Genomic DNA, 52987 nt, shown 5'->3' on the forward strand with positions numbered 1-52987 from the left:
TGTTCGTTCTCCTCGCCGTCGGCGGTGCGGCGGGTGCAGGGGCGGCCCTGTTCGTCCCGGACGCGGTAACGCGGTGGGGATTCGTCGTCTACATCGGCATCACTGTCGTCGATCTTCTGCTCCGACCGGGATTCCTTCCGCGACGGGCGACTGCGAGGCCCGTCGATGAAACTGCGGGCCGTGGACTTCCGGACGCACTCGGGGCCCCGGTCGGAGCGATCGCGTCGTTCCTCGGTGTCGGGGGAAGCGTGATGACCGTGCCCATGATGCGCCGGTCCGGCATGGAGATGAGCACAGCCACGTCTCTGGCCAATCCGCTGACGATCGCGATTGCTGCGCCGGCCATGCTGGTGGCGTTCGCGTTCGGCGGGGGAGTGGCCTCGGGTTCCGGGTTGATCGGAACGGTCGACGTGGCATCGGCTTTCGCTCTGTTGGCGGGAGCAGTTCCGGTCATCGTCGTCCTGCGCAGGCGACCCCCGAGGATCCCGGAGGCGGTGCATAGTTGGGCGTATCTGGTGTTGCTCGTCGTCGCCGCGGCCACTGTCGCGCTCACCGGGTGATCGATGCCCCTCGGGCCCCGGACGGAGGCAATCTGCCTACACGGAATCCAGTCTCGGCGGCGTGCGAGACCTCTGAGGTGGAGGATGCTGCAGTTCAGAGATCGAGCTCGTCGGATTCCAACCGTTTGCCCATGCTCACAGCTTGGTAGGTCGCGTAACCCAGCTTCTCGTAGAACTCGATAACGCCTGTGTTCTCGGGGCGCACTTGGAGCTGGACCTTGGGGCAGCCCAGGGCAGCGAGCATGGATTCGGCGCGGCGGACGAGCTCCGTGCCGAGTCCTGTCCCGCGATGGGAGGCGGCGACGGCGAGATAGTGGATCCACCCCCTGTGGCCGTCGTAGCCAGCCAGAGCGCTGCCGACCACGTGCCCCTCGTCGTCCTCGGCGATCAGGAACATCTCCGGCTGCGTCGTTGTCTTTCGCCAAATGTCCTTCACTGGATCGTTCCACGGCCGGGTGAGCCCGGCATCGGTCCAAAGAGCCACGACGGCGTCGGAGTCATCGGCTGTGAAAGCGCGAATGTGGGCCATGTACGTTCCTTTGCTCGGAGCGGGGCGGACTTGGAGCGGTGGTCGAAGGTGCTCAGGCCCGCAGAGGTCTGTATTCGTCCGTCGATTCCGCCATGTCCGTCGCTAGGCAGTCATCCTCTTTGACTATGCGTCAGGACCTTGTGCTGGTGTTTCGGTCTGCGAAGCGGGCGCGCGCTTCGGCAGAGACGGGGGTGAAGAGGTTGACGAGGTTCCCGTCCGGGTCGCGCAGCAGTGCGGAGCGGTTTCCCCACGGCATGTCGGTAGGTACTTGCACCCAGGAGTCGACCTGGTCCTGAAGGCGACGGTGCATGGCATCGACATCAGCGACACGCAATTCGATGATCGCGGTGCGGTTGGCGCGAGGTTCAGCGACACCTTCGCCGAACAGTGGCACGGTGCTGGAGTGTCCGATCGCGAGAGTCGCCAGCGGGGTCACCAGCTCGGCGAAGACAGGTGCGGGGCGTTGAGCGCGGATGCCCGTCACGAGCTCGTAGAAGCCGACCATTTCGTCGAGGTCGTCAGTGATGATGCGTACGGAGGCGAGTTCCATGAGTGTTTCCCTTCACTACTACAGCGTTCAACGCTACGCTACAGTATCGTAGCGAAACGTGGAAAGGACGACTCATGCCTACTCAGCCTCAGACTGACCCATCAGCTGGTACGGGCACCATCATCGACGCGCGGACTCAGCGCTCGCGTGCGACCGTCCTTGCCGCGGCAACGGACCTGCTGGAATCGACTGGGGTCGGCGGGTTCAGCGTCGACGAGGTTGCGCGCAGGTCTGGCGTGGCGAAGACTACGATCTACCGACATTGGCCGACCCGAGAAGCCCTCGTGCTCGATGCGTGTGCAGGTCTCGATGATCGCTACGACCTCCCCGACACCGGGACTCTTCATGGCGACCTCAGGATGTTCGTCGCCGATCTCGTGCGCATGGTGGAGCAAGCGGGATGGGCTGCTGTGCTGCCTTCGATTGTCGATGCGGCGGAACGCAACGCCGCGTTCGCCGATATGCATGCGCAGATACAAAAGGGGCACGCGTCCCTGGTGAGTCAGATCGCCGAACGCGCGATCGGTCGCGGCGAGCTTCCTGCCGAAACCGATACAGCACTGCTTGCATCTACCGTTCTAGGCCCAGTCTTCTACCGTCGGTGGTTCTCCCGCGAACCTTTCGATGCTGCGTTCATCGATGCGGTCACGACTCGAGCTATCCGCGGCGCGCAAGGATCCGACTAATCTCGGCGACGTTGTATCGAGACGGCCACTTCAATCGGAATGGCTCCGGATCGGATGGCATCCAACGACAATACAGTTAGTCAGGCAGTGCTCGGCAGAACAAGCGGAAGGAAGATCAGATCGACGATGGCGGCGATGTCTTCGCGCGGCAACGGCTTCAGCGTCATGAGCGTTTCGTGCCGAAGGAGGTCGAATGGCAGACGGGCTGTGCGCTCCGTCAGTCGATCGGGATCGATCTCGCCTCGCTCCACCGCTCGCGACAGCACACCTTCGATGATCGACCACCGCTTTTCGACCAATCCAAGCCGCAGTTGGGCCGGGCTCGTCCCTGTCGCGCCATAGTACGCGGACAGCTCTGCGGTCAATGAGGCGGCGAACATCGCGAAAGATTCATTGAGCTGCACCATCAGCCCGATGATGTCCTCGCGGAGGGTTCCGGTGTCAGGATCGACGAGCAGGAACCGATCGCTCGCGTAGCGGATGGCATCCCTCACCAGGCCGGTCTTCTTGTCCCAGTGCCGGTTCAGGCCGGGCCGGCTTGTTCCGGCTCGCCGAGCGACCTCCGACAATCTGAACCCGTCATACCCTCGCGCGAGTAGCTCTTCCCACGCTGCCGACAGGATCGCGGACCGGAGGGTCTCTCCACGTCGTCGTCGAACAGGCTGAGACTCTTGTTCGTTAAGGTGCATGCATGCACCTTAACATGGTATGTTCACGAAGAACTCGCGAGGTGGCTGTCACTTCGCGAGCCGGAGAAGCGGAGAGGAATCACTATGGAGATGAAGACGACAGTCGTCGTGAAGACGATGGGGCGCGAGTTCGACGAAACCGCCGTCGACCAGTGGGAGCTGGCGGCGTCCCGCAGGGCGCTGCGCAATCTGAAGACGATCGCGGGCGGACAGATCATGATGGATCTGATCGCGGAGCAGGTCGCCGAGGGTGACCGCTACCAGAAGAGCATCATCGAGGAGTCGGACGGCAGGTTCCGAGAGTCGCGCACGGAGTTCACCGTGCGCGGTCTGACCGGAACGCAACTGGCGAACTGGTTCCAGGCTCAGGCTGGGTCCGGCGAGTTCGGCGACAAGTCGTTGCTGCTCAACGCTCACCCGGAGCACTACGTCGAGCCACCAGCGTACCGAGGCGGCATGGTCGAGACGATCGGCGGACACCTCACCAGATTCAAGGTCTCCGTCCCCCGCGAACTCCCGCCTCAGGTGGCTGTGTTCCGGCAGCCCGAATACCCGATCACCTTGATGAACGCACTTCTCAGCCTGGACGACGGAACCCCTTTCGCCTATTGCGTTCACCAGGCTCGCGACACGGACGACGGTGCCGACGTCGTCGTGCGAGTGGTCTACCCAGCTGCAGCGCCGGATGCGCTCATCGAGGGCCACTGCGAACATCTCGCCATCGAGTTCCGCAGCTGGATCAGGAACGCCGCAGCATCCCTCGCGTAGGCGGAGGCGCGAGTGCATCGGTCCCGCGACTCTCCTTCCGGACTTCTGCGGTCGCAGGCCGGTAGCTCGACACTTCATCAGAACACGATCAGTTCGCCACCGCCGCGACCAGTTGGCCCACGGCGGCCGGTGTAACGGGAGCGTGAAGCTTGAGGGGCCCTGCCCGCGAGCCGAGAAGGATCAGCGTATGTGCACAGGACCGAGGCGTAGTCTCAGTGCAAGGTGCTGCTGCCCCTGGGAATTGACGCCATCGATCGTTCAAAGGACAGGCGGACGCCCCCGAGGTAGGTCTCCCGTACGGTGTCACGTGAACCTGATGAGTATTCGGCTCTCAAGGCGTCGCTGGTCCACGGTCATAGCAGGCCGCGGCTGCCTGCTTGTTTACTCACCAGTCCCGTGCACAACTGATCGGTTCAGCGGGGCCGGCTGTGTGCCGCGGCGGCTTCGATGAAGCGGCGAGTGAGAGCTGCGGTGCGGCTGGGCAGCCAGGCCAGGCGGAGGCTGGCAGGCGGTGCTTCGTCGAGCGCGATGAAGGTGACCCCCGCTGGGGTATTGGCCGATGCCGCCGACAGGGCGGTGGCCCCAACGCCGCGGTCCGCGGCGATGAGGGCGATCCACTCGTCGTAGTTGTCGCATTCGACGACCTTCTCCGGTCGGTACGCGGGATCCCACAGGTCGACCCGTGTGCTGCCGCTGGCCGTGTTGATGACCAGGGGATGTCTGGCGAGTTCGTTCCAGGTGTACCGCTCATTCTCGGCTAGCGCGGAGCGGCTGCTGACTGCGGCGACTCGGGGCTCGTTGAACAGGACTTGGGACGTCGCACCTGGGACGGTGAGCTCGTGCCGGGCGAGTGCGACGTCGACTTCTCCGCGTTCGAGCGCCGTTGCCAGGTCATCGCGGCGCATGAGGCGTGCCGATGCACCTGTCGTGTCCTCGAACGCTTCGACGACCTCGGTGACCCACGGGGTCGGCAGCACCCAGGAGAACCCAATCTTGAGGCTGCGCTCATTGCGGGCCTCGGCCACGGCCAGATCGAGGTCGCGCAGGAGGACTTGGGAGCGCCGCAGAAATGCACGTCCGACGTCGGTGAGACGCACCGATCGGGAGGTGCGTTCGAGCAGTCGGACCTCGAGGCCCTGCTCTAGTTGTTGGATCGTGCGGGTCAGGGCGGGCTGGGTGACCATCAGCAGCCGGCTCGCCGCAGTGAACGACAGGTTCTCCGCGACGGCTACGAAGGCGCGTAGGTGCCTCAGTTCCACATCCATAACCCCCAAGCATAGATCATGCAAACGCGGCAATTCTCTTCTACGCACCCCGTGCTTAGCGTTGAAGTGTCAACGAAAACGAACGGAAAAGTGGGAGTCATCCGATGGGTATATCGGGATCTGCAGAATCAGCATTCGAAGAGTTGCTCGCTGTGCGTGGGCGCGGCCCGGTCGCCGCGGACGAGGTCAGGCGCACGGGAGACGACCCGTTGTTCGTCTCGCCGTTCCGGATCGGCACCACCCTCGCCGATGCCCTGGCAGCACGCGCTATCGCCGCGAACGACCTGTGGGAGCTGAAGACAGGCCGGCGGCAAAAGGTCAGCATCGACGTCCGGGCAGCGGCAGCCACCGCACTGGGTGGAGAGGACATGACGCTTGCGCGCTCTGGCGATGGTCGCTATCACCCGATCCCGGTGTCCTCGGACGTCGCGCACATGGTTGCCCTGACGCAGCCGTGGCTGACACGCGACGGTCGATGGTTTGTTCCGCACTTCAATCTTCCTCACCTCGAACGCCGCGTTCTGGATGTACTGAGGGCGGAGGCCACGCCGGAGTCGGTAGCTGCTGCGGTAAGCCGATGGGACGCCCAAGACCTTGAGGACGCGATTGCGGAAGCGAATGCCGCGGGCGGCATCGTACGTACCCGCGAGGAATGGCTGGCACACCCACACGGAGCCCATTTGGCTGAGCAACCAGTTGTGCGGATCACCAAGATCGCCGACGGCCAGCCCGAGCCCCTCCCCGCCGGGTCGCAGCCCCTGTCCGGCGTCCGCGTGCTCGACCTCACCCGCATCCTCGCCGGCCCGACCGCGTCGTTGAGCCTCGCCGAGCACGGTGCGGACGTTCTCATGGTCACCGCCCCGCACCTGCCCCAGGTCACCCCCTTCGTGAGGGACACCAGTCACGGCAAGCGCAGCGCATTTCTCGACATCACCGACCCTGAGCAGGCCCAGACCCTTCACAGCCTGGTGCGCGATGCCGACGTCTTCGTCGAGGGATACCGCCCCCATCGGCTGGCCGCACACGGCTTCGGGCCCGATCAGCTCGCACAGGAACGGCCTGGCCTCATCTACGTCACCGTCAACTGCTTCGGATCGGACGGCCCGTTCGGCGACCGCGCCGGGTGGGACCAGGTCGCTCAAGCCGTCACCGGGGTAGCCGATATCCAAGGGACGGTGTCAGGGACGGGCCGGCCGAAGCTGACACCTGTGTACCTGTGCGATTTCCTCACTGGGTACATGGCCAGTTTCGGAGCGATGGTCGCGCTGCGCCGCCGTGCCACCGAGGGCGGCAGCTACCGCGTGGAAGTCTCTCTCGCAGGGGCGGCGATGCTGTTGCAGCGACAGGGCCTCATCGCCGGATTCACCAATGCGCCCGGGCAGCTGACGCCGGAGGAATTCGAGCGCTACGCCGTTCTCGACGAAGGAACGGTCTACGGCGATCTCAAGAGTCTTGGCCCGGTGATCGGCATGTCCGAGACCCCACCTGCCTGGCAGCGCACCACCCCCGCTCTGGGCAGCAGTCGCCCCGAATGGCTCGCCCGATGAACGCGCACCGGAACCGTCTCCATGAGGAAGAAGTACAGCCAATGACACCGTTGCTCCGGTCTCGCCTGCCGATCGTCGCGGCCCCGATGGCCGGTGGGCCGTCGACTACGGCACTTGCCCGGGCTGTCGCCTCGGCCGGGGCCTTCCCATTCCTTGCCGGCGGCTATAAGTCCGCTGAGACCCTCAGAGCCGAGATCGAAGAGCTTCAAGACAGCGTCCAGGACTTCGGGGTCAACCTCTTTGTGCCTTCGACTGAACCCATCGACGAGGAAAGGTTCGCCGCCTACGCCGAGGAACTCGCGGACGAAGCCGGAGCCTACGGGGTGATGCTGGACCCGGCACCGGTCGTCGATGATGACCACTGGGAGGAGAAGCTCGCGCTGCTTGTCGAACGTCCGGTGCCGCTCGTGTCGCTGACCTTCGGGCTGCCCGACTCCGCCGACATTGCGGGCCTTCAGCGCGCGGGCACTCGGGTGCTGGCGACCGTGACCACTGTGGGGGAGGCGCGCCAGGCCCGCGAAGCCGGCGTCGACGGGCTCGTGGTGCAGGGCTGTGGTGCTGGTGGCCACAGCGCGACCTTCGACCCGGCTCGCGCCGTCGCGGACGTTGAGACGGTCGACCTCGTCGGCGAGGTCATCCGGTCAGTGGACCTGCCGGTGATCGCCGCCGGCGGGGTCGACGGCCCCGATGCCGTGCACACCCTCCTTTCCGCTGGCGCACAGGCCGTCGCTGTCGGGACTCTGCTGCTGCGCACCGACGAAGCGGGGACCTCGCCCACGCATCGGCGGGCTCTCGGTGACGACTCATTCACCGAGACCATCCTCACCCGTGCCTTCACCGGCAGGCCCGCACGAGCCCTGCGCAACGGTTTCATCGACCGTCACCACGCGACCGACCTGAGTGCCTACCCGGCGGTGCACCATCTCACCCGCGGCCTGCGCCAGGCCGCCGGTAAGGCCGGCGACGCCGACCGGCTCCACCTATGGGCCGGGACCGGTTGGCGCTGTGCTGTTACCGGACCCGCCGCCGCCGTCATCGACCGCCTCGCTGAAGGAGTCTGAAACATGCTGCTCATTACCACCGACGTGATCCGCCGACGCGACGAAGCGCGTCTGAACACTCTGCTTGAAGCCAACCACGCCGCTGTCGTGGAGGCATTGGGCGTCCCCGACACCGATCCTTACCGGTTTCTCACCGGCGACCTCAGCGGTGATGCACTGCAGGAGCAGGCCGCGGAGGTGCTGCCATGACCGCGACATTCCCCGGCTGGATCGTGCGCAAGCACGATGGTGCGAGCACCGCCACCCTTGAGGATCTCGACGACTCGATCCTCGAGGACCGCGACACGACGATCCGCGTCCGCTTCACCAGCATCAACTACAAGGACGCCCTGGCACTCCACGGTCGTCCCGGTGTCGTTCGCCACACCCCGCTCGTTCCGGGGATCGACCTGACCGGCGAGATCGTCCAGACGAGCCATCCGCGGTGGAAGGCTGGCGACGTGGTGACCCTCAACGGTGCAGGTCTCGGTGAAGAGCACCACGGCGGTCTCGCCGGCATCGCCCGGGTCTGCGGCGACGACCTCGTCGCGGTCACCGAGGCCTTCACTCCGCGCCAGACCGCGGCCATCGGCACCGCCGGCTTCACCGCGGCGCTGTCTCTACTGGCGTTGGAGCGACACGGCCTCGACCCGCAAGACGGGCCAGTGCTTGTCACAGGAGCGGGGGGTGGATCCGGGAGCATTGCCGTCGCCCTCCTGGCAAGCTCCGGATATCGGGTCGTCGCCGCCACCGGTCGGCCCGACCGGCTCGCCGAGCGCCTGTCGGGCCTCGGGGCCGCCGAGGTCATCGACCGGGCTGAACTCGAGCAGCAGACTCGACCGCTTGGTGGGCAGCGATGGGCAGGCGTCGTCGACTCCGCCGGCGGCAGCGTACTGGCAGGGGCCCTGGCCACACTGCAGCACGGTGGCGTCGCAGCGGCCTTCGGTCTTGCTGCGAGCTCCCAGCTGCCGACTACTGTGCTGCCGTTCATTCTTCGCGGCATCGCCCTGCTCGGCATCGATTCAGTACGTACCGAGCCAGCGCTGCGCCAGGCGGCCTGGGAGCGGCTGGCGCGCGACCTCGACTCTGTCCACCTTGACTCCCTTATCCGCACGGTCCCACTGTCCGAGGCAAGGACCGCCGCCGAGTTGCTACTCGCCGGTCAGGGCACCGGGCGCACCGTCGTAGAGGTGACTCCGTGAGCAGACGGCGAGCGATGTCCGGACAGGAACTGGTGTGGGCTGTGACCAGCGATGTCTGAATGCTGGTACGCGACCATCTCGTACGACTCGGACCATGACTCTCCCGTTGCAGCATCCGGCCGGTGAGGCCAGAGTGCGTCAGATACTGCGAGTGGCCAGAGATGGGGCCGGCAAGGCCGCCGCTCAGCGAGGTGAGTCTCGTGGACATCTCCTATACGAGACGAGACTCGACCACCGGCTCTGCGCTGGTGATCAGGTCTCAGAACTCAGTCTCAGAGGTCCGAGTTTCAGAAGGGACTTTCCGAGACGATCAGTCCTCGGACCAAGTGGACCGGAAGCGGTCCCACCAGATCTCCATCGCTCGCCAGAGCCCGCTGTCCGGCTCAACCTCGGTCGGGTCAGCGCGCCGGAATCCAAGCGCGCGGTAGGCCGTCACGGACTCCACGCGTCCGTCAAGGCCGATCTCGGCAGCTGCCTCGATGCGCAGGTCTTCCGACAGCATCGACGTAAACGTCTGGGTGTGCATGAGGTCGGTGGCCTCCCGGTCGACCTGCTGAGCGAACTCGGTGTCGTCGAGCGCCTTCGCGAGTCGGTCGAAGCGCTCGATCTGTTCCGTGATGTCGTTCATGCGTGTTCCTTTCTGTGTCGGTAGTAGGTGGCCTTCGACCACCCGATGGTCTTCGCGGCCTCGACGACGCTGAGGCCGTCCTCCTCGACGAGGCGCTGGACGATGCGGAGATTCCGCGTCACCTTCTCCGGATCCGGCGCTGGTCGGCCGAACCGGACACCACGGGACCTCGCCGCGTCGACGCCTGCCTGGACGCGCTCCTGGATGAGCTCGCGCTCGTACTCGGCGAAGGTCGCCATCAGGTTGAGCATCAGCCTGCCCTCCCGGGTCGAGGGGTCGATGCGGTCGGACAGCGACCGGACCAGCACCCCGCGGTCGGTCAGGCTCTTGACGGTGGTGATGACATCGATCATGGACCGTCCGATCCGGTCGATGCGCCAGACGACGAGCTCGTCACCGTCCTCGAGGCGCTCGTCGAGGGACGACCAACCTGAGCGAGTCCTCGTCTCCTTCGATCCGGAGATCTGGTCTGAGTAGATGCGTCTCTCGTTGACGCCGGCCTCGATCAGCGCCTGGCGCTGGAGGTCGTCGTGCTGCTTGTCCTTCGTTGACGTCCTCGTGTAGCCGTACCTCATTTGACCAACTCCTCACTTGCGTCGAATGCCCCCGGACCCGACTTCGTTGGACGGGCTCGGGGGCTGTCAGTCATCTGTCTCTCGAGGTAGACCCTGGTGGACAGGGCCTGCTGCGTGGCGCTCAGTCGCTGCCGCCGGTGATCTCCCCGGCCTCCTCGCAGCGCTTCTTCAGCTCGGCCGCGTTCGTCGACCAGGCGACTTCGCTCAGGTCCTCCGACATGTCGCCCCTCCACACAAGGCGGTCGCGGTCAATCTCGATGTCCTCGCGCCGCTCGCTGCCGTCCCAGGTGATCTCGGCCGCGCCGTCATCCACCCGCTCCAGCGTGCCGGTCCTGTCGGACATCATGTGATTCGCGCTTCAGTTCGTGACCGTGTAGGTCACCTGGTTGCCCTCGACCATCCACTGCTGGATGTACGGGCTCGGCTCGTCCAGCAGTCGCACGTACTCCGCCGCCAGGCCCGACTTCTCGGGCTCCTGCCCGGCGCATCCGGTCATCGCCAGGCCAGCGAGCACGACACCCGCCAGGCCCAGCCCCTTCATCACCGTGGTCTTCATCTGTCTTCCCCTTCTCTCCGTCAGCCGATCCCGACGACGGTCTCGCCGAGGTCCCGACACATCCCGATGAACTCGGCTTCCTGCTCATCGACGTCGGGCGTCGCGTAGCGGTCGGCCGGCAAGTCCTTCTCGACGAGGTGCGTCTCGTCGATCTCGAGCTTGTTCACCGGGCTCGTGTCGTAGCCCCCGCCGTGAGCCGACAGCGGGTTGAGCTCGCCGTCCTCGAGATCCCAGGTGACGGTCCGGATGCCGCCGGAGTCGAGGCCGAGCGTGCCCGTGGCGTTGATGGACTCCTGCCCAATGCAGTTGCGCTCGACGAGGGTGATGGCATCGCCATCGATCGTCCAGAGCTCGATCCGCGGGCTGAAAGCCTGTACGGCGCGGGCATAGTCGGCACCCGAGTCGAGCAGCTGGGGTGTCGCCGGGCTCGCCGCAGCTTTGGTGCTCGACGGGTCCGACGGCTCCGAGGCCGCTTCGGTGCTCGGTGCGGACTGGGCACCCTCGTCTTCGCCCTTCGGTGCGGTCTCGACGGTGACGCACCCGGTGAGCAGAGCGCCGAGGAGGATCGTCCCGCCGAGGCCGAGCGTCGAGCGCCTCACCTTCTCCGTCAGGGTCGTAGTCATGGTCTCTTCCTTGCTGATGGAATGTGCGTGGTGACGGCTCATGCGGTCTCAGCGCTCGGGTCGATCCGCTTGTCCTTGCGCAGGGCACGGACTGCGACGGCGATGAGCGGCCAGCCGGCGATCGAGGTGACGATCACGGCGACGACGAAGCCAATCGACACCCAGCTCGTAAAGACCATGGGGATCACGACCTGCGCGACGATGCGCGCGCCGAGGGTGACCACGGTCCGGGCGAGCCCGAAGCCGATCACCTGCTTCCGCTGCGAGGTCCCTGCCCACGGCGTCGTGGTCGAATCCGGGTGGACGACCTTCCACACGGCGTCGAGCATGTGCGAGGCGAAGCGCGTCCCGGCGTAACTCTGCTTCGAGACCAGCCACTCCATGAGGATGTAGACGGGCAGCATGATGATCGCCAGGGCGATAAGCCCACGCCACAGGGGCGGCAGACCCGTCCCGGCGAGCAGCCAGTTACCGAGCAGCCCCTCGGCGGTGGCGACGACGAGGCCGACGAAGAAGGCGCTCACGGCCCGCTTGAAGACGGTGTCGCTGAGGATCTTGCCGCCGGGATACTCGGCGAGAGCATCGACGATCGGCTGGAGGCGGGCGGCGGCCGCAGTCGGTCCGCTCACTCGCGTCCCACGCAGAGAGCTGACCATGTACCAGGTCACGGTCACCGACATGAGCGTGGCGGCGAACCCGAGGGCGTCGCCCTCCCGGAGCCACATGCCGAGCAGGGCGAAGGTCGCGGCGGCGAGCACGGCGAGCAGCAGGCGTGCCACCAGCGTGCTGAGGTCGAGGAAATGGTTCATGATCAGTCCTTCCTGTGTGCTGCGTAGTCATCGGTGAAGACGGGGGCGTCCTCGACCATCCAGTTCTCGAGCTCGTCGCCGTCGTCGACGCCGATCTCGATGGGGGCGATGGCCGGTGCGGGGTGCTGAGGTGCCTCGTCCTGCTCATCGGGGTCGGAGCCTTCGAGCTCGACCGCCTGCACCGACGAGGTCGCGGCCCGCTCCACCTGCTCGACTGCCGGCCAGCCCCAGGCCCGCACGCGCCACCCGGCCCGGACGAAGCCGAGCACGAGCTGGAGCCAGAGGTGGGTGGTCAGGAAGCCCGTTCCGCCTTCGAGCGGCCACACCCGCCAAGAGCCGATGAGAACTCCGGTCACGCCATTGGTCGCGAGCAGGGCGTTGATGATGACCACTGCGATGCCGATGGCGGCGATGAGACCCGCGATCTTGTAGTAAGGCAGCGACTTCAGTCGACCCCACTCCGACACCTTCCACCACCAGACGCCATAGGCCGCCATGCCGATGAGCAGCGCCGGTCCGACGAGCAGGAAGGTTGCCGACATCCAGATCACGGTCCAGATGAACCAGCCTGCGAGGTTCGACGCGCCCTCCTCGCGGTGGACGCTGCGGTAGAAGACGTTGCGGGTGGTGACCTCGCCGAAGGCGCTGTCGCCGACGCCAGCCTCGATGCGCTCCTGCTGTCTGGCGGTCAGCGCGAGCTGCTCGGCCCGACGCCTCACGCCGAGCCGGTGCCCGGCTCGGGCCTTGAGCCAGGCCGAGCGCTCCTTCTCCCACCGGGTCGTGCTCACGGCGCGGCCTCGGTCTCGGCGAGACACGCCTCGAGCTCGGATGCGTTCTCGAGCGGCAGGCAATCCGCGATGCGGCTCTGGACCCCCGACTCAGCTGCGTCGTTGGCGAAGCCGCCGCCGACCACGACTCCGACGCCGAAGATCGCGCCGAGAATCACCAGCCCGATGACTGCCTGAAAGATGAACTTGCCCACCGTGGATCCTCCTTAATTGAAGTGAATGGTCTATGGAAACGTGTACCATAATACTATACCCAACTCGGGTGTGGAACTACCGACGAAGAGAGGAGACGTCGATGGGTAGGTCCTTGGACGCGAAGCAGACGATCGCCCTGACGAAGGAGGACCACGCGTCGATCCATCGGCAGGCGCGCTCCCGAGGTGTGGGCAACGGCCTCCTGGCTCGCGCATACCTCCGCTACGGCCTCCAGCGGGACGACGCGCACGAGCTCGACGAGCTCGTCGCCGAGGAAGTCGCCGACGAGCGGGAGCGCATCAGCGCGGCCGGGCGGGCGAACGTCGCGCGGCGCTGGAGAGCAGAAGACGACAAGAGCAGTGAAAAGGGGGAGTGACGATGTTCAGCAGTAAGAAGGAGAAGGCTGTGGCGGAGTCTCAGCCGCAGCAACAGACCTACGTACGGCCGCCGACCCCGTTCGGTGGATTCATCGACGGCGTACCCGCCGAAACAGCTCCGCACCTCTTGGTGTCCGGAGTGAGCGGGTCCGGGAAGTCCAGGAGGGTTCTTGGCCCCGGCATCCTCATGTGGAACGGGCCGGTCGTCGCGGTCAGCTCTAAGCCCGACCTCATCGAACTGTGCCTGCAGATGCGCCTTGATCGAGGAGGCAAGGGCCGCACCTACGTGCTCGACCTCTCGGGGGAGGTCCCCGACGAGCAGCTGCCTGAGGGAGTGACGCGCGTGGTCGTCGACCCGGCCGCATTGGTTCACAGCGACGACGACGCGCTCGACCTCGCGACGATCCTCCTGCAGTCGGGCTCGGCCGGGGCCGGCGGTGCCTCCGGTGGGGGCAGCGGAGGTGACGGCACGGCCGAATTCTTCGAGACGCTCTCGACCGCACCGCTGGCCGCGCTCCTGCGGGCGGCTGGCGACGACGGCATGGCCTGGGTCCGAGCGGCGGTGGTCCGGCTCACGGGCGAGACCGAGGACGATGACGCACCGAGCTGGTCGATCGCGATCGACCGACTCAAGGAGACCTCGCCGATCCTCGCCGAGGAGCTCGAGTCGGCTTCGGAGCAGGACGAGAAGCAGGTCTCGAACGTGATGATCACGATGAAGGCCGCCGTCGCGCCGTGGCTGCGTTCCACCGTTCGCGGCGATGGTCGCACTCCCGCCCTGACGCCGGCGATGCTCGAGCACAAGCGGGCGACGCTGTTCATCGTGGCCCCGGCCACGGGAGTGGCTGCCGGCGCTGCCGTCGGTGCCGCCAGCGCCATCACCAAGCGGTGGCGGGCGAACCAGACCGAGGCGGTGAAGCTGCCGCGCCTGCTCATGGTCGTCGACGAGCTGTGCAACACGATGCCGTGGAAGGACCTGCCGACGGTGGTGACCGAGTCCCGGGCGATGGGCATCCACCTGCTCTGCGCCGTGCAGGCCACCAGCCAGTTCGAGCTGCGCTACGGCTCGGCGGGCATGACGGCGCTGCGCGACACTTGGCCCGCAGTGCTCTGCCTCGTCGGGGCTCCCGAGAAGGAGATCCTCGAGAAGGCCGCGTGGTGGTACGGCCAGACCGAGGCGCAGAAGACGACGGTCGACCACCTCGGCAAGCAGTCCCAGACCTCCGAGCGGGTCGAGGCGTTCCAGGGCTCGGACTTCCTCCCCAAGACGCGCAACGAGGGACGCCTCCTGCGCGGCCGTCGCCCGGGTCTGTCCGAGGCCGACCACGACGGCATCCACGAGAAGGGACTGCTGGTGACCCTGGCCGACATCAGCATGATCCCGTTCAGGACGAAGCCCGCCGCCTGACGAGAGAGTCGAGAAGACCCCTGGAACCGTCGCTCCAGGGGTCTTCTCGTACCCGCTCACCGGGCTCGCCCGGCCGCACACGACCTCATCGGTCGATTCCGTGCGAGGCCCTCTCCTGGCGTTCCTGCCGACGACGCATCATCCGCTCGTGAGTCGTCTCCTGCTTCGGCTGCTGCGCCTCGGACTCCTGGGAGTCGCGGTCCTGGGAGCCGCCCCGTGCGGCGGGATCGGGACCCGGCCCACGCTCGCTTCCGCCCCGCTCCGGCAGCTGCTGCTTCGGCCCAGACTGCTCCTGAGCGGACCGGGGCGACCGATCCTGTCCGGAGCCGTCGACCGACTTCTCGGAGTGGGAGAGCGTCGGGTCGTGCTGCTTCCTAGTCCGCCCCTGCTCCGACCCCTTGGCTTCCTGGGCCTGCTGGGCTTCTTCTTCTCGCTGGGCTCGCTCCTGGGCCTCGGCTTCGCGCTTGGCCTGTTCCTGTTCGGCCCGACGCTCCTGCTCGAGATCCTCGGCGCGCTCGGTCTCGGCCATCGCCTCCTTCATCCGCATGGACTCGGAGCCGCGACGGTTCTCGAGGTCCTTCTGGGCCTTCTGGAACTCCGCCGAGCTCAGCTCGGCCTCGCCGTAGTGCTGGGCGACGGCCTGCTCGTTCCCCTCTGCCAGCAGCCGACGGATGTGGTCCGCCTTCTCCTGGTCGATCTCATCCTGGTCGATTGCCTTCTCGGTAGCCATGATCGGCGACCTCTCTTCCTCACTTCTGTGTTGGTTGTGACTCAGGCGCTTGCCCGGCGCAGCCGGCTGGCCTCGAGGCGCAGCTTCCGCGCCTCGTTCCGGTCCTGGTCCGTCTTCTCGAGCGCAGCGAAGTACGTGCGTTCGCCCAGACGGCTGAGCCGCGGGGTCCGGGCCTCGCGCTCAGCCGCATGTCGCTCGAGCAGAGCCGCCCGTCTCTCCATGCCCTGGACCTTGATCTCGGTCATCCTGTCCATGTCCATCACCTCCCCTCGAGGATCATTCGGCTACGGCTGACGCCCCGCTGGAGTTCGTGATCTCCCTGGTCCTTCGAGACCGTCTTCAACGGGACTGGCTCGTGCTTCAAGCGCTCCTTCTCGGCGCGCTCGGCTTCGCGTCCCCGGTCCTCGGCGGCACGCTGCCTGGCCAGCACGTCCTCGCCGATCGGCTCCCGGGCCGAGGACTGGAACGTGTTCGGGTTGGGTACGTGCCCCATCGGCGTCCGAGGCCCGATGTCGGAGGCCAGCGCGTAGACGGTCTTGCCCTCGGTCTCGACCCGGTTGTCACCGGCGGCGAACCTGAGCTGCTCGTACTGCTGGCGGGTGAGCTGGGTCCATGTCCGCGTGAACTCCTGCTCGGTGCCGTCGTCGCGCTTACGCGTCTTCTTCTCGGCGAGCAGGTGCAGGCCCGCCCTCTCCCGTGCGCCAGGGCCCGGCTCCGCGAGCTGGAAGTCGACGTACGCGCCGCCGTCGGCCCGCTCACTGCGCACGACGGCGATGAGCTCGGCGCTGCGGCGCTCCTCGGGCGTGAGGTGCGTGGCCCGGCGCTCCATGCGTCGCTGGGCGCTCGTCGTGGGCGTCGACTCGGCTGCCGCGGCCGGCTGGGGCTCGGCGATCGGGTCGCTGGCCCGATCGGTAATCGCTGGCTCGTCGGTGCGCTGAGCCTCAGCGGCCGACCGCGAGTCGGATGCCTCGAGATCGGCGCGCACCGCGTCGAGTTCCGGACCCAGCGAGTCGTCCATCGCATGCGCGTACAGCTGGCCGTTCACCAATTGCCTGGCCACCTTCGGGTCTGCGCCCGGGTGCTGTCGGAGGTAGTCCTCGACCAAGGACTGACGCACCGTGACCAGCTCCCGGCCGTACTCCCGCTCGAAGGGCTCGAGGACCTCGGCCGTACTGGCGATCCGCTTCGGCGCGGGCCGCGTCCGTCGAAGCGGCTCGCTCCTGGCCCTCTCGGCCCACTGCGCCTCGAGTTCCTCCGCAGCGATGTCGTCGACGTCCTGCTGCAGCTTCGCAACCGCCGGCTCCGGGAGCCTCTCGATCTCCTTCGGCGGGCCGACTTCTCCGGGCGTATGCGGCTCCCAGGTACCGGCCGCGATGCGGTCGAGCTGCTCGCCGACGCCGCCGACGGTCGCGGTGGTGTTGGCGTAGCGGTCGCCGAGCTTCGTGCTCCCGATCGACTGCTTCCGTCCCGGCACAACGAACGAGCGGATCTTGACATCTCCGGCTTTCGTGCGCCGCAGTTTGAGCTCGACGTCTCCAGTCGCGGCGACCTCGGTGGCCAGGCGCTCGACGCGCTCGGCGTCGGTGAGCCCGACCAGCTGCGTCGGGTCCTCAGCGAGCTTCGCGTAGGCCGATTCCATGCCGCGCCGTGCTCGATCGTGGTCGGAGATCTCGCCGCGCTCCCTGGCCCAGTGGTCGTGGTCGGTCCGGTGCACCGCGCGGTACTCGGGGCTGCCGACCTCGGGCAGCACCGAGCGGTCCTGCGGGCCGAGTCCGAACTCGTGGCCACGCCGCTCGAGGAAGTTGTCCCAGGCGGTGCGGTAGGTGTCGACATGGGTGATCGCGCCGGCCACCCGCTGCCCTCGGCGGTACTCACGACCTTCGACGATCATGTCTGTGTGGACGACGGCATTCATCGCCTCGTGGACGTGGAACTTCCCGCCCTCGCCGCGCTCGATCGCCGCCTTCGATCCACGGGCGTCGCCGTGCGCGACGAACTTCGACTGGGTGCCCGGCGTGTACTCCTCACGGAATGCGACGACTGCCTCGAAGGCCCGCTGCGTCTGCTCCGGGTCCTCCGGGTTCACCGTCGCGAGGTCGAAGCTGAAGACGAAATGGTGCGCCTCATCGCGCTTGACGTAGGGCACCTCGGGAGCGATCCGCAGGTGGGTGGCGGTCTCTTCCGCCTTGGCCTCGCGCCAGTTCTTCCCGACCTTGATGTGCGTCGCCTCGGCCGGGTGTTCGGGCTCGACGTACGTGCCGCTGACCCTGCGTACCGCGCCCTGCTGGCCATAGGCCTCGCGCAGCGCGCGGAACTCTTGAGCGGCCGTCTCCGGACGGCAGTGCTGGCCGTACTCGTAGAGGACGCGGGGCAGGTCGTTGCCTTCCTTCTCGCGCTCGAGATACGCGTCGAGGTTGCTCGACGAGGTCGAAGGGATGTGCTTCACCGTGGCAGACATGCGGCCACCACCGACTCGACGTAGGCGTCCTGGTGGGCCAGCACCGAGGCGCGGTCCTTGACCTCCTCGAGCGCTCGCCCGGCCCCTTCGATCGCCGCTGTCGGGATCGTCCCCGGAGCGCCGAGATTCATCTGGTGGCCGAGCCGCGTGAGCTGATTGACGTTGACGCCGATCGCGTGGACCTGCTTGATGAGCTCGTTGTAGGCACGCGTCCGCTCCTGCAGCGCTGCCACGATCGCGGCGACGTCGTCACCCGCGAGGGCCTCCTTGCGTTCGGCGGCGTCGGCCCGTACAAGGTCGTCGTCCTCAAGGGAGTCGATGAGGCGTCGCACGGCGTCCGCACGGCTCGGCAGAGCCGGCTCCATGGCCTGCACCTCGGCCAGACGCTGCGTCTGCTTCGCGGTCACACGCGTGAAGACGGCGGCGTCGTACTTCGAGTTGCTCTTGGGCTCCGCCCGCGTCACCGTGACCATCGAGATCCGCCTCCCTCATGATGCATTTGTACGAACAGGTCTATGTATCATTCTCTCAATATTGTACCGACTCAACTCCTGTACGTACAGAAACGAGGCATCGGTACGGCGACATAGCCAGCAAGCACCCCCGATATCAGACTTCGCGCAAGCGCTCGTCTGAATCGGTGGCGTGCTGGCCAGGGGGCTACGCCCCCGTGGACCCCCGGTACTCGTTCCTCGCGCTCCGCGCTCGGCCAGGAACACGCGACGGGTGACTCCTCGAACGCGTGGCATCCGGCTCCGATGACGCCGCGCAGCAAGGAGGAATGGCGGGCTGCCGCCGGACGCAGAAGACCCCGACCACCATCCGGTGATCGGGGTCTTCGAGCCCTCGTTGACTGAGGTGTCACGATGCCCGGAGAACGTCGTGAATCCCGTTTTCGTCGGATCCCTCGACGTCATCGACGGTCGGCCCGCTGTGGCTGGCCACAGTCATCTCGGGCTCGGCCCGAGCTGCTGCCACCAGCTCCTCGACGGCAGCGCGCAGACGCTGCATTCGCAGAGTCTCATCGGGGTCGGGATCGATTGTCTTCGGCCGCCCCTCACGGTCGCGGAGGATCTCTCCGGTCCGCTTGTTGCGGCGCGGCTCGGGCGCGGCGGGCTCGATGCTGAACATGTCGAGCAGGTCCTCGACGAGGGCGACGCGCGCTCGACCGGCCTTCGCCAGAGCCTCGTCGAGAACCTTGTCCTCGGCCTCCTGCTCGGCGCGGATGGCGTCGCGCTCACGCTGGAGTTCGGCCACCTTTTCAGCCAGCCGGCGGGCGAGCTCAGCCGCCTTAGATGTTGTGTACGTGGTCATGATCTTCTCCTTCGTCCTGGTGTTGTACTGGGGTTCCTTCTCGCCCGGCCTGACGGCCGGGAGGTCAGCGGGGAGGTCCGCGCTCCGCGCGCAAGTGGGCGGGGTTGCCGTGGAGAGGGGCGGTGCTCGTCAGGGTTGTGGAATGCCGCCGGGAGGGTGCCTGTGGCAAGGTAGTCGTGTACCGATTCGCTACCTGTCCGCCCGTCGAAAGAGCCGCATGCCCAGCACACCCGACCCCTCGACCAACGAGGCCCCGGACCTCGATGTCCCAGCGGAGTCCGTCCTCCTGCGCACGATCTACAAGCAGTCCGGGGTCAAGGTCGCTGACATCGCCAAGGCCTCTGGCCTGAGCGTCAGCGCGATCCATATCGCCTTCAACGGCTTCCGCTACCGCGACGGCGTCGCCAAGGTCGCGGTGCCGCCTGACCGCACGCTCGTCAAGCTCGGCGCGGTTCTGGGAGTCGAGCCCGCAGCCCTGCGCGAGGTCGGTCGGGATCGCGCAGCCGAGCTGCTGGCCGAGGTCGGCGAGTCCGATGAGACCCTGTCGGCCACATTCGGTTCTGACGCAGAGGCCAAGGCTCATGCGGCGGGCAGAGTAGGCCTTGGCCGCCAGGTCCTGGCCGCGTTCTCGTCCGACGAACTGCGTGCCGAGCTGATGCGCCGCACCGCTGCCGAGGACGACGCAAGGGACACTGCTGAGGCGGGAGCACGGAGCGGCTCCCATCGTCAGGGGTCCGCGCTGCGCGCGGGAGGTCAGGGTCTCCAGGAGAGCTGACCGGCTCGTCGAGGACATGGACTGAGGCGTCTGCTGTGCGTCGGCGCTGCCAGGAGTGGACATAGATGGTCCTGGTCGGGTCATCACGGGGCAGATCTTTACCGGCTGAGGACAGAGAGGGAGTTCTCCGGCCAGCAATGGACAGGATGTGGCCATTGGCGGGACTGTTGTACTCGTTTCGTCGACGTCGATGACCAGCGCCCAGATCGCAGCCATTACCGGTCGCGTCATGGTCTGAGAATGAGCGGCATTCGGCCGGTAATGCCCGAGCGTGAGAAGCGCAGTCAGGAATGACCCGGACTCGGCGATTATCTGGCACATCTTGGCCTCAGCTGAGCCATGAATGACCAGCTCGTTGATGCTGACCACTCCCGGCCGACAGCCGGGCGTATGAGAGGCATTCGGTGGCCGTTGATGACCGACGACGTTGGCGGTGGTCATGACTCGACCGGGGATGACCCCTGTCGTCCCGGATCCGACCGTGCTCATGCGACGTCCCATCCGCTCGCGTGGGCGACGGCGGCCAGCACTGCCTGAGTGCCATCCCGGTCGAGGCCGGTGAGGGCATCGGAGAGGTCGACCGGATGCTCCTCAGAGGCGAGGCTCCTGGCGATGGCGAGCACGCGGCGCTCTCCGCCGGAGAGATAGCCGCCATCGGCCTCGGCGACGGTCGGGTCGAACCAGCACCGTTCGCGGTCGTCCCGACGGACCCACGGGCCAGCGAGAAGCGCACCGCCGCAGGCGGTGACGAGAAGTTCGACCCCCGCCTCGAGGGGCACTAGGCCTCGCGCCCAGGCACGCAGGTCGTTTGCGCTGGTGGTCATCGCGAACCTCCTGGTCCCCGGCCGAGCAGACCTCGCTCGATGACGGCTCCGACGAAGCCCTGGACGATGCGGTTGTCGTACACGGACTCACTTCGGACGCCCGCCGTCGGCTTCGGTACCAGCTCGTCGAGGAGCACGAACACCTCCGGCGGGGCGGTCTGGAGGAATCGCCGGACCTGAGCCGGTGTCGCCGGAGCATCGGTCTGAATCGAGAGCGCCAAGACGTACTCCTTGACGTCTCGACGGCGCATCATCGCGTTGAGGAGGTCCTGCGGGGGACGGGGACTTCGGTCTTTCATGATCACCTCTCCTGGTTCGCAGCGACCATCGCCGCTGCTCGATCGAGTAGGTAAGGGCGGCCGTTGCGCTTCTCGCGATGCTTGGGCCGAGGGGGCAGGACCTCGCGTGCGGCTTCGTAGAGCAGCCAGGCCACATCGCTGTCGGAGTAGGCGGAACCCGATAGTGCGCGCTGCAACACAAGGTGCCGCCGCATCTCCAAGTGCAGCGTCCCGAGGATCGAGAACTCCCAGCGGGACGTGTCACCGTCGAAGTCGTCGAGGGTCTTGAAGCGTGGGTCCGCCCCATCCAACGTCCGGCTCACGATCTCGTCGCCACCAGTGATCTCTGGTGCCTCGGCCGCTGTGCGGACCTCGGTCACGGAAGCGCTGTTGGCCCGGATGCTCTTCGCCAACGAGCGGTAGAGGGCGGCAGTCGACGCGTACTGCTCATCGATCTTGTGTACGGCGCGCACGCGCTTCCATACGTCCTCGGCGATCGGCCTGCGCGTGAACGTCGCCCAATGCTCGAGGAGGATCTCGTACCACCCCTTCTCGTGGCGCAAGACCTTCCTGCCCACCGCATCCTTTTGATCTCGGAAGTTCTCCGGCAGCGGAGTTACGAGGTGGTAGCCGCGACCCGACATCGACGTCTCCGAGTAGATCGTCTCCGGCAGCGCGAGCAGCTGCTCTGCGATCTCCGTCGGGCAGTCCGGCTCGATGTCGATGACCATGAGCCCGTCGGTCAGGGCCTGCAGATAGAACGCAGCATTCGCAGCGGCTGGAAGGCGCTCGGTCAGCTCTTCGAGTGTGACGAGGCACTGCTTGTCACGGGCCCACGCGCCGCGGATTCGGCCGCCGGTGTCGAGCAGATGGCGCATGTCTACTGGAGCTTTGCCCTTGCTCTCCTCGCCGAGACGCCCGGACACGGTCCAGCGGGCAGCTCCGGCCAGTGTTGCGATGGCAGAGTTGCTGTAGAACGCGGGGAACAGGGCCCGAGGGTTGATGCTTTCGGTTGAGATGGTCATCTCAGGCCACTCCCGTGAACGTAGGAGCGTCGTCCGCCGGGGCGGCCTCGTTGCTCTTGGGTCCCCCGATGACGTGGGTTTCCTGCGATGGAATGTCTGCGCGGGCCCACGAAGCCTTCGCCAAACGTTCGAGCTGCCGCCTCATCTCGAGATCGACCCGCGTGTCCCCGGCGATGACCGAATCGGCACCGTGTACGCGCTCCTCCTCAGCGAGGTCGGCCTCCAGTTCGGGAATGGTCCGGAGAGCGCGCTGCACAGCCACGTCATTCTGCAGACGCTCCTGCTTGACCGTCGCCGACATTTCGATCACCCACTTCGTCTGGTTGCCGGTCTTCCCCTCGGCCTTGGTGATGCGGTAGCCCCCGAACCAGCCGCCCTGGCGAGAGTGGTAGAGCTTGCCGAGCTGCGCGGGGTACGACGGGTCGCTCGGCGATGCGCCGACACCTGGCGGGAGATCGGCGTCCGGACGGACCGAGACGCGGTTGCTCTCCCTGCGGGTCATCTCGGACACGACACTGCGAGTGGTGAACTTGCCCGTGGGGAACTTTTTCACCAACCATGCGCAGTGCGCCGACCACAGTCCTGCCTCGAAGTCGGCCGATTTGCGGTGCTCGGCCAGGTTGCCGAGGAACCCCTGGACTCCGGCGTTCTCGATGACGCCGCCCACGACGGCTTCCCAGCGCTCGAACGATCCGAACGACGTGGTGCGCTTCGGGCGGCCTGCGACCTGCCACGCCCGGATGAGCGTGAAGACAGCGGTGAGAAGCTCGCTGTGGTGCTCGTCTGTCCAGGCCTCGATGTCGGAATGGCGGAACTCGGACTCCGGGCGGTCCTCGGGGTTCTCTCCGTCGTAGAACAGCTCGATCGGGTAGTACCGCCGGATGGTGTCGCCATAGATCTCGACGTTGTTGCCGGTTGCGACGGCCACGGCCTCGTTCGGCAGCGATGCCCGCTGATTGCCTCCGAGCAGTCGATCGCTCCAGGTCCGGGCCGTCGTCAGCCGATTGATCGACTTGCCTCCGATCTCCGCGCTCTCGTCGAAGATGAGGTACGGCGGTGCCTTCTGCAGGAGGGTCGTGATCTGTTTACGCGTCTCCTCCTCGGTGCTGGGAAGCGAATCCATCTCGGGGGCCGCGTTCCGGGTGAACAGACGGACCACGAGGCTCACCAGCTTGGACTTGCCGGTGCCCATCGACTTCGCCGAGACGACCGCCAGTGGGACGAGCGTGACGAGCTCGCGCAGCGGGTAGGTGAGGATGAATCCGAGCGTGTTCGCCTTGTCGACCTCGCTCGCGAATGGGAAGTCGCCGAGCCACTCGTCCATCAGGAGGGTCACGGCGGCGGCGACCTCGTCAGAGGACGGGTCCTCCGGAATGTCGATCTCCAGCCCGTCGAGATCGAGGAGGACCTTGGACTGCTCGTCGTAACCCTCCGTCGCAGCGATGGTGTGATCTGACCGGACGATCGGCGATAGCGCGATGCGCCGCAGCGTGCGGAAGTCGGTGTGCCGGCCGTACAGCGCCGACAGCGTCTTGGACTCCGGCCAGGCGGCCGACGCTCCACGTTGTGTCACGGAGATCATCTGCGCGCTGCGGCTCAACAGGTTGAGCAGCCCCTGATCGTTCTTGTCGCTGAGGATCTCGGCGACGGTGCCCCCGGTCTCGGGGTCGGTGACCGTATGCGCCAGGCGACCGCCGAAGCTGTAGATGCGTTCGGAATCATTGCCGGTGCGGAGAGCGTCGACGAGGCGATTGATCACCACGAGGCGGTCGTCGTTGACATCGACGACCGGACGGCCCTCCTCGAGCGCGATTGCCTCAAGCTCGGCAAGGTCCGCCTCGACCTTCTGTTCGGAGGCGCTCGGAGCTTTCGGCTTGGCCTTCGCGGGCTTCGTGCCCTTGCGAGCGGTGACCTTGAGGAGGCGCTGCAGTCGCGCAGCGCCCTCGCGATCGCCCAGATGGGAGCCAAGATCGGCGCTGAGCCAAACGAACTCGACGGCGGAAGCGCCCTCGTCCTCGCATCGCCGGCCGAGGGCGGCGGAGCGCTCGAAGACGACATGGTCGGTCGCCGCGTCGCCGAGCGGGAAGATCAGGACTGCCTTGTCCTCGAGGGCTTCGAGCCCCGTGATGGCGGAGAGCGACAGCAGAGCGCGCTTGTCGATGCCGTAGACAGCGACGCCGTCGGGTTCGCACTCGGCAGCAGCTCGCGCCTGGTCATCCCCGACGACGAGCCACGCATGCGGGCAGTCGGCGTCGCCGTGGTGCAGGACGAACAGCGAGTCATCCCGCTGGTCGTCGCCGTCTTCTTTGAGTAGAATGGGCATGTTCGATCCCTTCAGTCGGATACGCCTGAACCAGAGCGGCTAACTCGTCAGGCGGATGAACTTCCTCGAAAGCCCCGGTCCCCACCGGGGCTTTCGTGCGTCAGGCGGCGGATGAACTGGATGCCAGCTCGCCTGCCGGACGCTCACGAGCGGCCAACCAGTCGAGTACCGCGCTGCGGCGGTACAGGACCTTGCGCCCGATCTTGATGTAGTCGGGACAGTCGCCCTCAGCCCGATAGAGGCGCTGCGTCCGCGGGGTGATCCGGAGCATCTCCGCGAGCTCTGGCTCGGTGAGAAGGTCGTCAGCGCACAAGGTGCTCGTCTGGGTCGCCATGATTATTCCTTCGCTTGTCAGTGGTAGGAATGCCATCAACTCTACCCGATGCTTCCTAGTTGTGACAAGAAAGGGAACGCTTGTGCCGCGAGCTGCCACTTCTGTGCTGTGTCAGCCCAAGGAACTAGGCTCGGACCATGAGCATCTTGAGTAGGCAGATCGCCGCCTCCACTGCCGACGTCACCGAACGCGGCTGGTCGCTTGAGGTCTCCCCAGAGAAGGTCGAGCCGATCCCTGGTGCGAGCGCACCGGCCGTCATCCAGGCCCAAGGGCCCGTGGACACTCTTCCGGCGCGCCTGGCTGACGGTGTCGACGGCGAAGGGAAGCGGGCGGTGCTCGAGATCGAGGCGGTCTTCGATCAGCAGCAGGGCCGTTATGTACTCCGCAGGCTTGCTGTTACGGCGGCCGGCGGCTCCGAGGTTACGGGCACGCTCTTGCGTCAGATCGCGCCACTGAGCCTGATGAGATGGATCGTGCCGCGTACCTTCACCATGCCCCTCGCGACATTCAGTCCCTCGGTGGCGAACTTCGTCACCCCGGAAGGTCGGGTGCCGCAGGACTCTGGCGGTGACTCGTCAGCCTCCCTGAAGGATGCCGCGACGGTCTATCGCCTTGCGGAGGTCGTCCGGGAGCCGCCCGCGAAGGCCGTGGCAGAGGCTCTCGGGCTCCAGACGAGGACGGCGACGAACTGGATCGTCCGTGCGCGGAAGCAGGGCTTGCTGCCGTGACGAACGTCCGGCTCCACGTCAAGAAGTAGGACAGGTAGGTCAAGTAGGACCGGGATGTACTCCAAGGGCAAATAACACAACTTTCTCGGTGAACGACGGCTGTCGGGAAAGAAAAGGTATGTTTTCTCGCCATGTGTGGGATATGGAACCTACCTGACCTACTTGACCTACCTGTCCACCCGACTGGTTCTCCTGCCTCAGCGCGCCCTTTGCCCTGACGAGCAGCTCGACCTCTATGCGGTCCAGCCGGACCTCAAGCACTGGGGCCCCCGCGCGGAGCGCGGGCCTCTCGCCGAGAGGACGTAGCTCGCCGGCCGCCAGGCCGGCCAGACTGAGTCGCCGTACTCGGAATACAAGCAGCCCCGGTGCAATCGCACCGGGGCTGCTTGTCGTCTGCTCGGTCGACGCCGACTCACGTCTCCCGTCGCCGCCGCTCGTGGGTTGACTGCCTGAACAGCTTGCCGATCGCCGCCTTCTGCTCCGGCGACAAGGGAGGGGGTGGGCAGCACCTGCGGCAGTGCATGGTCAACGAGCCGTCCATCGAGTACTTCCCCTCGCCGCAGTCGCCGTGCTGGGCGCGGAATCGCGCCTCCTCGACGTCGTGGCGCTCCCGCTGCTCATCGGTGAGGTTGGCCGTCCCGTGGAAGTCCCACGGTTCGTCGTCGATCCAGGGCTGCCCGCAACCCCGGCACGGGGTCCCGGTCATCAGCTCGTCGTACGTCAGCATCGGTGCCTGCTCGTCGTCGTTGGCCATGTGCCGCCTCCTCGTCTCAGCCCGCGATCAGGTCGCGGGCTCGGTTCTCGCGGGAGTGCATGAAGGCGACGACGTCCTCGGGGTCGATGCGCCACCGGGCGGTCTTGTCCGGGCCGCCGACATTGATCGCCCGCAGCTCGCCGGAATCGATGAGGCGTCTCACCCACCAGGGCGTCACGCCGAGGGCCGAGGCGGTCTCCTTCGTCGTCAGCAGGGCCTCGTCCTCGCTGATCCGGTGCAATGTCGTGGCGATAGTCATGCAATTATTGTACTACGATCATGGCGAATGAGTAGCAGTCCGTGTAGTGTTGATTTGCACTCTCTACACATCGACGACCAGAAGGAAGCCATGACAGACGACCAATCAGACGACACCACCAAGAACGGCCTCCCTCTCCCAGCGGAGTCCGTCGAGCTCAACCGGGCGTACAAGCGCTCAGGGCTGACGGCAGCCGACCTCGCCGCGGCCACAGGCCTCAGCGTCGGTGCCGTGCGCATCGCGCTGTCGGGGATCCGGTACTACAAGGGCGAGGCCAAGCCGACGGCCCCGCCGGACGAGACCTTGGCCAAGCTTGCCAGCGTTCTCGGCCTCCCGCCCAAGGTCCTTGTCGTCCTCAAGCGCGGCCGTGCCGCGGCGATCATGGACGAAGTTGAGACTGCTTCGGTCGACCTCGAGGCACCCGCGGCCATTGCTGGTCGTCTAGCCCTGGCCAAGCAGGTTTTGGGCGTTTTCACGACCGACGAGCTGGAGGCGGAGGTCAATCGCCGCCGCGCATTCGAATAGAAGGAGACCTGATGACCGTCTACGACTTGTGGAAGGGGCTATCGAAGGCCGAAATCGCCGAGAGGCGGACGAAGAACGCAGCGCGCTGGCAGCGCCGCTGGCGCGAGGGAACCGGTAGAGACGTCCCGCAGCGCAAGCAGTCCTACAAGGAGCACCAGAAGGCCCAGGCCTACCAGGACGACGCCGCGCAGATGGGCAATCCCAAGGCTCGCTCTGTCGCCCGTGGGTCGGTCACGATCAACACTCTCCTCGACCGTCACTTGGCGGCGAAGGCGGACAAGGCACCGGGCACGGTCCGTGACTACTACTACCGTGCCGAGGGTGTCCGTGCCCAGTTCGGCGACCGGGTGGTCTCGACGCTCGACACGACCGAGATCGAGACCTGGGCCGCACGGAGCGGCGTCGCTGCCGAGTCACGCAAGAAGCAGGTCGAGATCCTCCGAGCAGCGATCAAGCGCGGCATCCGCGACAAGCTGGTCGACATCGACCCCACCGAGGGCATCGTCGTCTCGCTGGGCCACCGCGAGCAGCCGTCGTACTCCTCCGATCAGCTCATGGCCATCCTCGACGCCTCTCCCACGCATTTCGAGCGCACCCTCCTCGGGGTCCTCGGCCTCATGGGGCTGCGCCGAGGCGAGGCGCGGTCTCTGCTCGTCGGAGACCTCCGCGACGGCCACTTGACTGTGAGGAACAGCGGCTCCGGTACCGACACCACGAAGACGCGGGCCGGCAAGCGCGTCCTTCCCGTCCCGGCTCTGCTGCTGCCGTGGCTGACCGAGCTCGCTGGCGATAGGCCGAAGAGCGAGTGGATGTTCCCGAGCCCTCGGAAGAAGGGCGCGTCGATCGCCGAGCAGTTCCCGAATCAGGCACTGACCCGCGCGGTGGCTCTTGCCAATGTTGGCCGCGAGGAAAAGATCCCGCGTCACAGCGCGCACGCGCTCAGGCACAGCTTCGCCGCCGTCTCGCTGTCGGAGGCTGAGGCGGATCTGCTCAGCGTCTCCCATGCGATGGGGCACGCGCGGCCGTCGATCACGCTCGACAAGTACGGGCACTTGTCCAAGAAAGGGCTGGCTCCGCTCATGGGCAAGATCGACGCTCTGGTCGCGCCGCTGGTCAAGGTGCCCTGATGCTCGGTCAGGGGCTGTGTGCTGCCGCTCGCACGGGTTTGCCGCGGGCGCGGACACGGGGTAGGCTGGTCCCAACATTCGGACCCACCCGGTTCAACCCGGGTGGGTTCTTCGTATCCAGGGGTAGTTGATGAAGGACTGGATCGATCTCGACGCCCAGCTGAAGAAACACGTCGCCCGAGGGCTCGATGTGGAGGGCACGACCGAGCGAGAGTTCAAGCTCTTCCTCTATTCGAGCAACTATTACAGGGTCAGCGGCTACGGGCGTTGCTTCTACGAGCCGGGGACTGATCGCTACGCCGCCGGCACGACTGCGCGTCAGATCATGGATGTCTACGACCTTGATCGTCGAGTGCGGAACCTTGTGCTCGACGGCATCGGCGTCGTGGAGCCGACGATTCGCAGCAGGGTCGCGTACCACGTCTCGAAAGCGGTTGGCGGAGACGGGTACCTCGCCGAGGACCTGTACCTCCCGCTGGACACGGAGCCGGACCCAGCAGACAAGCGCCGTCCCGCCCAGATCAAGAACCGGGACAAGGTGCTGGACGCCTTCGCCGAGATCCAGATGCGCGACGAGATCTTCATCCAGCACCACATCGCCAAGGGCGAGGCCGTGCCCTTCTGGGCAGCGATCGAAGTCGTGTCCATCGGGACCTTCTCTCGGTTCCTGCGTGCACTGCGGGACAAGAGTGTCCTCGCTCCGGTCGCGAAGTCGGTCGGCATCGACGACGAGCCCAAGCTCCTCCAGGCCGTCCAGAATCTCGCGTTCCTTCGGAACATCGCTGCGCACCATGGCCGCCTGTGGAACCGGAGGTTCGAGGGTCACGTGACACTTCCGGGTGTCGCGCTCCGAGTGAAGCGACAGTATCTCTCGCCGAAGACTCCGGCAGCGGCGCTCACACTGCTCGCCGGGCTCGTCGATCAGATCGAAGGCGATGATGGGTACTCGTCCGCGCTGCTCGATGCCGTACATTCCGTGCCGGCGTTCGTGGATGGGTTCTACCGGCCGATTCTCTAACCTAGTGCGCCCCAGATGCGCCCCGCGCGAACTGGAATCTGCCTCTGACCAGGCATGATGCATGTTCGCAACATGCTTTGCAAGCAGAGGGTTAGGGGTTCGAGTCCCCTTACCTCCACTCGAGTAGTTTTGAGACAGCACTCGTGACACGAAGGCTCCGAACCACAGTGGTTCGGAGCCTTCGTCGTTGCGAAAACCTATCAGGCGCGCCAGTAGCCGAGGTAGCCGTCGATGAGGCCGTCATAGGTGTGGAGGCTGCGGTCGCCGTTGAAGTTCTGGTGCCACACCTGGCCTTCGTAGTAGATGCCGATGTGACCATAGGCGGTGGTGTTGTCACCATCGCCCCAGACGAGGATGTCGCCGTTCTCGAACTTCTGATCGGTGTGCCAGGTGAAGCCGTTCGCCTTCATCTTGTCCCCGCCGGATCCGCCCGCCTGATAGTCGACGGCATTGCCCCACGCTCCGTGGTCGACGCCGTGGACCTCTTCGAGCGCCCGGGAGATGAGGCTGACGCATTCTCCCTGATAGCCGCCCTGTGAGTTCGCCAGCGACTGGCCTTTGTAGTGCTTGAGGAAGTCTCCGATGTTCGAGAACTTCTTCTCCGCCTCCGGGCTCGCCGAGGCGGTGCCGGAATCCGCAGCCGCAGCCGAGTTCTCGGCTGCGGCGGAGGCGGGTCCCGCGGAAGCGGCGGGCGGTGCCGCCGGCTGGGCGGCGGCGGCGATCGAACTGGAGCCGAGCACGGCGGCTCCGGCGATCATCGCAGCTGTCATGGTCTTCGTGGTGACGTTCTTCAGAGTCATTCTCATCCGTTCGTTCCGCTTGACTGTGTGACTGGTAGTGACTTTCCAGGAGACGATCCGCCGCGGTGACGGGTCGTCTCCTCTGCCGACGTTAACAGCGCTTAAGTGAACATCCGATACGTCGAATCGAAGAGAGTGTGAACTCCGCCGCGACATCGATGCCGGCCGCCTCCGTCTACAGTGTTTCCATGAGACCTCCGCTGTGCCCGATCCCACCGCGGTGGATGGCGGCCGCGGTCGCCATCGGCATTGCGGTGACAATGGGCGGCTGTTCAGCGAACGCTTCGCCGCCATCGACGATGCCGACCTCAGGAGCGCCCTTGCTGCCGACGTCAGGAACCTTCGACTACCAGCTCGGCGGAACCTATGATTCGCTGCCGGATTCGCGGGGCCGCATCGATATCGTCGTCCGCGACGCGGGTGCCGCGCCGCTGATCGGGGCCTACTCCGTCTGCTACGTCAACGGCTTCCAGACCCAACCTGACGAGGCTGCGGACTGGCGCGACCACGCTGACCTGCTGCTCCACGATGCCGTCGGTGACTTGGTCGTCGACCCGGATTGGCCTGACGAACACATCCTCGACCCCTCGACCGCAGACCGACGATCCCAGATCCTCGATGTCATCGGCCCCGTCATCGACGGCTGCGCCGAATCCGGATTCGACGCCGTGGAGATCGACAATCTCGACACGGCCGACCGATTCCCCGACATCGACCGAACCGGTGCCCTGAAACTCGCGGCCGCGTATGTCGACCGTGCCCACGCCCATGGTCTGTCGGTCGCACAGAAGAACGCCGCTGAGCTCGCCGACACCGCTCATTCTCAGCTCGGCTTCGACTTCGCCGTGGCCGAGGAATGCGCCGCCTTCGACGAATGCACTGCGTACACCGAGATCTACGGCGACCGTGTCCTCGCCATCGAATATCCCGACACCCTCGCCGAGGCGGGGCTGGACTTCGCCGACGTCTGCACCGTCCCGGATCGCCCGCCGCTGATGATCCTGCGCGACCGCGATCTCGTCGCAGCCGGCGATCGTGGCCACCGATACGACACCTGCTGAGGAGACCGAGCGAGCAGTGACGAAGATCGCCGCGATTTCGGGTTCTCCCCACTGTCGGAGGTATTCGGGAATACGTTAGTCTGAGATGCTGTTGACACTTTCGTCTGCGCGTCGATTCGGCATCTGCGTGCGACCTCCGCCCACATCCCGGGCCCCTCAGACACATCCGAACGGAGCACCGTCTTGTCCAGCGACAGCTCACCCGCACACGCGCAGACACAGCATAACGACACCATCGACCCCGCCGGTATGAAGGTCATCTGGCTGCTGCTGGTGGCTGCCTTCGTGGCCATTCTCAATGAGACGACGATGGCCATCGCCATCCCCGAACTCAACAAGGCCCTCGACATCCCTCCGGAGCTCGGCCAGTGGCTGACCAGCGCTTTCATGCTCACCATGGCCGTCGTCATTCCGACGACTGGTTTCCTCCTGCAGCGTTTCACCACCCGCCAGATCTTCTTGGCCGCGATGATCCTGTTCTCTGCGGGTACCCTCATCTGCCTCGTTTCGCAGGGCTTCCTGCTGCTCCTCATCGGACGGATCGTCCAAGCTGCAGGAACCGGCATCATGATGCCCCTGCTGATGACCACGATGATGAACGTGGTCCCGGCGCATTCGCGCGGTCGGATGATGGGTCGAGTCGGCCTTGTCATCTCATTGGCCCCGGCCATCGGACCGACGATGTCGGGCATCGTCCTCGATTCGCTGGGCTGGCGCTGGCTCTTCGGCATCATCCTGCCCATCGCGCTCATCGCACTGGCACTCGGCGCGAAGTGGATGACCAACCTCGGCGAGTCGACGCACGCCCCGATCGATGTCATCTCCATCGTCCTGTCCGTGTTCGCCTTCGGCGGCATCGTCTATGGCCTCAGCCAGTTCGGCGGAGGCCACGGCGGTGAGGCGGGCGGCGGATCGACGAGCACCCTGGCATGGGCGACGATCGGCGGCGGAGTCGTCTTCCTCGCCCTCTTCGTATGGCGTCAGCTCGTCCTGCAGAAGGGTGATCGCGCCCTGCTCGACCTGCGCGTGTTCAATTCGCGGAACTACGTCTTCTCGGTCATCATCATGGCCGTCGTCGCACTGTCCATGTTCGGCACGTTCTCCCTGCTGCCGCTGTACCTGCAGAGCGTCGTCGGACTCGGCGCCACCCAGTCCGGCCTCGTGCTTCTGCCCGGTTCGGTGATCATGGGTCTGCTCGGACCGGTGATGGGTCGGATCTACGACGCCCGCGGACCCAAGACGCTGCTTGTGCCCGGCACGATCATGATCGCGTCCTCGATGTTCGCGTATTCGACGGCCGGTGTGGGAACGCCGATCTGGCTGCTCATCATCGTCCAGATCGTCATGTCGCTGGGCCTGGCCGCATCGTTCACCCCGCTGTTCTCCGCCTCGTTGGGATCGCTGGAGCGCCACCTGTACTCGCACGGTTCGGCAGCGCTCAACACCCTGCAGCAGGTCGCGGGAGCCGCGGGCACCGCGCTGCTCATCTCGATCTACTCCGCGGCCCTGCACTCGGGCCAGGCGGAGGGCAAGTCCATCCCCGAGGCGGGCGCCCCCGGCGGCCACGCCGCGTTCCTGTTGGCGACGGTCATCGCGATCGTCCCAATCGTCCTCGCGTTCTTCATCCGCAAGCCCGAGGACCAGGACGACCACCCCGCCGAGGTGGTCGAACCGACCGAGGCCAGCCCCGCCGAATGACGGCCGGCCCCGCCGAATGATGGTCGGCTCCACCACAGTGGCCGACTGAGGCACATCGAACCCCTCGTTCCGAATTTCCCGGAACGAGGGGTTCTGTCGTCGGCCGCCTCGGTGATCGGAGGTCGCGACCTTGGTACGGTGACCTCATGACCTCCTCTGTGCCCTCGGATCCGACATCCTCGACCGAGATCCAGCCGGACGTGCGGGTCCGCGGGGCCAGGGAACACAACCTGCGCAACGTCGATCTCACCGTGCCCCGGGATGCGCTCGTCGTGTTCACCGGAGTGTCCGGATCGGGCAAATCCTCCCTGGCCTTCGGCACTCTCTATGCCGAGTCCCAACGCCGCTACCTCGAGTCCGTCGCACCGTACGCCCGCAGGCTCATCGACCAGGCAGGGGTCCCGGACGTCGATTCGATCACGGGAATGCCGCCGGCAGTCGCCCTGCAGCAGCAGCGCGGCGGGCGCAGTGCGCGCTCGAGCGTCGGCAGCATCACCACGGTGTCCAGTCTCGTGCGCATGCTCTACTCACGGGCGGGACGGTACCCGGAAGGGCAGTCGATGCTGCTGGCGGAGGATTTCTCGACGAACACCGTCGAAGGAGCCTGCCCGGAATGCCACGGAATCGGGCGGGTCTACGAGGTGCCCGAGGACAAGATGGTCCCGGATCCGACGCTGACGATCCGGGAGCGCGCGATCGCCTCCTGGCCGAAGGCCTGGCACGGCCACCAGCTGCGCGATGTGCTCGTCGCCCTCGGCTACGACGTGGATGTCCCCTGGCAGGACCTGCCGCGCGAACACCGTGATTGGATCCTCTACACGGAGGAGACTCCGCACCTGCCCGTCCACTCCCGGCTGACGCTGGACGAGGCGCGCGAAGCGATTGCAGCAGGCGACGAACCGACCTATTCGGGAACCTTCGTCGGAGCCCGGAAATACGTACTCGACACGTTCGCGAACACGAAGAGTACCGCGATGAAGCGGCGGGTTGCGGAATTCCTCAGTGCCGGTCCCTGCCCCGTGTGCCACGGAAAGAAACTCAGACCCGACGCTCTGTCGGTGACGATCGCCGGTCTCGACATCGCCGAATTCTCCGCCCTGCCGCTGCATGAACTCATGTCCGTTCTTCGCGATGAGGTCGCCTCGGCGAAGGCGGCTGCGGAGGCAGACGACCACCCGGCGGCGGACAAGCTGGCCGCATTCGTCCGCCTCGGCGAGGGTCTCATCGATCGGCTCAGGCCGATCGTCGACCTCGGGCTCGGGTACCTCTCACTCGATCGGACCACACCGACGCTGTCCGGAGGTGAGCTGCAGCGGCTGCGATTGGCCACCCAGCTGACCTCGGACCTCTTCGGCGTCGTCTACGTGCTCGACGAACCGTCTGCCGGCCTTCACCCGCAGGACGTGGATGCCCTGCTGGGCATCCTCGACGGGTTGAAGGACCGCGGGAACAGCCTCTTCGTCGTCGAACATTCCGTGGACATCATGCGCCATGCCGACTGGCTCGTCGACATCGGGCCCGGCGCCGGCGAACGCGGCGGCGACGTCCTCTACAGCGGACCTACGGCAGGGCTTGCCGAGATCGCCGAATCCGTGACCATGGGCTATGTCTTCGGCGGACGCGGACTCGAACCCCACGAACCCCGACAGCCGCGAGGCTGGATGAAACTGACGAACATCCGCCGCAACAACCTCCACGACATCACCCTCGACCTGCCGCTGGGCTCACTGATTGCCGTGACCGGAGTATCGGGTTCGGGCAAGTCCAGCCTCGTCAGCCAGGTGCTCCCGGCAATCGTCGGTGACCGACTGGGCGCCTCCACCACTGCTGATGAACCCACGTCCGATGATGACGAGCTCCTGCTCACCGACGAACCCGAGGAGCTTGAGGGCACCGTCACCGGGGAACTCACCGGGATCCGACGGGTGGTGAGCATCGATCAGAGGCCCATCGGCCGCACACCCCGGTCCAACGTCGCCACCTATACGGGCCTGTTCGACCATGTGCGCCGACGCTTCGCCGAGACCCCGGAGGCCAGGGAACGCGGTTACAAGCCCGGCCGGTTCTCCTTCAACGTCGCCGGTGGGCGGTGCCCCACCTGTGAAGGCGAAGGATCGGTCATGGTCGAACTGCTGTTCCTGCCCTCGGTCTACACCGAATGCCCCGACTGCCACGGCACCCGCTTCCAGTCGAGCACCATGGAGATCCTGTGGCGCGGACGCACTATCGCCGAGATCTTAGGGATGAGCGTCGAGGAGGCCCACGACTTCTTCACCGGAGAATTCGACATCATGCGCTCCCTGACCGCACTCATCGACGTCGGCCTCGGCTATCTGCGTCTCGGCCAACCCGCCACCGAGCTCTCCGGTGGTGAGGCGCAGCGGGTCAAACTCGCCAGCGAGCTCCAGCGCTCCCAGCGCGGCGACACTCTCTACGTGCTCGACGAACCCACCTCCGGACTCCACTGCGCGGATGCCGACCGGCTCGTCGCGCACCTGCAGACCCTCGTCGACGCCGGCAACACGGTCGTCATGGTCGAACTCGATATGCGCGTCGTGGCCGTCGCAGACCACGTCGTCGAACTCGGCCCCGGCGCCGGTGACGACGGCGGCCGGGTCGTGGCGACTGGAACCCCCGCCGACATCGTCGACGTCGGAGCGGGCCCCTCCGCGAAATACCTCGCCGCGGCACTCTCCGAACTCCGGTGATCTGAGGCACACGACTTCATCTCAGCGGGCCGCATGATCCGCGGAAATTAGCGGATCCCGGGGCCTGCCGGAATTGTTGGAGACGTCTAAGTCTCAGTTGTGCGTAGACACACCCGATTCGCGGCGGGAAGTCTTGAGACATGCCCACCGCAATTCTTCGCCGCATCGCGATCTGTCTCGTCATCGCCGCACCCGCCGTGGTGTTTCGCGTCACCGGTGTCGAACTCGCCCCGGTTCTCGAGCTGCTCGCGTTCGGCGCCGCCATCGTCGCGGCCGCCTTCCTCCTGGCCTGGGCCGCCGAGGCGGCGCAGAAGGACATCTCGGGTGCTCTTGCGATCGCCCTGCTCGCCCTCATCGCGGTCCTCCCGGAATACGCCGTGGACCTCTACTACGCGTTCCGATCCGGAACGGATCCGGATTACCTGCACTTCGCAGCGGCGAATATGACCGGATCGAACCGACTGCTGCTCGGCTTCGGCTGGCCGCTCGTCGTCATCATCGCCCTCCTCGTCGCCCGCCGCATGGCCAAGCGGACGAAGTCCCCCGTCCAGCATTCCCTGCGCATCGACTCGGGCAGCCGGATGGACATCGGCTTCCTCGTCATCCTCGGTGTGATCGCCTTCGCCATTCCGCTGCTCGGCAGCATCCCCATCTGGTTCGGCTCAGCCCTCGTGCTCGTCTTCGTCGCGTATCTGTGGCGGGCCGGGCAGGCCGCGGGCGATGACGAAGAGGAGTTCGTCGGCGCTGCGGCTCTCATCGTCGCCCTGCCGCAGAGGGCCCGTCGGCTCACAGTGGTGACGATGTTCGTCGTCTCCGCAGCGATCATCCTCACGTCTGCCGAACCGTTCGCCGAGGCGCTCGTGGCCTCGGGTTCGGCGTTGGGCATCGACAGCTACTTCCTCGTCCAGTGGCTGGCCCCGCTGGCCTCGGAGGCCCCCGAGTTCATCATCGCCGCGATGTTCGCCCTGCGCGGCATGGGCGGGGCCGCCATCGGCACGCTCATCGCCTCGAAGGTCAACCAGTGGAGCCTGCTCGTCGGCTCCCTGCCGATTGCGCATTTCGTGGGTGGGGGCGGTCTCGGGCTGCCCCTGGACGGGCGGCAGATCGAGGAGTTCACGCTCACGGCCACGCAGACCATCCTCGGTGTGGCGATCATCCTGGCCCTGCGCTTCCACTGGGCACCAGCGCTGGGACTCGCCGCGCTCTTCGGCCTGCAGTTCTTCGTCACGGACACGTCCGGCCGCTATGTCCTCTCCGCGATCCAAGCGGTGCTGGCGTTCGTCTTCCTCATCCTCCACCGCAGCGACATCCTCCCCACGCTCGCTGCCCCGTTCCGCAGACCGCAGCGCAATGATGACGGTGCAGACCCCGCCGAGGCGACCGATCCGGAGCACGAATCGACCGTCACCATGTCCGCCGACCCGAAGTCGGCCGGTACCCGCGCGTAGAATGTCGATCATGCCGCGCCCCGCTGTCACTCGCATGGTCGAGGACTACGTCACCCTCATCTGGAAGGCCTACGAATGGCCGGGCGGTCGCCCCGCCACCACCGAGATGGCCGAACAGCTGGGAGTGACCGCCTCGACGGTGTCGGCGAACCTCAAGAAGCTCGCTCGCGACGGCTACATCGACTACGAACCCTACGGACAGATCGTGCTGACCGATGTGGGCCGACAGATCGCCGTCGAGATCGTCCGACGCCACCGGATCGTCGAGTCCTACCTCGTCGAGGCCCTGGGTCTGACCTGGGATCAGGTGCACGACGAGGCGGACCGGCTCGAACATGCCGTCTCCGACCTTGTGCTCGAACGGATGAATGCAGCGTTGGGCAATCCGCAGCGGGACCCGCACGGGGATCCGATCCCCGACGCCGACGGGCACACCGCCGACTTCCCCAGCAGGCGGCTGCAGGAGACCGCCCCGGGCGTCGAGGTCGAGGTCGTGCGCGTCTCCGACCGGTCGCCTGAACTGCTGCGTTACCTCACCGATCGCGGAATCGTCATCGGCACGAAGCTGCAGGTGAGATCGATCAGCTCGGCCGCCTCGGCGATCGCGGTCAGCGTCGGCGACGAGAGCATCGAACTCGCCCTCGACGCCGCCGACGCGATCCGCGTCGGACCCGGCCTCGGCTGAGGCAGACAGAGCCTCAGACCGACTGCGATTCCCGCTCGAGATCCGCGGTGGCCTCGGTGCTCGCTGCATTCCGGAGCAGTTCCCCTCCCCGCGCGCGTCCGGCGATGAGGAGGGTGATGAGCCCGCCGACGGTGACGAGCGCACCCGCCCACAGCGGTGAGGTATAGCCGAGACCCGAGGCGATGGTCAGTCCGCCGACCCACGCGCCGAAGGCATTGCCGACGTTGAAGGCCGCGATGTTCGCTCCCGATCCCAGCGTCTGCGCGTCGCCGGAGTGGCGCATGATGCGCATCTGCATCGCCGGGACCGTGGCGAAGCCGAGCCCGCCCATGAACAACAGCGCGATGATCGTGGCGACCTTGTTCTCGGCGACCAGAGAGAACACGGCGAGGATGACGACGAGGCCGATGAGCAGGGTGAGCAGCGTCGCACCGAGGTTCTTATCGGCCGCCCGACCGCCGAGGATGTTGCCGACGAAGAGGCCGACCCCGAAGAGGACGAGCAGCCATGGGACGGCGGCGCTCGAGAAGCCGGTCACTCCGGTGAGCGTGAACGCCATATAGCTGAACGCTCCGAACATGCCCCCGTAGCCGAGGATCGTGATGAGGATCGACGCCCACACCTGACCGGACGCGAAGATGCGGAATTCGCCGAGGATGCCCGAGGCTGCATCCGATCGTGCCGGAATCGAGGGGACGAGGACGGCGATGCCGATGAGGGCGATGATGCCGATGACCGCGATGGTCCAGAAGGTCGACCGCCACCCGGCGGCCTGGCCGAGGAAGGTGCCCAAGGGGACTCCGAGGACGTTTGCCGTGGTCAGGCCCGCGAACATCATGGAGATCGCTGCGGCCTGACGGTTCGCGGGCACCAGGGAAGCGGCCACGACCGCGCCGATGCCGAAGAAGGCGCCGTGGCACAGTGCTGCGACGATGCGACCGAGCATCATCATCTCGTAGCTCGGGGCGAGAGCCGAGAGTCCGTTGCCGATGATGAAGAGGACCATGAGGCCGATGAGAGCGGTCTTCCGGTTGACCCGGCTCAGCGCCACGGTGATCGCGATGGCTCCGATCGCCACGGCAAGGGCATAGCCGGAGATGAGGTAGCCGGCGACGGTCTCGGAGACCGCGAAATCTTCAGCCACCTCGGGCAGAAGGCCCATGATGACGAACTCGGTGAGTCCGATTCCGAACCCGCCGATGGCGAGAGCGAGCAGTGCGAGCGGCATGGTGGTGCAGACCTTTCGGTGGGGAGCGGATTCCGCGGTCGCGAAATCACGTGCGTGTGCAATAGGGCGCGTATGCAGTAGTTGCAGACGCAATGAATATAGTTGCACACGCGTTTTATCCGCGCAAGTGGTGTATCCTTGAGAGACGTCGAGGACAAGGAGAATGACGTGGGTATCAGGGACGACGCGGTGGAGATCCGGGCCAAGGGCTGGCGCACGCTCGCTGCTCTGCACGGACTCATCGAGGTCGAGCTCGAACGCAGTCTCCAGCGCGAGCACGACCTCTCCGTGGTCGAATTCACCGTCCTCGATGCGCTGAGCCGGCAGGACGGCTGGCATATGCGCATGCGGCAGCTCGCCCGCGCCGCCGCCTTGTCATCGAGCGCGACGACGCGGCTGGTCACTCGCCTCGAGGACCGTGGGCTGCTCACTCGTGTGCTCTGTGCCGACGACCGTCGCGGCATCTACACCGAGCTAACCCCTGCCGGTGAGACGCTGCTCGCCGAAGCCCATCCGACGCATGACAGTGTGCTCGAATCCGCTCTCGCCGAGGCCCGTGAGACGCCGGAACTCGCGCCACTGGTCTCGGCGCTCTATGCCGAGTCGGTCGTCTGAGCGATGATGGGCTGCAGCCCGGCCCAAGGCTCTTTGCTGTGAGACTGCGAGTATCTTGTGTGAGCTGTCGGCAAACTGGATACTTCTAGTATTCAGTACTGAAAGTATTGTAATGTGTCGGCATGCACCAGCCGCAGAACGCCCGAGAAGTCGCCAAACGCATCCCGCGGTCCGAGGTCCGACGGCGACTCATCGCCGCGGCCGCGGAGGCATTCGCCGAGTCCGGCTATTCCGATGCGACCGTAGACGACATCGCGCTGCGAGCCGGATTCACCAAGGGCGCCGTCTATTCGAACTTCGGAAGCAAGCAGGGACTCTTCGCTGCCGTCCTCGAGGATCGCTCCACCAGCGAACGAGACCGACTGCTGCAGGCTCCCGCGAGACCGGCAGATGAAGTCGCGACCTTCGTGGCGGGTGTCGTCGCAGAGAGCATCACGGAGGACGAGCAACGGGGTCGGCTCGGCCTCGAATTCGCGGCACGAGCCGCACGGGACCCCGCAGCGAGACAGTCATGGGGGCCGTCGCGGCGAACACAGCGAGAGGCCGCCGAGCGTGCTGTCCGTGAGGTCACTGCACGGAGCGGCCTGGAGCTCTCAATCGATCCCGGTGTGGCGGCTCTTGTCCTGCACTGTCTGACGAACGGGCTGTCGATGGAGCATCTGGCGGACCCGGAGCAGGTTGATTCGACTGCGATCAAACGGGCCATTGCCGCCCTGATCGAAGCGATCACACACTCCGAATCCGAACGGCGGAGTTGACGACGATGGTGTCGGTGGCAGGACACGTGACGAGGAGCGAGTCGGAATGAAAGTACAGAGATGGTCGAAGGCTATTGCACTGTCGAGCGTGGTGGTTCTCGGTGCGATCGGGCTGAGCTCCTGCGGACCTTCGCTCGACGCAGTCGATCCCGAAAGTCGCTCTTTTCGGATAGGCGGCGATGATCTGGGTATCGTCATGGAGTCCGGGGGTGACATTGCTCTGCGGCCCGGCGATGTCGACGCAGTCGAAGTGACGAGGTGGTTCACCGGGAAGGCGGGGCAGGCGACATGGGCGATCGCAGACGACGAGCTCACCTTGTCCACGGACTGCGGATTCCTCGCTTCGTGCGAGGTGCGCTACCAAGTGCTCATCCCGCAGTCCGCGGCGGTGAGACTGCAAGCCGATAATGCAGAGGTGTCTGTAAAGGATTTCGACAAGTCGGTGTCGATCGCGACGGAGAACGGCGGGATATCGGCGACGGACATTGCCGGCGATCTGACGCTGAGGAGCACGAATGGTGACCAGCACGCCAGCGGTCTGAGCTCAGACAATGTTTCGGCACGGGCAGAGAACGGGGCGGTCGATCTGACGTTCGATGAAGCGCCATCGAGTCTGAGGGTGACGACCGACAATGGTGCTGTGAGCACCTCGTTGCCTCGTGGGACCTACGCCGTATCACTGAGAACTGATAATGGCGCGGAGTCGAACTCGCTGTCTGAAGATCCCGACAGCCCGCACTCCGTCGAGGTCACCACCGGCAATGGGGATATCTCACTCGAGTGAGATGATCGGACCACAGAGACGAGGACGAGCCCGCCGGACAGCGATCATCTCGCTGCCCGGCGGGCTCGTTCTGTCGTGAAACCGTCCGGTCACCTCGGTGATTGAGTTCTCAGGTGTGAACCTGAGGTCTCATATCAGCTCAGGCGTGGACGCGGATGAGGTGTTCGTTGGTGAACGCCTGGAACGCCCACTGAGCGTTCTCACGGCCGTAGCCGGAGCGGTTGATGCCGCCGAAGGGGTACTCCGGTCCGGACTCCATGTGGCTGTTGATCAGCGTCATGCCGGCGTTGATCTTCTTGCCGAACTCCTGACCCTTCTCCAGATCGTCGGTCCACACCGAGGACATGAGGCCGTACTCGGAATCATTGGCCAGACGCAGAGCATCCTCTTCGTCCTTGGCACGGTAGATCATCACGGCCGGTCCGAAGAGCTCGTTGCAGCCGAGGTCCGAGTGCGGGTCGATGTCCGTGAGCACGGCCGGGGACATGAACCAGCCCGGGCGGTCGAGCTTCTTGCCGCCGGTGTGCAGGGTCGCACCATCGGCCACGGCCTTCTCGATCATCTCGATGATCTCGTCGCGAGCACCTTCGGAGGACACGGGTCCCATGCCGACCTCGGGGTCGTCGAAGTCGGAGATCTTCATGGCTTCGGCGGCCTTGACCGCTTCGGCGACGAATTCGTCGTAGAGCTCATCGACGACGATCATGCGCTTCGGCGAGGTGCAGACCTGGCCGGCGTTCGCCAGACGAATCCCGACGAGCTTCTGCGCCACCGAGGCGACGTCCCTCGAGTCGAGGACGACGGCCGGGTCGTTTCCGCCGAGCTCGAGGACCGCACGCTTGTAGTACTTCGCGGCGATCGCGGCCACCGACGCACCGGCACCCTCGGAACCGGTGAGCGAGAAGCCCTTGACGCGGAAGTCCTTGAGGACCTCCTCGGCGTGGGAGGAATCGAGGTAGATGTTCTGGTACACGCCCCTCGGCAGTCCCGCCTCGGTGAGGAGGTCCTCGAAGTACTGCGAGGACTTCGGACAGATCGACGCCTGCTTCATGATGATCGTGTTGCCGACCATGAGGTTGGGCAGCACGAAGCGGGCGATCTGGTTGTACGGGAAGTTCCACGGCATGATGCCCAGCAGCACGCCAAGCGGCTGGTGCTCGACATAGCTGCTGGCGGCACCGGCGGCGGCCAGGTGGGTCGTGGACAGATGGGTGGCGGCGTTGTCGGCCATCCAGCGGGCGGTGCGGGCGACCTTGTCGACCTCGCCGAGGCCCTGCTTCTTGATCTTGCCCATCTCACGGCCGATGATGTCGGTCATCTCATCGGCATTCTCATCGACGAGATCGGCGAACTTGCGCAGGATCGCCGCGCGCTCATGCAGCGGTGTCTCCTTCCACGCCAGATGTGCCTCGTGGGCACGATCGATGTAGGCGGGGATCTCCTCTTTGGGAACCGAGGCGAACTCCTCCTCGACTTCGCCGGTGTTGGCATTGGTGACAGCGAACTTGCTCAATGGAACGTCCTTTCACGGGTTGACGATCTGTGCCCTGTAACAAACTACAGTCTCCCGACATTCCGCGACACTTGAGTCCATCCCTGGGATTACCATTCATCCATGGAGAGAGTGAATGGAATCGGCGGATACTTCCTGCGGGCGGCCGACCCCGAGGCGATGACGGCCTGGTATCGCGACGTCCTCGGCGTCGACTTCGGTGATCACGGATTGTGGCAGCAGCCGGCCGGACCGACCCTGATCGGACTCTTCGAGGCCGACACCGACTACTTCGGGACGCGGCCGGAGGGTCAGGACCGGCAGCAGACGATGCTGAACTTCCGTGTCGGCGACCTCGACGCGATGATCGCGCAGCTCCGCGTTGCTGGCGCCGAGGTGGACGACGAGACCCAGCAGATGGACGGAATCGGTCGCTTCGGTTGGGTGACCGATCCCGAAGGGAATCGGATCGAGCTGTGGGAACCGGAGGAACAGGACTGAACCTCGGTTGAGCTGGGACTACGCGGCCGCCTCGGCGGTGGCGGGTTCCCTGCGATCATCGATCAGACGGCGTCTGACCGCGAACGACAGGACCGCGGCGATGACGCACATGGCCGCCCCACCCCACCAGGCATAGGTGTACTCACCGAAGGCGTCACGGACGGCTCCGGCGGCGAAGGCAGCGGCGGCGGCCCGGATCTGATGGGCGGCGAAGACCCAGCCGAAGACGATGGTGCCGTTGTCGCCGAAGATCTCCCGGCACAGAGCGGCCGTCGGCGGGACCGTCGCGACCCAGTCGAGGCCGTAGACGACGATGAAGAGGATCATGCTCGGGTGGACCGTGTCCGAGAGCAGCCAGGAATCCGGCGGCTGCGAGCAGGGCGATGAAGGCGACTGCAGCGACCCACCAGGCGGGGCCTGCCGGCGGAGGCCATATGGGACTCATCCACGAAGCCTGCGGGCAGGAGACGACTCAGGGCGAGGTGTGCAGCGCCTGCGGCGAGACTCTGGTTCCCGAACAGATGACCTGGGTCAAGCCCTGGAAGGACACCCGCGAACGGCTGCAGCCGGCCGGGACTCTGAGCTGAGCACTGATCGGACTGTACGGTCCGCCGGGACTAGCAGGCCGCCTCGGCGAGGATGGGCTCTGATCGCCGTACCCACGTCCGTTCGACGCGGATCGCCACGGCCACCACGACGAGTGCAGCGAGCGCGAGGACGATGGCGGCGATGACCGTGGAGGGGAAGCCGAACCCGGCGGCGATGACCCAGGCGCCGACGGCAGGTCCCACCGCATTGCCGACATTGAAGGCCGAAGTGTTGACGCTGGCGGCCAGGGTCGGCGCCTGAGTCGCGATCTGGAAGACGCGGGCATTGAGCGCCCCGGCGATGGAGAAACCGCTGGCGCCGACGAGGACGATCATGATGACGGCAAGGATCGCATTGTCCGCGACCAGCCACAGGGCACCGAGGCTGAGCGCCAGTGCCGCGAGGCTGCTGACGATATTGCCGAAGATGTTCCTGTCGGCCAAGCGCCCGCCGACGACGACACCGACGAAGGCACCGACGCCGAAGGCCGCGAGGACTGCGGGAACGAGGTCCGCGGACAGGCCGGCCACCCGAGTGAGCAGCGGGGAGAAGTAGGAGAAAGACGCGAACACCGAAGCCTGGAACAGCGCCGTCGTGCCCAGGGCCAACCAGATTCGGGGTCCCTTGAACGCCGCGATCTCGGCACGCAGCAGCGTACGCAGGCTGGGGGCCGCCTCGGCGGGAGCGGGCGATTCTGCTTCGTCTGAGTCTGTGGACTTCGCTGGGTCGGCGGACTTCGCGTCCGACCGGGTGGTCACGGCGATGAGAACGGCGGCCAGGGCGGTGACGAGGGCGACCGCCCAGAAGGTCGATCGCCACCCGAACTGGGTGCCGATCCACGTTCCCATCGGCACTCCGACGAGATTGGCCACGGTGAGTCCGCCGACGAGGCTGGCGAGTGCTCGGCCCTGCACGGCGGCGGGAGCGATGGCCGAGGTGTGGACGGCGGCGACGGCCCAGAACCCGCCGCAGGCGAAGGCCGACAGCACCCTGGAGACCATGAGCAGTCCGTAGCTCGGTGACAGCGCCGCAAGGACGTGGAGGGCGGAGAAGCCGATGATCATGACGATCATCGTCGCCCGTCTGGGCAGGGTCAGCGTCAGCAGCGTCATGGCCGGTGCCCCGACGATCATGCCGACGGCGAAACCGGTGATGAGCAGGCCCGCCTGCGGGATCGTCACACTGAGGTCAGCGCTCAAGGGTTCGAGGATTCCGGCGATCATGAATTCGCTGGTGCCGAGGCAGAAGATCACGGCGGCCAGCAGATAGACCTGACCGGGGACTCGAGGCTTGAGTGAAGGCGGTGTTGAAGTGGTCATGGGATGGGGCTGCCTTTCGTCGAGGCGCCTGGAGCACCTCCGGTTTCGAGGGTGGCCTTGCCGGCCGGAGTGCACAGTCCGGCGACGAAGGCTCGAGCCGGGGCGAGGACGTCCTCTGTGGTCATGACGCGGGCGGCGATGCGCAGGCCGGCGAGCACGCTGTGGATGAGTGGGGCATGGATTCGGGGGTCGATGTCAGCGAGGATATGGCCCGCGGTCTGACCGCGCTCGATGATGCCTGAGTAGGTGTCGAGCCACGCGCTGCGGTCGGGGTCGAGGATCGAGCACACGGCATCGACTTCGCGGCCGAGCTCGGCGGCCGTGTTCGCCGACAGGCACCCGGTCCGGTTTTCGTCGTCGCACTGCTTCTTCAGCTCGCCGCCGAGACGGTGCATGAGCAGGACGGGCGCGGGTTCGAGGCTGTGCTCGAGTTCCTCCCTGAGCGGGATGCCCGTGGCCGTATAGTCACGCAGGGCGCGGAGGAAGACGGCGTCGAGGCTGTCGAAGGTGTTGTAGAAGCTCGAGCGGCCGATGTTCGCGCGTTCGCAGACCAGTCCGACATCGGTTCCCGCATAGCCATGCTCGCTGAACACGGCGATGGCGGCATCGATGACGGACTGCTCGTCGAAGCTCTTCTTCCTGCCCATGTGACGAGACTAAAGCATTTTGGACAGTAGTGTCCAGTAAAACCATGTTCACGATGTCGTTGCCCGGGTCTCCGGCCCGGCTTCGGTCTGTGTTCCGGCCGTTTTCCGTCCGATCAGGAGTTGAGGACGCAGAACTCGTTGCCTTCGGGGTCGGCGAGGACGACCCAGGGTTCGTCTCCGGTCTGACCCACATCGACACGGCGGGCTCCGAGTTCGAGGAGGCGGGCCACCTCGGCGTCCCGGTCATCGGGCCGGAAATCGAGGTGGAGTCGGTTCTTCACGACCTTCTCTTCCCGATCGATGCCGACGATGATTCCCGGCAGGCGATCGGGGTTCTGCCGGATCTCGATCTCCGTGTCGTTCTCGTCGACGATCACCCAGCCGAGCGCTCGAGCCCACCAGCGCCCGAGCGTGAGTGGGTCGGGCGAATCGATGACGATCTGCTCCCATTCCAATGACATGGCCTCCCCTTCCGATGGTCAGGGCCTCATACCCCGACGTCGCCGAGGTGGTGGCGGACTTCGTGCCAGCCGTAGCGGGTGAGCGAGGCGATCGTGAACTCCCGACCGTCGGCGCGCAGTCCCGTGCGTTGCCACTGCCCGTCTTCGAGTCCGGAGAGCGTGTCCGCATAGGCGGTTGCTGCCGTGTTCAGTCCGTCGAGCACCTCGGCGGCGGTCTGGTGACGGTAGTCGGACTCGAGCGCCACCGCATCGCCGTCGAAGTTCGGCAGAGTTGGGGTCTGCTCATCGAGCATGAGGAGGGTGCGAGCGCGGAACTCGGTGAGGACGTCACGCAGGTGGGCGGCGTATTCGACGCTCGACCACCGGTCGTCGCGGGGACGGTCGGCGGCGTCCGCACGAGTGAGTGCGGGCGCGAAGGAGGCGGCCGCCTCGGCGATGGGACCGCTCAGTTCGAGGACGTCCTCGCGCCCGGTGAAGCCGCACTCGGCACAGCCGGTGTCGAGGACCTCGGCCCAATCCTTCGTGTCCGGTTTGATCGGACTCATCCGTGCCTGCCGCTGTCGAGGGATTTCTTGAGCACCGCTGCCTGACTGATGTCATCGCGCTTCGACGCGGTGAGCAGCGTGAGCGTGCCCTTCTCCGCAAGCTCCTTGAGCTGATCGAACGCCTCGGCTCGGGTGCCGTCCTTGAGCTCTTCTCGATAGCGGTGCGCGAACTCCGCGTACTTGTCCGGATCGTGTCCGAACCACTGGCGCAGCTCGGTCGAGGGGGCCACGTCCTTGAGCCACTCGTCGAGGTGGGCGTGGTCCTTGCTCACTCCGCGCGGCCATACGCGGTCGACGAGCACTCTGGCTCCGTCGGACGGCTCGGGGGCATCGTAGATGCGGCGCACCCGGATCCGAGGATCGTCATCCGCGGACGTCGAACGGTTCTTCGATCCGTCCTTCGAGGCGGTCATGGTCGTTCACTCCCTCCGCTTGCTTGGCTCCCAGTGTAGGTCGAGAGGCGGGCTCATGGGGCGGACATCTGCCGATGACTCGATTCTCCGAGGTCAGGAACGCGGGGGTCGGCGGTGGCAATGATCGGTGCCTTCGGGGCAGAGCGCGACCTGTACCTGCAGGAGACGTCCGGATTCCTCGCCCTCACCGACGAGTCCAGGGTCCCCTGCACTCCGGAGCGCAGCTCGGGTCGAACGGGAACTCGCGGTGAGGCGGAACTCGCGGTGGGCTGAGACTTGTGCTGAGCCGGAACTCACGGTGGCCTGAGACTCGCGCTGAGCCGCCGCGCAAGCCGCAGTGGGCACCGCAGCCGCAGTGCGGGCGCTGCACAGTCCTGGGCCAGGCGCTTGGGTGGGAGAAATGGTCACGTCCGCCGCAGGATTTCGTGACCATTTCGACCACCTAGGAGCGTGCTTTCTGCGATTTCGGCGTGCTCTTCTGCAATGACTCGAGCGCCGATTCCTGTGGATCGAAAATGTCTGTCCACAGCCAGGTTCGCGGCTCTCCCTGTTCTCCTGCATGATGCGCCAGCATTGCTGGTATGTACAACAGCCGTAAATGGCAGAGACGTGACTTTCCGCGTCTGTTTCGCGTAAGGCAGGCCGAGAAGATCGGCATCTCACGACGTCGCATGCTGGATGAGGAGCAGTGCCCGATCGTTCTGCCCGGAGTCCGCATGGATCACAGCAACCAGGAATCACTGCGCGCCCCAGGATGGGCTGATGACAGTTGGATCTGGGATTCGCTGAGGCTGCGCGCCGCTGTCCTGAAGTTTCCGCACGTGATGGCTGATGATGCCACTGCGGCTCGAATCTTCGGTTGGCCGTTGCCCCCGAGGTTGATGAATGACCGTCTGTACCTGTGTGCTGCCGACAGAAATCTGCGGATTCGGTTGGCGAAGGTGACTCTGCGCCGCACGCAGCATCTGACTCCCGCCCACTGGCTCGACTTGCCCGTCCTCGCCCCGGTGGAGGTCTTCATCAGGCTCGGCGCTCATCTCGATGTGGCTGAGCTTGTGAAGGTGGGTGATGCGGCGATCGGCAATTGGCATGGGCCGCCGCAGACAACGATCGACGACCTCGCAGCTGCTCTTGAGTCCCATTCTCGGCTGAGGGGACGGCAGAATCTGGTGAAAGCGGTGAGCTTGATCCGTCCAGGTGTTGATTCCCCGCAGGAGACGGGTCTTCGCCTGTGGGCTTTGAGGGTGGGTTTGCCCGAGCCGACGGTCCATCCCCAGATCGAAAGCGACCTCGCCAGAGGAATCATAGAGCCGGACCTGGGCTATGAGGATGCGAGGCTCGCTCTCGAATACGACAGTGAGCTGCATCGTGAGTCGGCAAAGCAATGGACGCGCGACATCGAACGCGACGAAGCGCTTGTCGATGCCGGATGGACTGTCCTGAAAGTGACCCGGAAGACCGACTACAGGCAGCTGGAAGCGAAGGTCCGGAAGAAGTTGGGACTGCAGCAGCTGTAACTGCAGGAACTGGACGGGAATGAGCAAAGTTGCCGGCTTCTGAGCGCATTGCCGAGGGCTTGGGTGGGATGAATGGTCACGTCCGCCGCAGTATTCCGTGATCATTTCGACCACCTAGTGGAGATAGCTCACCACCTCGGCGGGCGGGACGCATCTGCGCCGGACATCCCCTACCTCGTCCGAGCCGCACTCCCCCTATTTCGTCCGGGCAGCCTCGCTGAGGTTGCTCAGCACAAGCGTGCGCACCTGCCGGTCGATATAGGTCTCCAGGTCGAGCCCGATCCGCTGGAAGTACCAGTACTTGAGCGCCCACATGTGGGCGATCGACATGAGGTCGTGCCCGAGCACCTGCGCATCGACATCACGCAGGTCGCCTGCTTCGACGGCGGCGGTGACGACATCGACGAGGGGTTGGAGGGTCTCGAGCTCCTGGTCCTGGATCGACTTCAGCCCGTCCTTCGACAGTGCCCTGGAGACCTGATAGGTGAGCACGACCGCATGTCTCTGCTCGCCGACGATGCGGCAGAACTCCGTGAACGCGGCGATGACCTTATCCACGGGTTCGGCCGCCTCGGCGATGGCGGAGGGGACACGGAGACGGAACTCCTCGAGGACGCGGGTGATCGCGGCGAGCACGATCTGCTCTTTGTCCGAGAAGTACTTGTACAGCAGTCCGACACTGACCCCGCCGGACCTCGCGATCGCCTGCATGGACACCGAATGAGTGCCCTTCTCCTGCATCAGACGCACGGCGGCGTCGACGATCTGCCGCTCTCGGAATTCCGCGCGGGCACCGCGGACGATCGCGTTGAGGTCTTCGGATTCAGCTGACATGCTCGGCGGCGACTTCCTCTCTGAGCTTGAACTTCTGAATCTTACCGCTTGGCGTGCGAGGGAATTCGTCGAGGCACTGCAGGGCCTCGGGCCAGTACTGCTTGGCCACTCCCCTCGCGTCGAAGAACTCCTGCAGCTCGTCCATCGTCAGGCTGTGGCCCTCGTTGAGGGTCACGACCGCGTATGCGATCTCCTGCAGCCGGGGATGCGGCACCGCGACGACCGCGACTTGGGAGACCGCGGGATGTTCGTAGAGGACGTTCTCGATATAGGCCACGGGGATGTTCTCACCGCCGCGGATGATGATGTCCTTCGACCGTCCTGCGATCCGGATGAAGCCTTCGGCGTCCATTTCGGCGAGGTCTCCGGTATCGAGCCAAAAGCCCGCGAAGGCGTCTGCCGTCTGCTTCGGTTCATCGAGGTAGCCGACGAACAGGAATGGGCCCGTGACCTGGACTTTTCCTTCGACACCCGCGGGCACGGGTTCCCCGAGTGGGTCGACGATGCGCACCTTCATCGAGCCCAGTGCTCGTCCGTCGGTGCTCGTGACCTTCTCCTCCGAATCGCCCGGTGCCGTCATCGTCACCAGCCCGCATTCCGTCTGTCCCCAGCCGCCGAAGACGTTGAGCTCCGGCAGCAGGGTGCGCGCCTCGTTGACCATGACACGCGGAATCGGGGCGCCCATGCAGCAGAAGTGCTTGAGGGAGGACAGATCGTGCTGCGTCGACTGCGCCACCTCGAGCAGATCGTGGAGGAACGGAGTCGCCCCCGATGTGTGCTGGATTCCGTGCTCGGCGACGAGACGGGCGAATTCCTCGCCGTTCCACACGTCCTGGAACACGCCCGAGCCGCCGATGAGCAGGGGCAGACACACTCCGTACATGTAGCCGGTGAGATGGCCGAAGGTCGAAGCCATGTGGATGACCGAATCCTCGTCCAATCCCAGGTGATCCGGCCACGGCAGCGAGGCCGCGAGCACGTTGTTGTGCGTGTGCATCACGCCCTTGGGATTGCCCGTCGTCCCCGAGGTGAAGAGGATGAGTCCGACCTCATCGGGGTTCGGGCGCCGGTCGTCCCAAGCGATGGATTCGATCGCCGAGGCGGTCGACCGTGAAGCGTCCGAGCTTGAGTCGCGTTCCCCTCGAGCAAGGAAGTCCGTCCACTTCTCGAAGCCGCCCCGACTGTCGAAGGTCGCCTCGCCCGGGGTGTCGAGGACGATCGTGTGCCGCAGCTCCGGCAGGTTCGGACGCAGCCGGTCGACCATATCGGGATAGTCGAACTTCCGGAAGCGATTGGGCACGAAGAGCACCGAGACGGACGCCTTCTTGGCCATATACCCGATCTCGCGGTCCCGATAGATCGGGATGAGTCCGTTGGTCACGGCGCCGGCCTTGGTCGCGCCGAGGTGGATGACCAGCCATTCGTACCAGTTCGGCAGCTGCACACCCACCACATCTCCGGGTTCGACCCCGAGGTCGACGAGCGCCTGGGCACAGGTGTCGACATCCGAGCTGAGTTCGGCATAGGTGTGGGCACCGTAGGGATCGCGGGTGACGATCGCGTCCGGTCGTTGTGCACTCCAGTGCTCGAGGTGGTCGAGGAGGGTCTGGTTCTTCCAGTTCCCGGATGAGGTGAATTCCTCGATGAGGGAGTCGGTCAGGGTGGTCTCGAATCGGGTGGGCATAGCAGGGCTCCTTTGCTCTGGTGTCGTACCTGTGACTCGGGTGGAGCTGGTGGTCGTGCTGACAACTGTCGCCGCCGGGAGACGGCCGTGATGCTCAGGCCATCGTCAGTCCGCCGGAGACGGACAGAGTCTGGCCCGTGACATAGGCGGAATCGGGACGGGCGAAGAAGGCCACGGCATTCGCGAGGTCCTCGGGCTGGGCGAGCCGACGCATCGGAATCGACTTCTCCAGCGCGGTGCGCAGCTTCGGATTGTCCGCGGAGATCTCGGCGAACAGCGGCGTGTCGGCCGGTCCGGGGCACACGCAGTTCGCTGAGATCCCGTGACGGGCGACCTCGCGGGCGAAGGTCTTCGTGAACGAGATGATCCCGCCCTTGGCCGCCGAGTACACGGCCTCCCCGCTCGACCCGACTCGACCGGCATCCGAGCCGATGCTGATGACGGATCCCGATCCGGCTGCGATCATGTGTTCGGCCGCCGACTGCGTGCAGTTGAGCGTGCCGAGGAGGTTGATCGCGATGACCCGCTGCCAGGCCGCCGGCGTCGACTCCATGAACGGTTCGACCTTGTCCCAGCCGGCATTGTTGACGAGGACGTCGATGCGTCCGAAGCGCTCGACCACCTCGGCGATCATGGCGTCCACGGCCGCACGGTCGGTGACATCGGCGGCGAGCCCGATCGAATCATGTCCCAGCGCCGAGGCGGTGTCCGCGGCCTTCTGAGCGTCGAGGTCGGCGACGACGACGGTGGCGCCGTCGGCGGCGAGCCGGTTCGCGATGCCCTTGCCGATTCCGGAGGCGGCACCGGTGACGATGATGATGCGATCGGTCAGGGGTTCGGTCTGAATGTGTGCTGACATGGTGGTGTCCTTCCAGTGGTGAGTCTGATGCTGCGGTTGGAATGTGAGCCGGGTGAGAGGAGCGTCGGTGGTGAAGCTATGGGTGGGCCCGGCCCGTGTTCTTTCCGGTCAGGGGGCGTATTCACGACCGGCGGAGTTGCGCGCGATGATGAGTTTCATGATCTGGGCGGTGCCGTCGCCGATCTGCATGCCGAGCACGTCACGCAGCCGTTTCTCCACGTCACGGTCCTGTTTGTAGCCGTTCTGGCCGTGCAGAAGCAGGCACTGGTGGATGGCGTGATAGGCCTCGAGCGGGGCCCACCACTTGCACATCGCCGCCTGCGAGGTGTGCGCCAGTCCCTCGTCGCCGAGCCGCAGGGTGTCCAGGCACAACAGACGTGCCGCCGTCATCTTCGTCTCCGCTTCGGCCAGCGGGAACGAGACCCCTTGGAACCTCGACAGCGGCTGATCGAAGGCCTCACGTCCCTTGACGTAGGCCCAGGCGTCCTCGATCGCGCGAGTCGCAGTCCCCGTGCACTGCAGTCCGATGAGGGCGCGGGAGAAGTCGAAGCCCTGCATGACCTGGGTGAATGCTCCGCCGACCTCGCCGAGGAGGTGGTCGGCCGGCACGCGGACGTCGGTGAAGTCCACGCTGCCGCGGGCAACCGCGGCCTGGCCCATGTCGATGATGGGGTTTCGGGCCACCCCGGGGGCGTCGAGGTCGACGAGGAATGCCGAGATGCCCTTCCCTCTCCCGGCCTCGAGGTCGGTTCGGGCGAAGATCACCGTGGCCGTCGAGGTCATGGCCAGCGACATCGATTTCGTGCCGTTGATGATCCAGTCATCCCCGTCGCGGCGTGCCGTGGTCGAGGGGTTTCCGGCATCCGAGCCGGCCTCGGGCTCTGACAGCCCGATGGCCACCGTTTCGTCACCGGTTGTGATGAGGCGGCAGTAGTGGGCGGCTACCTCGGCGCTGGCATTGCGGGCGATGACCTGTCCGATGAGGGATCCGACGACTTGGACATAGGCGACGGTGAGGTCACCGCGGGCGATGGCCTCGGTGACGAGACCCGCGGTGACCTTGGTCAGCCCGGCC

At 65.9% G+C, this 52987-nt stretch carries 62 protein-coding genes and 1 pseudogene (2 of these 63 running past the window's edge); 26 read left to right on the forward strand and 37 right to left on the reverse strand.

Features of this window, described 5'->3' with window-relative positions; all coding sequences use genetic code 11:
- Window positions 1-560: the 3' portion of a sulfite exporter TauE/SafE family protein gene (locus AC3CD9_RS15845; protein ID WP_488364906.1), read on the forward strand. It extends 238 nt beyond the left edge of the window; the window shows 560 of its 798 coding nt (coding positions 239-798); its start codon lies beyond the left edge, outside the window; the stop codon is at window positions 558-560.
- A gap of 94 nt (window positions 561-654) precedes the next feature.
- Here AC3CD9_RS15845 and AC3CD9_RS15850 read toward each other — a convergent pair whose 3' ends face one another.
- Window positions 655-1089 (reverse strand): GNAT family acetyltransferase, encoded by a 435-nt coding sequence (locus AC3CD9_RS15850; protein WP_488364907.1) that lies wholly within the window; start codon window positions 1087-1089, stop codon window positions 655-657.
- 130 nt (window positions 1090-1219) lie between these two features.
- Complete coding sequence (locus AC3CD9_RS15855; protein ID WP_488364909.1) at window positions 1220-1639, reverse strand: VOC family protein; 420 nt, start codon at window positions 1637-1639, stop codon at window positions 1220-1222.
- A gap of 74 nt (window positions 1640-1713) precedes the next feature.
- Here AC3CD9_RS15855 and AC3CD9_RS15860 point away from each other — a divergent pair, with 74 nt between their 5' ends.
- A complete protein-coding gene (locus AC3CD9_RS15860; protein ID WP_488364910.1) occupies window positions 1714-2325 on the forward strand; it encodes a TetR/AcrR family transcriptional regulator in 612 nt (203 codons plus the stop codon).
- An 80-nt stretch (window positions 2326-2405) separates the two neighbouring features.
- On the opposite strand, the gene AC3CD9_RS15865 is transcribed toward AC3CD9_RS15860, so the two are convergent.
- Window positions 2406-3014 carry a TetR/AcrR family transcriptional regulator gene (locus AC3CD9_RS15865; protein ID WP_488364911.1) on the reverse strand — a complete coding sequence of 203 codons (609 nt, stop codon included), beginning with the start codon at window positions 3012-3014 and terminating at the stop codon, window positions 2406-2408.
- 84 nt (window positions 3015-3098) lie between these two features.
- Here AC3CD9_RS15865 and AC3CD9_RS15870 point away from each other — a divergent pair, with 84 nt between their 5' ends.
- Window positions 3099-3782 (forward strand): hypothetical protein, encoded by a 684-nt coding sequence (locus tag AC3CD9_RS15870; protein WP_488364913.1) that lies wholly within the window; start codon window positions 3099-3101, stop codon window positions 3780-3782.
- A 413-nt stretch (window positions 3783-4195) separates the two neighbouring features.
- Here the strand turns inward: AC3CD9_RS15870 and AC3CD9_RS15875 are convergent, their stop codons facing one another.
- Window positions 4196-5047, reverse strand: coding sequence for a LysR family transcriptional regulator (locus AC3CD9_RS15875; RefSeq protein WP_488364914.1), 852 nt, complete (start codon window positions 5045-5047; stop codon window positions 4196-4198).
- Window positions 5048-5256: 209 nt separating this feature from the next.
- Here AC3CD9_RS15875 and AC3CD9_RS15880 point away from each other — a divergent pair, with 209 nt between their 5' ends.
- The 4 genes from AC3CD9_RS15880 to AC3CD9_RS15895 are packed head-to-tail and all read left to right on the forward strand — an operon-like array spanning window position 5257 to window position 8836.
- The gene (locus AC3CD9_RS15880) at window positions 5257-6594 is read left to right on the forward strand and encodes a CoA transferase (RefSeq protein ID WP_488364915.1); all 1338 of its coding nucleotides are present in this window, start codon (window positions 5257-5259) and stop codon (window positions 6592-6594) included.
- Between the two features lie 41 nt (window positions 6595-6635).
- Window positions 6636-7655, forward strand: a complete 1020-nt coding sequence (locus tag AC3CD9_RS15885) for an NAD(P)H-dependent flavin oxidoreductase (RefSeq protein ID WP_488364917.1) — start codon at window positions 6636-6638, stop codon at window positions 7653-7655.
- A gap of 3 nt (window positions 7656-7658) precedes the next feature.
- Window positions 7659-7844 carry a hypothetical protein gene (locus AC3CD9_RS15890; RefSeq protein WP_488364919.1) on the forward strand — a complete coding sequence of 62 codons (186 nt, stop codon included), beginning with the start codon at window positions 7659-7661 and terminating at the stop codon, window positions 7842-7844.
- Window positions 7841-8836, forward strand: coding sequence for an MDR family oxidoreductase (locus AC3CD9_RS15895; protein WP_488364920.1), 996 nt, complete (start codon window positions 7841-7843; stop codon window positions 8834-8836). The genes AC3CD9_RS15890 and AC3CD9_RS15895 overlap by 4 nt, the downstream gene beginning before the upstream one ends.
- A 310-nt stretch (window positions 8837-9146) precedes the next feature.
- On the opposite strand, the gene AC3CD9_RS15900 is transcribed toward AC3CD9_RS15895, so the two are convergent.
- The 8 genes from AC3CD9_RS15900 to AC3CD9_RS15935 all read right to left on the reverse strand — a co-directional run bounded on the left by AC3CD9_RS15900 (window position 9147) and on the right by AC3CD9_RS15935 (window position 13009).
- On the reverse strand, window positions 9147-9464 hold the full coding sequence (locus AC3CD9_RS15900; protein WP_488364921.1) for a hypothetical protein: 318 nt from the start codon (window positions 9462-9464) through the stop codon (window positions 9147-9149).
- Complete coding sequence (locus AC3CD9_RS15905; protein WP_488364922.1) at window positions 9461-10039, reverse strand: recombinase family protein; 579 nt, start codon at window positions 10037-10039, stop codon at window positions 9461-9463. The genes AC3CD9_RS15900 and AC3CD9_RS15905 overlap by 4 nt, the downstream gene beginning before the upstream one ends.
- A 121-nt stretch (window positions 10040-10160) precedes the next feature.
- Entirely contained in the window at window positions 10161-10382 is a 222-nt protein-coding gene (locus AC3CD9_RS15910) for a hypothetical protein (protein WP_488364924.1), read from the reverse strand.
- Window positions 10383-10397: 15 nt separating this feature from the next.
- Window positions 10398-10595: a hypothetical protein gene (locus AC3CD9_RS15915; protein WP_488364925.1), complete on the reverse strand. Its 198-nt coding sequence runs from the start codon at window positions 10593-10595 to the stop codon at window positions 10398-10400.
- Window positions 10596-10615: 20 nt separating this feature from the next.
- Window positions 10616-11218 carry a hypothetical protein gene (locus tag AC3CD9_RS15920; RefSeq protein ID WP_488364926.1) on the reverse strand — a complete coding sequence of 201 codons (603 nt, stop codon included), beginning with the start codon at window positions 11216-11218 and terminating at the stop codon, window positions 10616-10618.
- Between the two features lie 38 nt (window positions 11219-11256).
- A complete protein-coding gene (locus AC3CD9_RS15925) occupies window positions 11257-12027 on the reverse strand; it encodes a hypothetical protein (RefSeq protein WP_488364927.1) in 771 nt (256 codons plus the stop codon).
- 2 nt (window positions 12028-12029) lie between these two features.
- Window positions 12030-12815, reverse strand: a complete 786-nt coding sequence (locus AC3CD9_RS15930; RefSeq protein ID WP_488364929.1) for a hypothetical protein — start codon at window positions 12813-12815, stop codon at window positions 12030-12032.
- Complete coding sequence (locus AC3CD9_RS15935; protein ID WP_488364930.1) at window positions 12812-13009, reverse strand: hypothetical protein; 198 nt, start codon at window positions 13007-13009, stop codon at window positions 12812-12814. The genes AC3CD9_RS15930 and AC3CD9_RS15935 overlap by 4 nt, the downstream gene beginning before the upstream one ends.
- A gap of 101 nt (window positions 13010-13110) precedes the next feature.
- Between AC3CD9_RS15935 and AC3CD9_RS15940 the strand changes: the two genes are divergently transcribed.
- Window positions 13111-13386 (forward strand): hypothetical protein, encoded by a 276-nt coding sequence (locus tag AC3CD9_RS15940; protein ID WP_488364931.1) that lies wholly within the window; start codon window positions 13111-13113, stop codon window positions 13384-13386.
- 2 nt (window positions 13387-13388) lie between these two features.
- Window positions 13389-14795 carry a TraM recognition domain-containing protein gene (locus AC3CD9_RS15945; protein WP_488364933.1) on the forward strand — a complete coding sequence of 469 codons (1407 nt, stop codon included), beginning with the start codon at window positions 13389-13391 and terminating at the stop codon, window positions 14793-14795.
- Between the two features lie 85 nt (window positions 14796-14880).
- On the opposite strand, the gene AC3CD9_RS15950 is transcribed toward AC3CD9_RS15945, so the two are convergent.
- The 5 genes from AC3CD9_RS15950 to AC3CD9_RS15970 all read right to left on the reverse strand — a co-directional run bounded on the left by AC3CD9_RS15950 (window position 14881) and on the right by AC3CD9_RS15970 (window position 19297).
- Complete coding sequence (locus AC3CD9_RS15950) at window positions 14881-15525, reverse strand: hypothetical protein (protein ID WP_488364934.1); 645 nt, start codon at window positions 15523-15525, stop codon at window positions 14881-14883.
- Window positions 15526-15566: 41 nt separating this feature from the next.
- Window positions 15567-15779 carry a hypothetical protein gene (locus AC3CD9_RS15955; protein WP_488364935.1) on the reverse strand — a complete coding sequence of 71 codons (213 nt, stop codon included), beginning with the start codon at window positions 15777-15779 and terminating at the stop codon, window positions 15567-15569.
- A 5-nt stretch (window positions 15780-15784) separates the two neighbouring features.
- Window positions 15785-17983 carry a hypothetical protein gene (locus tag AC3CD9_RS15960; RefSeq protein ID WP_488364936.1) on the reverse strand — a complete coding sequence of 733 codons (2199 nt, stop codon included), beginning with the start codon at window positions 17981-17983 and terminating at the stop codon, window positions 15785-15787.
- Entirely contained in the window at window positions 17968-18456 is a 489-nt protein-coding gene (locus tag AC3CD9_RS15965) for a hypothetical protein (protein WP_488364938.1), read from the reverse strand. Before AC3CD9_RS15965 ends, AC3CD9_RS15960 begins: the two co-directional genes overlap by 16 nt.
- Window positions 18457-18844: 388 nt before the next feature.
- Window positions 18845-19297 (reverse strand): hypothetical protein, encoded by a 453-nt coding sequence (locus tag AC3CD9_RS15970; protein WP_488364939.1) that lies wholly within the window; start codon window positions 19295-19297, stop codon window positions 18845-18847.
- A 217-nt stretch (window positions 19298-19514) separates the two neighbouring features.
- Here AC3CD9_RS15970 and AC3CD9_RS15975 point away from each other — a divergent pair, with 217 nt between their 5' ends.
- Window positions 19515-20072 carry a helix-turn-helix domain-containing protein gene (locus AC3CD9_RS15975; protein ID WP_488364940.1) on the forward strand — a complete coding sequence of 186 codons (558 nt, stop codon included), beginning with the start codon at window positions 19515-19517 and terminating at the stop codon, window positions 20070-20072.
- A gap of 485 nt (window positions 20073-20557) precedes the next feature.
- On the opposite strand, the gene AC3CD9_RS15980 is transcribed toward AC3CD9_RS15975, so the two are convergent.
- The 5 genes from AC3CD9_RS15980 to AC3CD9_RS16000 all read right to left on the reverse strand — a co-directional run bounded on the left by AC3CD9_RS15980 (window position 20558) and on the right by AC3CD9_RS16000 (window position 24856).
- Complete coding sequence (locus AC3CD9_RS15980; RefSeq protein ID WP_488364941.1) at window positions 20558-20896, reverse strand: ATP-binding cassette domain-containing protein; 339 nt, start codon at window positions 20894-20896, stop codon at window positions 20558-20560.
- Entirely contained in the window at window positions 20893-21195 is a 303-nt protein-coding gene (locus AC3CD9_RS15985) for a hypothetical protein (protein ID WP_488364942.1), read from the reverse strand. Before AC3CD9_RS15985 ends, AC3CD9_RS15980 begins: the two co-directional genes overlap by 4 nt.
- Before the next feature lie 2 nt (window positions 21196-21197).
- A complete protein-coding gene (locus AC3CD9_RS15990) occupies window positions 21198-22199 on the reverse strand; it encodes a hypothetical protein (protein WP_488364944.1) in 1002 nt (333 codons plus the stop codon).
- A 1-nt stretch (window position 22200) separates the two neighbouring features.
- Entirely contained in the window at window positions 22201-24522 is a 2322-nt protein-coding gene (locus tag AC3CD9_RS15995) for a hypothetical protein (protein WP_488364945.1), read from the reverse strand.
- 100 nt (window positions 24523-24622) lie between these two features.
- The gene (locus AC3CD9_RS16000) at window positions 24623-24856 is read right to left on the reverse strand and encodes a helix-turn-helix transcriptional regulator (protein WP_488364946.1); all 234 of its coding nucleotides are present in this window, start codon (window positions 24854-24856) and stop codon (window positions 24623-24625) included.
- 137 nt (window positions 24857-24993) lie between these two features.
- On the opposite strand from AC3CD9_RS16000, the gene AC3CD9_RS16005 reads away from it, so the two are divergent.
- Window positions 24994-25584, forward strand: coding sequence for a hypothetical protein (locus AC3CD9_RS16005; protein WP_488364947.1), 591 nt, complete (start codon window positions 24994-24996; stop codon window positions 25582-25584).
- Between the two features lie 412 nt (window positions 25585-25996).
- On the opposite strand, the gene AC3CD9_RS16010 is transcribed toward AC3CD9_RS16005, so the two are convergent.
- Window positions 25997-26338: a hypothetical protein gene (locus AC3CD9_RS16010; RefSeq protein ID WP_488364949.1), complete on the reverse strand. Its 342-nt coding sequence runs from the start codon at window positions 26336-26338 to the stop codon at window positions 25997-25999.
- Between the two features lie 16 nt (window positions 26339-26354).
- Window positions 26355-26597 (reverse strand): helix-turn-helix domain-containing protein, encoded by a 243-nt coding sequence (locus AC3CD9_RS16015; protein WP_488364950.1) that lies wholly within the window; start codon window positions 26595-26597, stop codon window positions 26355-26357.
- A 90-nt stretch (window positions 26598-26687) separates the two neighbouring features.
- On the opposite strand from AC3CD9_RS16015, the gene AC3CD9_RS16020 reads away from it, so the two are divergent.
- The 3 genes from AC3CD9_RS16020 (at window position 26688) to AC3CD9_RS16030 (ending at window position 29267) form a co-directional block, all read left to right on the forward strand.
- The gene (locus AC3CD9_RS16020) at window positions 26688-27122 is read left to right on the forward strand and encodes a hypothetical protein (protein ID WP_488364952.1); all 435 of its coding nucleotides are present in this window, start codon (window positions 26688-26690) and stop codon (window positions 27120-27122) included.
- Between the two features lie 11 nt (window positions 27123-27133).
- Window positions 27134-28249 (forward strand): tyrosine-type recombinase/integrase, encoded by a 1116-nt coding sequence (locus tag AC3CD9_RS16025; protein ID WP_488364953.1) that lies wholly within the window; start codon window positions 27134-27136, stop codon window positions 28247-28249.
- 130 nt (window positions 28250-28379) lie between these two features.
- Entirely contained in the window at window positions 28380-29267 is an 888-nt protein-coding gene (locus tag AC3CD9_RS16030; protein ID WP_488364954.1) for an Abi family protein, read from the forward strand.
- A 200-nt stretch (window positions 29268-29467) separates the two neighbouring features.
- Here the strand turns inward: AC3CD9_RS16030 and AC3CD9_RS16035 are convergent, their stop codons facing one another.
- Entirely contained in the window at window positions 29468-30067 is a 600-nt protein-coding gene (locus AC3CD9_RS16035; protein WP_488364955.1) for a CHAP domain-containing protein, read from the reverse strand.
- Between the two features lie 188 nt (window positions 30068-30255).
- Here AC3CD9_RS16035 and AC3CD9_RS16040 point away from each other — a divergent pair, with 188 nt between their 5' ends.
- From AC3CD9_RS16040 to AC3CD9_RS16060, 5 genes are all read left to right on the forward strand, one after another.
- On the forward strand, window positions 30256-31128 hold the full coding sequence (locus tag AC3CD9_RS16040; RefSeq protein ID WP_488364957.1) for an endo alpha-1,4 polygalactosaminidase: 873 nt from the start codon (window positions 30256-30258) through the stop codon (window positions 31126-31128).
- 249 nt (window positions 31129-31377) lie between these two features.
- On the forward strand, window positions 31378-32826 hold the full coding sequence (locus tag AC3CD9_RS16045; RefSeq protein WP_488367567.1) for an MDR family MFS transporter: 1449 nt from the start codon (window positions 31378-31380) through the stop codon (window positions 32824-32826).
- A gap of 146 nt (window positions 32827-32972) precedes the next feature.
- Window positions 32973-35534 (forward strand): excinuclease ABC subunit UvrA, encoded by a 2562-nt coding sequence (locus AC3CD9_RS16050; RefSeq protein WP_488364959.1) that lies wholly within the window; start codon window positions 32973-32975, stop codon window positions 35532-35534.
- A 140-nt stretch (window positions 35535-35674) separates the two neighbouring features.
- Window positions 35675-36982, forward strand: coding sequence for a sodium:proton exchanger (locus AC3CD9_RS16055; protein ID WP_488364960.1), 1308 nt, complete (start codon window positions 35675-35677; stop codon window positions 36980-36982).
- Between the two features lie 10 nt (window positions 36983-36992).
- The gene (locus AC3CD9_RS16060; RefSeq protein ID WP_488364961.1) at window positions 36993-37667 is read left to right on the forward strand and encodes a metal-dependent transcriptional regulator; all 675 of its coding nucleotides are present in this window, start codon (window positions 36993-36995) and stop codon (window positions 37665-37667) included.
- Between the two features lie 13 nt (window positions 37668-37680).
- On the opposite strand, the gene AC3CD9_RS16065 is transcribed toward AC3CD9_RS16060, so the two are convergent.
- A complete protein-coding gene (locus tag AC3CD9_RS16065; RefSeq protein WP_488364962.1) occupies window positions 37681-38895 on the reverse strand; it encodes an MFS transporter in 1215 nt (404 codons plus the stop codon).
- A 168-nt stretch (window positions 38896-39063) separates the two neighbouring features.
- On the opposite strand from AC3CD9_RS16065, the gene AC3CD9_RS16070 reads away from it, so the two are divergent.
- The 3 genes from AC3CD9_RS16070 to AC3CD9_RS16080 all read left to right on the forward strand — a co-directional run bounded on the left by AC3CD9_RS16070 (window position 39064) and on the right by AC3CD9_RS16080 (window position 41052).
- Window positions 39064-39510 (forward strand): MarR family winged helix-turn-helix transcriptional regulator, encoded by a 447-nt coding sequence (locus AC3CD9_RS16070; RefSeq protein ID WP_172173123.1) that lies wholly within the window; start codon window positions 39064-39066, stop codon window positions 39508-39510.
- Window positions 39511-39632: 122 nt separating this feature from the next.
- Window positions 39633-40268: a TetR/AcrR family transcriptional regulator gene (locus tag AC3CD9_RS16075; protein WP_488364964.1), complete on the forward strand. Its 636-nt coding sequence runs from the start codon at window positions 39633-39635 to the stop codon at window positions 40266-40268.
- A gap of 46 nt (window positions 40269-40314) precedes the next feature.
- The gene (locus AC3CD9_RS16080) at window positions 40315-41052 is read left to right on the forward strand and encodes a DUF4097 family beta strand repeat-containing protein (protein ID WP_488364966.1); all 738 of its coding nucleotides are present in this window, start codon (window positions 40315-40317) and stop codon (window positions 41050-41052) included.
- Between the two features lie 139 nt (window positions 41053-41191).
- On the opposite strand, the gene AC3CD9_RS16085 is transcribed toward AC3CD9_RS16080, so the two are convergent.
- The gene (locus tag AC3CD9_RS16085) at window positions 41192-42565 is read right to left on the reverse strand and encodes an aldehyde dehydrogenase family protein (protein WP_488364967.1); all 1374 of its coding nucleotides are present in this window, start codon (window positions 42563-42565) and stop codon (window positions 41192-41194) included.
- Window positions 42566-42667: 102 nt separating this feature from the next.
- Between AC3CD9_RS16085 and AC3CD9_RS16090 the strand changes: the two genes are divergently transcribed.
- Window positions 42668-43045 (forward strand): VOC family protein, encoded by a 378-nt coding sequence (locus AC3CD9_RS16090; RefSeq protein WP_488364968.1) that lies wholly within the window; start codon window positions 42668-42670, stop codon window positions 43043-43045.
- Between the two features lie 18 nt (window positions 43046-43063).
- Here AC3CD9_RS16090 and AC3CD9_RS16095 read toward each other — a convergent pair.
- Window positions 43064-43399 (reverse strand): annotated as a pseudogene (locus tag AC3CD9_RS16095) (MFS transporter); the annotation flags it as partial.
- A 29-nt stretch (window positions 43400-43428) separates the two neighbouring features.
- Between AC3CD9_RS16095 and AC3CD9_RS16100 the strand changes: the two are divergent.
- A complete protein-coding gene (locus AC3CD9_RS16100; RefSeq protein ID WP_488364969.1) occupies window positions 43429-43632 on the forward strand; it encodes a hypothetical protein in 204 nt (67 codons plus the stop codon).
- A gap of 30 nt (window positions 43633-43662) precedes the next feature.
- On the opposite strand, the gene AC3CD9_RS16105 is transcribed toward AC3CD9_RS16100, so the two are convergent.
- The 5 genes from AC3CD9_RS16105 to AC3CD9_RS16125 all read right to left on the reverse strand — a co-directional run bounded on the left by AC3CD9_RS16105 (window position 43663) and on the right by AC3CD9_RS16125 (window position 47018).
- Entirely contained in the window at window positions 43663-44952 is a 1290-nt protein-coding gene (locus AC3CD9_RS16105; protein WP_488364970.1) for an MFS transporter, read from the reverse strand.
- Complete coding sequence (locus AC3CD9_RS16110) at window positions 44949-45599, reverse strand: TetR/AcrR family transcriptional regulator (protein ID WP_488364972.1); 651 nt, start codon at window positions 45597-45599, stop codon at window positions 44949-44951. The genes AC3CD9_RS16105 and AC3CD9_RS16110 overlap by 4 nt, the downstream gene beginning before the upstream one ends.
- 113 nt (window positions 45600-45712) lie before the next feature.
- Complete coding sequence (locus AC3CD9_RS16115) at window positions 45713-46060, reverse strand: VOC family protein (protein WP_488364973.1); 348 nt, start codon at window positions 46058-46060, stop codon at window positions 45713-45715.
- Between the two features lie 26 nt (window positions 46061-46086).
- Window positions 46087-46605, reverse strand: coding sequence for a DinB family protein (locus AC3CD9_RS16120; protein WP_488364974.1), 519 nt, complete (start codon window positions 46603-46605; stop codon window positions 46087-46089).
- Entirely contained in the window at window positions 46602-47018 is a 417-nt protein-coding gene (locus AC3CD9_RS16125) for a DUF488 domain-containing protein (RefSeq protein ID WP_488364975.1), read from the reverse strand. Before AC3CD9_RS16125 ends, AC3CD9_RS16120 begins: the two co-directional genes overlap by 4 nt.
- A gap of 120 nt (window positions 47019-47138) precedes the next feature.
- Between AC3CD9_RS16125 and AC3CD9_RS16130 the strand changes: the two genes are divergently transcribed.
- Complete coding sequence (locus tag AC3CD9_RS16130) at window positions 47139-47291, forward strand: hypothetical protein (protein ID WP_488364977.1); 153 nt, start codon at window positions 47139-47141, stop codon at window positions 47289-47291.
- 308 nt (window positions 47292-47599) lie between these two features.
- Window positions 47600-48535 carry a hypothetical protein gene (locus tag AC3CD9_RS16135; RefSeq protein WP_488364978.1) on the forward strand — a complete coding sequence of 312 codons (936 nt, stop codon included), beginning with the start codon at window positions 47600-47602 and terminating at the stop codon, window positions 48533-48535.
- Window positions 48536-48730: 195 nt separating this feature from the next.
- Here AC3CD9_RS16135 and AC3CD9_RS16140 read toward each other — a convergent pair whose 3' ends face one another.
- From AC3CD9_RS16140 to AC3CD9_RS16155, 4 genes are all read right to left on the reverse strand, one after another.
- Window positions 48731-49369, reverse strand: coding sequence for a TetR/AcrR family transcriptional regulator (locus AC3CD9_RS16140; protein ID WP_488364979.1), 639 nt, complete (start codon window positions 49367-49369; stop codon window positions 48731-48733).
- Window positions 49359-51053 (reverse strand): AMP-binding protein, encoded by a 1695-nt coding sequence (locus tag AC3CD9_RS16145; RefSeq protein WP_488364980.1) that lies wholly within the window; start codon window positions 51051-51053, stop codon window positions 49359-49361. Before AC3CD9_RS16145 ends, AC3CD9_RS16140 begins: the two co-directional genes overlap by 11 nt.
- A 94-nt stretch (window positions 51054-51147) precedes the next feature.
- A complete protein-coding gene (locus AC3CD9_RS16150; protein WP_488364982.1) occupies window positions 51148-51912 on the reverse strand; it encodes an SDR family NAD(P)-dependent oxidoreductase in 765 nt (254 codons plus the stop codon).
- Between the two features lie 108 nt (window positions 51913-52020).
- On the reverse strand, window positions 52021-52987 hold the 3' portion of the coding sequence (locus tag AC3CD9_RS16155) for an acyl-CoA dehydrogenase family protein (protein ID WP_488364983.1). It continues 179 nt past the right edge of the window; only the last 967 of its 1146 coding nucleotides appear in the window; the start codon falls outside the window, past its right edge — the gene reads right to left on this strand; its stop codon occupies window positions 52021-52023.

The sequence above is a fragment of the Brevibacterium sp. MGP-B1 genome, from assembly GCF_057766545.1.

Excerpts from the sequence above, each read along its gene's own strand:
- AC3CD9_RS15850 (WP_488364907.1), bottom strand. The coding sequence starts at position 1,089 with ATGGCCCACATTCGCGCTTTCACAGCCGATGACTCCGACGCCGTCGTG.
- AC3CD9_RS15855 (WP_488364909.1), bottom strand. The coding sequence starts at position 1,639 with ATGGAACTCGCCTCCGTACGCATCATCACTGACGACCTCGACGAAATG.
- AC3CD9_RS15860 (WP_488364910.1), top strand. The coding sequence starts at position 1,714 with ATGCCTACTCAGCCTCAGACTGACCCATCAGCTGGTACGGGCACCATC.
- AC3CD9_RS15865 (WP_488364911.1), bottom strand. The coding sequence starts at position 3,014 with ATGCACCTTAACGAACAAGAGTCTCAGCCTGTTCGACGACGACGTGGA.
- AC3CD9_RS15870 (WP_488364913.1), top strand. The coding sequence starts at position 3,099 with ATGGAGATGAAGACGACAGTCGTCGTGAAGACGATGGGGCGCGAGTTC.
- AC3CD9_RS15875 (WP_488364914.1), bottom strand. The coding sequence starts at position 5,047 with ATGGATGTGGAACTGAGGCACCTACGCGCCTTCGTAGCCGTCGCGGAG.
- AC3CD9_RS15885 (WP_488364917.1), top strand. The coding sequence starts at position 6,636 with ATGACACCGTTGCTCCGGTCTCGCCTGCCGATCGTCGCGGCCCCGATG.
- AC3CD9_RS15890 (WP_488364919.1), top strand. The coding sequence starts at position 7,659 with ATGCTGCTCATTACCACCGACGTGATCCGCCGACGCGACGAAGCGCGT.
- AC3CD9_RS15895 (WP_488364920.1), top strand. The coding sequence starts at position 7,841 with ATGACCGCGACATTCCCCGGCTGGATCGTGCGCAAGCACGATGGTGCG.
- AC3CD9_RS15900 (WP_488364921.1), bottom strand. The coding sequence starts at position 9,464 with ATGAACGACATCACGGAACAGATCGAGCGCTTCGACCGACTCGCGAAG.
- AC3CD9_RS15905 (WP_488364922.1), bottom strand. The coding sequence starts at position 10,039 with ATGAGGTACGGCTACACGAGGACGTCAACGAAGGACAAGCAGCACGAC.
- AC3CD9_RS15910 (WP_488364924.1), bottom strand. The coding sequence starts at position 10,382 with ATGTCCGACAGGACCGGCACGCTGGAGCGGGTGGATGACGGCGCGGCC.
- AC3CD9_RS15915 (WP_488364925.1), bottom strand. The coding sequence starts at position 10,595 with ATGAAGACCACGGTGATGAAGGGGCTGGGCCTGGCGGGTGTCGTGCTC.
- AC3CD9_RS15920 (WP_488364926.1), bottom strand. The coding sequence starts at position 11,218 with ATGACTACGACCCTGACGGAGAAGGTGAGGCGCTCGACGCTCGGCCTC.
- AC3CD9_RS15925 (WP_488364927.1), bottom strand. The coding sequence starts at position 12,027 with ATGAACCATTTCCTCGACCTCAGCACGCTGGTGGCACGCCTGCTGCTC.
- AC3CD9_RS15940 (WP_488364931.1), top strand. The coding sequence starts at position 13,111 with ATGGGTAGGTCCTTGGACGCGAAGCAGACGATCGCCCTGACGAAGGAG.
- AC3CD9_RS15945 (WP_488364933.1), top strand. The coding sequence starts at position 13,389 with ATGTTCAGCAGTAAGAAGGAGAAGGCTGTGGCGGAGTCTCAGCCGCAG.
- AC3CD9_RS15950 (WP_488364934.1), bottom strand. The coding sequence starts at position 15,525 with ATGGCTACCGAGAAGGCAATCGACCAGGATGAGATCGACCAGGAGAAG.
- AC3CD9_RS15955 (WP_488364935.1), bottom strand. The coding sequence starts at position 15,779 with ATGGACAGGATGACCGAGATCAAGGTCCAGGGCATGGAGAGACGGGCG.
- AC3CD9_RS15960 (WP_488364936.1), bottom strand. The coding sequence starts at position 17,983 with ATGTCTGCCACGGTGAAGCACATCCCTTCGACCTCGTCGAGCAACCTC.
- AC3CD9_RS15965 (WP_488364938.1), bottom strand. The coding sequence starts at position 18,456 with ATGGTCACGGTGACGCGGGCGGAGCCCAAGAGCAACTCGAAGTACGAC.
- AC3CD9_RS15970 (WP_488364939.1), bottom strand. The coding sequence starts at position 19,297 with ATGACCACGTACACAACATCTAAGGCGGCTGAGCTCGCCCGCCGGCTG.
- AC3CD9_RS15975 (WP_488364940.1), top strand. The coding sequence starts at position 19,515 with ATGCCCAGCACACCCGACCCCTCGACCAACGAGGCCCCGGACCTCGAT.
- AC3CD9_RS15980 (WP_488364941.1), bottom strand. The coding sequence starts at position 20,896 with ATGACCACCAGCGCAAACGACCTGCGTGCCTGGGCGCGAGGCCTAGTG.
- AC3CD9_RS15985 (WP_488364942.1), bottom strand. The coding sequence starts at position 21,195 with ATGAAAGACCGAAGTCCCCGTCCCCCGCAGGACCTCCTCAACGCGATG.
- AC3CD9_RS15990 (WP_488364944.1), bottom strand. The coding sequence starts at position 22,199 with ATGACCATCTCAACCGAAAGCATCAACCCTCGGGCCCTGTTCCCCGCG.
- AC3CD9_RS15995 (WP_488364945.1), bottom strand. The coding sequence starts at position 24,522 with ATGCCCATTCTACTCAAAGAAGACGGCGACGACCAGCGGGATGACTCG.
- AC3CD9_RS16000 (WP_488364946.1), bottom strand. The coding sequence starts at position 24,856 with ATGGCGACCCAGACGAGCACCTTGTGCGCTGACGACCTTCTCACCGAG.
- AC3CD9_RS16005 (WP_488364947.1), top strand. The coding sequence starts at position 24,994 with ATGAGCATCTTGAGTAGGCAGATCGCCGCCTCCACTGCCGACGTCACC.
- AC3CD9_RS16010 (WP_488364949.1), bottom strand. The coding sequence starts at position 26,338 with ATGGCCAACGACGACGAGCAGGCACCGATGCTGACGTACGACGAGCTG.
- AC3CD9_RS16015 (WP_488364950.1), bottom strand. The coding sequence starts at position 26,597 with ATGACTATCGCCACGACATTGCACCGGATCAGCGAGGACGAGGCCCTG.
- AC3CD9_RS16020 (WP_488364952.1), top strand. The coding sequence starts at position 26,688 with ATGACAGACGACCAATCAGACGACACCACCAAGAACGGCCTCCCTCTC.
- AC3CD9_RS16025 (WP_488364953.1), top strand. The coding sequence starts at position 27,134 with ATGACCGTCTACGACTTGTGGAAGGGGCTATCGAAGGCCGAAATCGCC.
- AC3CD9_RS16030 (WP_488364954.1), top strand. The coding sequence starts at position 28,380 with ATGAAGGACTGGATCGATCTCGACGCCCAGCTGAAGAAACACGTCGCC.
- AC3CD9_RS16035 (WP_488364955.1), bottom strand. The coding sequence starts at position 30,067 with ATGACTCTGAAGAACGTCACCACGAAGACCATGACAGCTGCGATGATC.
- AC3CD9_RS16040 (WP_488364957.1), top strand. The coding sequence starts at position 30,256 with ATGAGACCTCCGCTGTGCCCGATCCCACCGCGGTGGATGGCGGCCGCG.
- AC3CD9_RS16045 (WP_488367567.1), top strand. The coding sequence starts at position 31,378 with ATGAAGGTCATCTGGCTGCTGCTGGTGGCTGCCTTCGTGGCCATTCTC.
- AC3CD9_RS16050 (WP_488364959.1), top strand. The coding sequence starts at position 32,973 with ATGACCTCCTCTGTGCCCTCGGATCCGACATCCTCGACCGAGATCCAG.
- AC3CD9_RS16055 (WP_488364960.1), top strand. The coding sequence starts at position 35,675 with ATGCCCACCGCAATTCTTCGCCGCATCGCGATCTGTCTCGTCATCGCC.
- AC3CD9_RS16060 (WP_488364961.1), top strand. The coding sequence starts at position 36,993 with ATGCCGCGCCCCGCTGTCACTCGCATGGTCGAGGACTACGTCACCCTC.
- AC3CD9_RS16065 (WP_488364962.1), bottom strand. The coding sequence starts at position 38,895 with ATGCCGCTCGCACTGCTCGCTCTCGCCATCGGCGGGTTCGGAATCGGA.
- AC3CD9_RS16075 (WP_488364964.1), top strand. The coding sequence starts at position 39,633 with ATGCACCAGCCGCAGAACGCCCGAGAAGTCGCCAAACGCATCCCGCGG.
- AC3CD9_RS16080 (WP_488364966.1), top strand. The coding sequence starts at position 40,315 with ATGAAAGTACAGAGATGGTCGAAGGCTATTGCACTGTCGAGCGTGGTG.
- AC3CD9_RS16090 (WP_488364968.1), top strand. The coding sequence starts at position 42,668 with ATGGAGAGAGTGAATGGAATCGGCGGATACTTCCTGCGGGCGGCCGAC.
- AC3CD9_RS16100 (WP_488364969.1), top strand. The coding sequence starts at position 43,429 with ATGAAGGCGACTGCAGCGACCCACCAGGCGGGGCCTGCCGGCGGAGGC.
- AC3CD9_RS16105 (WP_488364970.1), bottom strand. The coding sequence starts at position 44,952 with ATGACCACTTCAACACCGCCTTCACTCAAGCCTCGAGTCCCCGGTCAG.
- AC3CD9_RS16110 (WP_488364972.1), bottom strand. The coding sequence starts at position 45,599 with ATGGGCAGGAAGAAGAGCTTCGACGAGCAGTCCGTCATCGATGCCGCC.
- AC3CD9_RS16115 (WP_488364973.1), bottom strand. The coding sequence starts at position 46,060 with ATGTCATTGGAATGGGAGCAGATCGTCATCGATTCGCCCGACCCACTC.
- AC3CD9_RS16120 (WP_488364974.1), bottom strand. The coding sequence starts at position 46,605 with ATGAGTCCGATCAAACCGGACACGAAGGATTGGGCCGAGGTCCTCGAC.
- AC3CD9_RS16125 (WP_488364975.1), bottom strand. The coding sequence starts at position 47,018 with ATGACCGCCTCGAAGGACGGATCGAAGAACCGTTCGACGTCCGCGGAT.
- AC3CD9_RS16130 (WP_488364977.1), top strand. The coding sequence starts at position 47,139 with ATGATCGGTGCCTTCGGGGCAGAGCGCGACCTGTACCTGCAGGAGACG.
- AC3CD9_RS16135 (WP_488364978.1), top strand. The coding sequence starts at position 47,600 with ATGTACAACAGCCGTAAATGGCAGAGACGTGACTTTCCGCGTCTGTTT.
- AC3CD9_RS16140 (WP_488364979.1), bottom strand. The coding sequence starts at position 49,369 with ATGTCAGCTGAATCCGAAGACCTCAACGCGATCGTCCGCGGTGCCCGC.
- AC3CD9_RS16145 (WP_488364980.1), bottom strand. The coding sequence starts at position 51,053 with ATGCCCACCCGATTCGAGACCACCCTGACCGACTCCCTCATCGAGGAA.
- AC3CD9_RS16150 (WP_488364982.1), bottom strand. The coding sequence starts at position 51,912 with ATGTCAGCACACATTCAGACCGAACCCCTGACCGATCGCATCATCATC.